Genomic DNA, 57,671 nt, shown 5'->3' on the forward strand with positions numbered 1-57,671 from the left:
CGGCAAGACACCCAGCGGCTCCTCCTTGGCCGCCCGCAACGCCTCTGCTTCCTCGGGGATGTTCTGGATCATGGTGTCCAACACCAGGTTTCGCCGCGCCAGCGCACCCTCGGGGTTGGTGTAGGGGTTCAGCGTGCTGGTCGACTGGACCATGCCCGCCAGCAGAGCGGCCTGCTGCCAGTTCAACTCCGACGCGTTGACCCCGAAGTACGTCTGCGCGGCGTCCTGCACACCGAAGGCGCCGTTGCCGAACGACACCAGGTTCAGATAGCGGGTCAGGATCTCGGGTTTGGTGAACGTCTTGTCCAGCGTCAGCGCCATCCGGATCTCGCGCAGCTTGCGGGCCGGCGTGGTCTCGATGGCGGCGCGCTTCTCGGCGTCGGTCTGGGCGACGACCAGCAGTTGATAGTTCTTGACGTACTGCTGCTCGATCGTCGAACCGCCGCGCGTGTCCAGATTGCCCGACAGGTAACCGGACAGGCCGGTGAGCGTGCCCTGCCAGTCGACGCCGTTGTGTTCGGCGAACCGTTTGTCCTCGATCGAGACGATCGCCAGCTTCATCGTGTTGGCGATCTGGTCGGTGGGCACCTCGAAGCGGCGCTGATTGTAGAGCCAGGCGATCACGTTGCCCTTGGCGTCGACCATCGTCGACACCTGCGGCACCTCACCCTCGACGAGTTGGGCCGAGCCGTTGGCAACCACATCGGAGGCCCGATTGGACACCAGGCCGAAGCCACCGACGATCGGAAACATCAACGCCGCGGTGACCACGCTGGCCAGCAGAACGCACCAGGCGAGCTTGATCACCGTCACCGTCCGCGGAGGCGGGGTCGGCGGTGGACTGTCCGGCATGACCTACAGACTAACGACGTCGCAAAACGTGGGCTCGCCACGGGCGATCCCAGGACTGTGAAAGCGCGACGACCGGCGCGGACGTCAATTCTGCCGACTGACGGCACGGGCGTCCCAAAATAGAGGGGTTTCATGTATTGCGCAGAACGGCTTTGACCATCTAATTTGGTCGGACAGTGCGATACAGGTCACACTGACCCCTCGCAATGTGACGTAGATCGCATGAGCGCTCTACTACCAGGGATCGCGCCGTACCGGTGTTGACCGGGGGGCGGTTGGAACGGAGGGAACTCTGGTGTCAGCTACTAAGCCCGCGGCGCGCAGGACCGCGATGACGTCGTCGGCTCACAGTGTCGTCCACGGTGCCGAGGCCGAAGCCCGCATCGCCTGGGTGTCGCAAGCCCGATGCCGCCAGACCGATCCTGATGAGCTGTTCGTCCGGGGGGCCGCACAGCGTAAAGCCGCAGTGATCTGTCGGCACTGCCCGGTGATCCTCGAGTGCGGCGCCGACGCGCTCGACAACCGGGTGGAGTTCGGAGTCTGGGGTGGGATGACCGAGCGGCAGCGCCGCGCTCTGCTCAAGCAGCACCCCGAGGTCGTCTCCTGGGCGGAGTTCTTCAACGCCCAGCGCAAGCATCGCAACGCGGTCTAGGCCGCGCCGGCGTCTTTTTCGCTACGCGGCGGTCTCGCCGGTGATCTGATCGGCGATCGCCCGCAGCGCTTCCAGGTCCGAGACGTCGAACGGCAGCGACGGCACGCCCACGATCGACACGTGCGGGTTGGCCCCGGTGAAGCGCGACAGCAGCCGGATCTCACGCTTGGCGGTCATGGCCCGGTCGGCGTGGATCCGCAGCACCGCTGCCGTCACCGACTCCGGATCACTCTTCTCGATCGTCTCGGCGGCTTCCTCGGCCTTCTCGGCGTGCAGATCGCACAGCATCGGGTGGGTGCGGTTGAGGATCAGACCCGCCAGCGGCATGTGCTCCTCGGAAAGCCGGTCGACGAAGAACGACGCCTCGCGAAGGGCGTCCGGTTCGGCCGCCGAGACCACCACGAACTGCGTCCCGCGCCGCTTGAGCAGCTCATAGGTGCGGTCGGCCTTCTCGCGGAAGCCACCGAACGTCGAGTCCAGCGACTGTACGAAAGCCGCTGCGTCCGAGAGCATTTGCGATCCCAGAACCGTGGACAGCGCCTTCATCGCCAGGCCCATCGCCCCCGTGACCAACCGGCCGATGCCCCGTCCGGGCCCCAGCAGCAGCTTCCACAGCCTGCTGTCCATGAAGCCGCCCAACCGCTTTGGCGCGTCGAGAAAGTCCAACGCGTTGCGTGACGGTGGGGTGTCGACGACGACCAGATCCCACCGGTCCTCGGCCAGGAGCTGGCCGAGCTTCTCCATGGCCATGTACTCCTGAGTGCCCGCCAGTGAGGTGGCCACGGTCTGATAGAACTGGTTGTCCAGAATCTCTTGTGCCCGTTGGGTTCCCGAGTACTGGATGACCATCTCGTCGAACGTTCGGCGCATGTCGAGCATCATCGCGTGCAGTTCGCCCGACACCTCGGGGGCCAGCGGAACCCGCTGCGGAGTGTTGCCGAGCGTCTTGATGCCCAGCGCCTGGGCGAGCCGCTTGGCCGGGTCGATGGTCAGCACCACGACGGTCCTGCCGTACTCCGCCGCGCGCAGCGCCATCGCCGCCGCCGTGGTGGTCTTGCCGACGCCTCCGGCGCCGCAGCACACCACGACGCGGTTCGACGTGTCCTTGAGAATCGAGCCCAAGTCGAGGGCCGGTGGAGTCGTACTCATCAATTCCGACCCTTCTTCGCGCGAGCGTTCATCACCGCACCCCTTGGCGTTCGAGTTCTTCGGCGAGTTCGTAGAGGCTGCCCAGATCGACACCGTCGACGATCTGCGGCAGCTGCAGGCGCGCCACGTCCAGCGCGTCGAGTTGCTCCGCGCTTTCGGCGCGTGCCTGGATCCGGGTCGCATGCTGGATCGCCTCGGTCAACAGGCCGGCGAAATCGGAGTCCGACAACGTGATTCCGGCTTCGGCGAGGCCGGCTCGCACGGTGTCGGCGTCGATGTCACCTTCGGCCGCCTTGGTCAACGCATCGGCGGGCAAGTAGGCGGGAATGTCGCGGTTGACGATGACGCTGCCGATGGGCAGGCCGAGCTCCTTGAGCTCGTCGATCGCCTCCAGCGTCTCCTGGATGGGCAGCGCCTCCAGCAACGTGACCAGATGGATCGCGGTCATGTCGGAGTGCAGCACCTTGACCACGCTTTCGGCCTGGCCGTGCACCGGGCCGCCCTTGGCCAGATCCGACACCGCCTTGGTGACGTCGAGGAACCGCGCGATGCGACCCGTCGGCGGGGAGTCGACCACGACCGCGTCGTAGACGGGCTGTTTGCCCTTCTCGGCGCGGGTCACGATCTCGCGGATCTTGCCGGTCAGCAGCACATCGCGCAGACCCGGCGCGATCGTGGTCGCGAACTCGACGGCCCCGATCCGGCGCATTGCACGCCCGGCCAGACCCAGGTTGTAGAACATGTCGAGGTACTCCAGGAACGCGGCCTCGGTGTCGATGGCCAGCGCGTTGACCTGACCGCCGCCCTCGGCGGTGGCAATCTTGACCTCCTGGTAGGGCAGCGGCGGCACGTCGAACAGCTGCGCAATGCCTTGGCGCCCTTCGACTTCCACCAACAGCACCTTGCGGCCCCCGGCCGCGAGCGCAAGCGCCAGCGATGCGGCGATCGTGGATTTGCCGGTGCCACCCTTGCCGGTGACGAAGTGCAGTCGAGCCTCGCTCAGCCGAGAGGGCCAGCCGACGGATCTACCGCCATTGGTAGTGGAAGCCACCCGTGCATGCTAGCCAACGCGGTTCCGTGCTCCGCAGGTCCGCGGGCGCATAGCGGTCACCGATAAGCTCGGGTGCATGACCGAATCGACCCGTTGGGAATACGCCACCGTCCCGCTGCTGACCCACGCCACCAAGCAGATCCTCGATCAGTGGGGCGAGGACGGCTGGGAGTTGGTGTCTGTGCTGCCGGGCCCGACGGGCGAACAGCACGTCGCCTACCTCAAGCGTCCCAAGTGACACCGTCCGGGCGGCTGGCGGAGCTGGGCATCGAGTTGCCTCCAGTGGTCGCGCCGTTGGCGGCCTACGTGCCTGCAGTGCGCACCGGCAACCTCGTCTACACCGCGGGCCAGCTGCCGATTCGCGACGGCGAACTGGTGCTCACGGGCAAGGTCGGTGGCGGGGTCACCCCCGAGCGGGCCCACGAGCTGGCCCGGGTGTGCGCGCTCAACGCGCTGGCCGCGGCGCATTCACTGGTCGGCATCGACGCGGTGACCCGCGTGGTCAAGGTGGTCGGGTTCGTCGCCTCCGCGCCGGGATTCCACGGTCAGCCGGGTGTGATCAACGGCGCATCGGAACTCTTCGGGGAGGTGTTCGGGGAGGCAGGCGCGCATGCCCGCTCCGCAGTTGGGGTGTCCGAGCTGCCGAGGGACGCCCCGGTCGAGGTCGAAGTGATCTTGGAGGTCGCGTGACGCCGGAGCATCCGGCGTACGGACGGCTGCGTCCGGTCACCGACACTGCCTCGGTCCTGCTGTGCGACAACCCCGGCTTGTTGACGCTGGACGGCACCAACACCTGGGTGTTGCGCGGCCCCGGCAGCGACGAGATGGTCGTCGTCGACCCCGGGCCCGACGACGACGAGCACATCGGGCGGATCGCGGAGCTGGGAACGATTCCGTTGGTGCTGATCAGCCACAAACACGAGGACCACACCGGTGCCATCGACAAGATCGTCGACCGCACGGGCGCGGTGGTGCGTTCCGTGGGCAGCGGATTCCTGCGAGGCGCCGGCGGCCCGCTCACCGACGGCGAGGTCATCGAAGCCGCGGGGCTGCGTATCACCGTGATGGCCACCCCGGGCCACACCGTCGACTCGGTGTCGTTCCTGCTCGACGATGCGGTCCTGACGGCCGACACCGTGCTGGGCCGCGGGACGACCGTCATCGACAAGGAGGACGGCAGCCTCGCCGACTACCTGGAGTCACTGCAGCGGCTGCGGGGCCTCGGACCGCGCACCGTGTTGCCCGGGCACGGGCCCGATCTGGAGAACCTCGAAGCCGTGACCGACATGTACCTGGCGCACCGCGAGGAGCGGCTCGAGCAGGTGCGCGCGGCGCTGCGGGTGCTCGGCGACGACGCCACCGTGCGACAGGTCGTCGAGCACGTCTACACCGACGTCGATGAGAAGCTATGGGACGTAGCGGAATGGAGCGTCCAAGCACAGCTCGACTATCTGCGCACCTGAGTGATTTGTGCACATTCTGGAGCGCTCACCGCTCCTCGATGTGCACAATCACTATCGGGCTCGGCGCGCGAGCCGTTCCGAGTCGGAGATCAGAACGCTCTTGCCTTCCAAGCGAATCCACCCGCGATGGGCGAAATCGGCGAGCGCCTTGTTGACGGTCTCCCGCGATGCGCCGACGAGCTGGGCGATCTCCTCCTGAGTGAGGTCATGGGTCACCCGCAGCGCGCCGCCCTCCTGGGTGCCGAACCGCTGCGCCAGCTGAAGCAGCTGCTTGGCCACCCGGCCGGGAACGTCGGTGAAGATCAAGTCGGCGAGGTTGTTGTTGGTGCGGCGCAACCGGCGGGCGAGCACGCGCAACAGCTGCTCGGCGATCTCGGGGCGGTCGGCGATCCACGCCCGCAGCGCGTCGCGGTCCATCGACACCGCGCGAACCTCGGTGATGGTGGTCGCGCTCGACGTCCGCGGACCGGGGTCGAAGATCGAGAGCTCACCGAACATGTCCGACGGGCCCATGATCGTGAGCAGGTTCTCGCGGCCGTCCGGCGAGCGGCGTCCGATCTTGACCTTGCCGGAAATGATGATGTAGAGCCGATCGCCGGGCTCACCCTCAGCGAACACGGTGTGTCCACGGGGGAAGTCGACTGGCTGCAATTGCTTGGTCAGCGCGGTGACGGCGCTGGGTTCGACCCCCTGGAAGATTCCGGCCCGCGCCAGGATCTCGTCCACGTTGCCCCTCTTAAGCTGTTAGGTGAAGCCGACCTCTATCGGTAAGCGAGATAAGTCTAGAGGTACCCGATTTCGTGACCAGCCCACGCTACACACGATCGGCATGTCGGGTCTGCTGAAATTCCGGATTCATCCCGTGCTGGGGATATGGCCGTACCGGCAGATCCGTATCCCGAAAATGCGCCGCTGACCCGCTGGTGAACGCGTGCGCGACGTGCTGGCGATGGCGCAGACCGTCCAGTGCGCGGCTCATTCCGTCCCGCGCCAGCGTGTCGACGTCCAACGGCTCGGCCTGTTCGAAGAAGTGCGCCACATCGGTGGCTGAGACGGTGTCCTGGTGCAGGCCGGCCTCCAGGCGTTGCAGCCCGAGCGTCGCAGCCATCAGCAACCCCGGAATCAGGCCAACGAGCAACCACGACACAAGGCAGAAGTAAACACGCCGAAAGTCTCAGCGGGATCACGAAACGTCACCGGTCCGCAGCAGTTCGGCAGCGCGGTTCGCGGTGGCTTTGAGGTGGCTTTGTCTGGGCGTCTCAGTACCCTGGCATGCGTGACCGTAAGCGAGGCGTCGGCAAAGAACGCGGATAGGCCCAAGCGCGCCCGGAAGCGGGACGGCGAGACGCGGATTGGGCTCGTCCGTCGTGCGCGGCGAATGAATCGCACGCTGGCGCAGGCATTTCCGCACGTGTACTGCGAGCTGGACTTCACCAACCCGCTCGAGCTCACCGTCGCGACGATCCTGTCGGCCCAAAGCACCGACAAGCGGGTCAACCTGACGACACCGGCGCTGTTCAAGAGATATCGCACCGCCCTGGACTACGCGCAGGCCGACCGCACCGAGCTCGAAGAGCTCATCCGGCCCACCGGGTTCTATCGCAACAAGGCCAACTCGCTCATCCGGCTCGGCCAGGAACTCGTCGAGCGGTTCGACGGCGAGGTACCGGCCACCATGGAGGAGCTGGTCAGCCTGCCGGGGGTCGGCCGCAAGACCGCCAACGTCATCCTCGGCAACGCGTTCGGCGTCCCCGGCATCACGGTCGACACCCATTTCGGCAGGCTCGTGCGCCGCTGGGGGTGGACCACCGAAGAGGATCCGGTCAAGGTCGAGCACGCGGTCGGTGAGCTCATCGAGCGCAGCGAGTGGACCGACCTCAGCCATCGGGTGATCTTTCACGGCCGCCGCGTCTGCCACGCGCGCAAGCCGGCGTGTGGGGTCTGCGTGCTGGCCAACGACTGCCCCTCCTTCGGCATCGGGCCCACCGACCCGCTGATCGCCGCGCCGCTGGTCAAGGGACCCGAAACCGAGCATCTGCTGGCTATGGCCGGCCTGTAATCGACACGTCCCCCGAACGACTGTGAGTACCTCGACCCGTTGGACCGTCGTGGTGCTCGTGGTCCTCGTGGCGCTCGGGTGGGCGCTGTGGTCGCAGTTGGACCGCGACACCGACTCCACGGGGGCGCCGTCGCAGCACAGCGCGCGCGACCGCCGTGCCGCCGACACCGCCGAAGCGCTGGCCGGCCCGCGTGCCGAGGCCGACCTGCCGCCGTGCCCCGCGCCGGGAGCCGGATCGGGACCCGAGGCACTGCGCGGGATCACGCTGGAGTGCGCGGGCGACGGGGCGATGGTCGACGTGGCCAAGGCGCTGGCCGGCCGCGTCGTCGTGCTCAACCTGTGGGCGTACTGGTGTGCGCCGTGCGCGGCCGAACTCCCCGCGATGGCCGAATATCAGCAGCGCATGGGCTCGGCCGTGACCGTGCTGACCGTGCACCAGGACGAGAACGAGACGGCGGCGCTGCTGCGGCTGGCCGAACTCGGCGTGCGACTGCCCACCCTGCAGGACGGCAGGCGGTTGATCGCCGCCGCGCTCCGGGTGCCCAACGTCATGCCCGCAACCGTGGTGTTGCGCGCGGACGGTAGCGTTGCGCAGGTCCTACCGCGCTCCTTCACCAGCGCCGATGAGATCGCCGCAGCGGTGGGGCCACAGGTCGGCGCGAGGACGGGAGAGCCGGGGTGAGCTGGGTCAGCGAGGGTAGCGGTCTGATGCCCGACGCCGCCCCGGCCTGGCTCAAACCGTTGCTGGACAACGCAGGCGACATCAAGCGGGCCTACCGCAGGCGGGTGCCACCCGAGCTGCTCGCGATGGTCACCAGCGAAGGAAAACCGGCGCAGGCCGACGCGCGGGAGGCGGCGGTGCTGGTGTTGTTCTCCGGACCCGCCGACTCCCCGACCGGCGCCGTGCCCGACGAGGCCGACATTCTGGTCACGGTGCGCGCGGGCACCCTGCGCCACCACGCAGGTCAGGCCGCGTTTCCCGGCGGCGCCGTCGAACCCGGCGACCACAGCCCGGTGCAGACGGCGCTGCGCGAGGCCAACGAGGAGACCGGGATCGACGGGCAGCGGTTACATCCGCTCACCACGATGGAGCGGTTGTTCATCCCTCCATCGGGGTTCCACGTCGTACCGGTGTTGGCCTACTCGCCGGACCCGGGCCCCGTGGGTGTCGTCGACGAAGCCGAGACCGCGCACGTCGCCCGGGTTCCGGTGCGCGCGTTCATCAACCCCGAGAACCGAATCATGGTGTACCGCAAGGCCAACACGCGGCGCTATGCGGGTCCGGCGTTCCTGCTCAACGAGATGCTGGTGTGGGGTTTCACCGGCCAGGTGATCTCGGCGATGCTCGACGTCGCGGGATGGGCAAAGCCGTGGAATACCGGCGACGTGCGCGAACTGGAGGACGCAATGGCGCTCGTCGGCCGCGGCGACGGTTACGGTGATGCACAACCATGACATCGTCGCAGTGGGTGGACCTCATTGTCCTCGGCATCGCCTTCGTGGCGGGCATTTCGGGCTGGCGCTCGGGCGCGCTGGGCTCGATGCTGTCGTTCCTCGGGGTGGTCCTCGGCGCGGTGGCCGGGGTGCTGCTGGCGCCCCACTTGGTCGCCAACATCGACGGGCCGCGCACCAAGCTGTTCGTGACGCTGTTCTTGATCCTGGCGTTGGTCGTCGTGGGCGAGATTGCCGGCGTCGTGCTCGGCCGGGCGGTGCGCAGCGCCATCCGCAACCGCTCGCTGCGGACGGTCGACTCGCTGATCGGGGTGGCAATACAAACCTTGGCGGTCCTGGTGGCCGCGTGGATGCTGACGTACCCGCTGCAGTCGTCGGACCAGCCGAACCTCGCCGCGGCCGTGCGTGGCTCGCAGGTGCTCAAGGAAGTCAACGACCTGGCGCCTGCGTGGCTCCGCGAGGTGCCCAAGCGGCTCTCGGCGTTGCTCGACACCTCCGGCCTGCCCGATGTGCTGCAACCGTTCGGGCGCACCCCGATCGTCGCCGTCGACGCGCCCGACGCCGCGCTGGCCGCCGACCCTGTCGTGGCGTCGGCGCGGCCCAGCGTCATCAAGATCCGCGGGGTCGCCCCCGGCTGCCAGAAGGTTCTCGAAGGGACCGGTTTCGTCGCCGCCAGCAACCGCGTGATCTCCAACGCGCACGTGGTCGCCGGATCGGAGAGCGTCACTGTCGAGGCCGACGGGCAGACCTACGACGCGTTCGTCGTGTCCTACGACCCGCAGGCCGACATCTCGATCCTCGACGTGCCGGACCTGCCGTCGGCGCCTCTGTCGTTCGCCGACACCCCTGCCACCACCGGTACCGACGCCGTGGTGATGGGGTATCCCGGCGGCGGAAACTTCGTCGCCACGCCCGCGCGTGTCCGCGAGATCATCGAGCTGAGCGGCCCCGACATCTATCGCACCACCACTGTCGAGCGCGAGGTCTACACCATCAGAGGCACTGTGCGCCAGGGTAATTCGGGCGGGCCGATGATCGACCGAGAGGGCCGGGTGCTGGGCGTGGTGTTCGGTGCCGCGGTCGACGACGCCGACACCGGTTTCGTGCTCACCGCCAACGAGGTGTCGCAGCAACTGGCCAAGCTCGGCAACACCGAACGGGTGCCCACCGGCGCCTGCGTCGCCTAGCCGTAGACCTGCCCCACGAAGCGGGACAACTGGTCGTTCACCGTGTCCGGTGCCTCCTCATGACCGAAATGTGCTGCGCCGTCGATGGATACGTACCTACCGTGCGGTGCGTAACGCTGCGTCCGGTACACCGGATCGGCGAGTACATACGGGTCGGCAAGACCGCGCATGTGCAGCACCGGAACGCTGATCGGTCGCTTCATCTCGCGTATGAAGCGCCTGCCCTCACCGCGTAGCTGGCTGCGCACCGCCCACCGCTGGTACTCGAGGGCCGAGTGCGCGGCGCCGGGGATCTGAATGGCGCGGCGCATGTGCGCGATGGTCTCGGAGAAGTCTTCGGTGGCAAGCCATTTGTCGCCGGCGCGGCTGCGCACCAGGCGTTCGAGTTCGGCACCGTCGTTGCGGGTCAACGCCCGCTCGGGCCACATCGGCACCTGGTACCGCAGCATCCACGGCAGCAGCGCGCGGCCCTGGTCGCGACGGCGCAGCGCAGAAGCGCGCAGCGCCGCCGGATGCGGTGAGCTGACCACTGCGATCGCGCTTACGGCGCGCGGATGCAGCACGGCGGTGGCCCAGCACACCAGGCCGCCGTCGGCATGCCCGACCAGCGTCGCGCTCTTATGGCCCAGCGCGCGCACCAGGCCCGCGGTGTCACCGGCCAGCGTCCAGCCGTCGTAGCCTCGTGGCGGCTTGTCGCTGGCACCGTAACCGCGCAGGTCGACGGCGACCACGCGGGCACCGGACAAGCCGCGAAGTTGGTGGCGCCAGGACCACCAGAACGACCCGAACCCGTGCAGCAGGATCACCAGCGGCCGCTCGGCGCCCGCAGCCGCGTCACCCTCCGCTTCGACCACATGGAAGCGAATTCCGTTGGCGTGCACCTTCAGATGCCGCCACGGTCCGTCGATGCGGACGACCGACGGGGCGGGTGGGGGCACTTACCAGCCCGACGGATCGGCGGTCGACGCCGGCTTTCCGTCGCCCGAGGCGATCTCCTTGGTCCTGTCGTGGCCCGGCGTCAGCGCCTCAGGGATCTCCTTGACCGATTCGATCGTCTTCTGCGGGCCGCGGATGCGTCGCACCTTGAGATAACCGAGGAACGCGAAGATGGCGGTGACGACGACCATCAGGCCGAACACGATGAGGTAAGCCGCCCACTTGACCAGCCACAGGTCGAGCAGCTCACCGAGGAAGAAGAAGAAAAAGAACGTCGAGTAGAACAGCACGACCAACGCGAGGACGAAGAAGACGCTGCCGGTCAGCCCCTTCTTGACGTCGCGCGTGATCTCGGCCTTGGCCAGCTCGACCTCGGCGCGCACCAGCGTGGACACCTGCGCGGTCGCGTCCTTGACGAGGTCACCGATCGACGGGTCGGCCTTGGGCGCGTGCGGGTCGACCAGCGGTATCGACGTGACGGTGGTCGGCACGCCATTCCTGCGATCGCTCACGACGGTTCCTCCCGCATAGGCCGGATCGCCGGATCCCCCGGCGATGGGTCCCACTGCCGGCGCCGCCGGCGATGGTGTCGGTCGCGACTCATGTTGCCATGTGGCGTGCGCTCAAACGATCCCGGCCGACGATAGACTGGCCAGATCAGTGGCAGGGCAGGTCGGGGCGCGTCGATAGGGGAAACGTTCACGTGAAGACCAGCGGCCTCCGGCTGTGCCGTCTCGCCACGACCATCGTCGTCGCAGCAGCGGCACTCCTCTCGATGTCCGCTGCAGTGCACGCTCAGGGACTGGTCTCGTTGGGTGGCGGCTCGGGCCTCGTCGTCAACGGCGAGACACTGTGCACGCTCACCGCGATCGGCAACGACAACCGCGGACGACTCGTGGGCTTCACCTCCGCGCACTGCGGCGGGCCCGGGGCCAAGGTCAGCGCCGAAGGCGTCGACGCCGCAGGCGTGGTGGGCACGATGGTCGCGGGCAACGACGCCCTGGACTACGCGGTCATCGAGTTCGATCCACAGAAGGTGCGCCCGGTCAACAACGTCGACGGGTTCCAGATCGACGGCCTGGGCCCCGATCCGGTAGCCGGTGACATTGCCTGCAAACTCGGCCGCACGACCGGTTACTCGTGCGGCGTGACGTGGGGGCCGGGCGAGGAGCCGGGCACCATCGTCAACCAGGTGTGCGGTCAGCCCGGCGATTCGGGCGCGCCGGTCACCGTCAACAACCGGCTGGTCGGCATGATCCACGGCGCCTTCTCCGAGGCCCTGCCGACGTGCGTCATCAAGTACATCCCGCTGCACACCCCCGCGGTGACCATGTCGTTCAACACGCAGTTGGCTGACATCACGGCAAAGAACCGGCCGGGGACGGGCTTCGTCCCCGTCGGCGCCGCCGCCTGATCCGCGGGGTGCTCGCCTAGCTTTCGGTCTTGCTGGCGCGGATCGCCTCGAACACGTCCGGATCGACAAGTGTCGACGTGTCGCCGAGTTCACGGCCTTCGGCCACGTCCCGCAGAAGCCGGCGCATGATCTTGCCGCTGCGCGTCTTGGGCAGTTCGGGTACGACGTGAATCTCCCTGGGCCGCGCGATCTTCCCGATCTCCTTGGCGACCTGTGCGGAAAGTTCCTGCACCATGTCGTCGCTGTCGTTGGCGTGCGACTCGAGGATGACGAATGCGCAGATACCCTGGCCGGTGGTCTCGTCGCTGGCGCCGACGACCGCGGCCTCGGCGACATGGGAGTGCCCGACCAACGCCGACTCGACCTCCGCGGTCGAAATGCGGTGTCCCGAAACGTTCATCACGTCATCGATGCGGCCGAGCACCCAGATGTCGCCGTCGGCGTCGAGCCTGGCGCCGTCGCCGGCGAAGTACCAACCCTGCTTCTCGAACCGCTTCCAGTAGGTCTCCTTGTACCGTTCCGGGTCCTTCCAGATGCCGCGCAGCATGGCCGGCCACGGTTGATCGAGGACGAGGTAACCGGTGACATGCTCGGCGCCTTCGGCTTCGGGCGCCAGTTCCTTGCCCTCGTCGTCGACGATCTTGGCGGTGATACCCGGCAGTGGCGCCATCGCCGCACCCGGCTTGGCTGCCGTCACACCGGGCAGCGGGGAAATCATGATCGCCCCCGTCTCGGTCTGCCACCAGGTGTCGACCACCGGAGTCCGGTCGCCGCCGACCACCTTGCGGTACCACCGCCAGGCCTCCGGGTTGATCGGCTCGCCCACCGACCCCAGCAGGCGCAAGCTGGACAGGTCGTGGGCATCGGGAATCTCACGACCCCACTTCATGAAGGTGCGGATCAGGGTCGGGGCCGTGTAATAGATTGTCACACCGTACTTTTCGATGATCTCGAAGTGGCGGTGCTCGCTGGGCGAATTCGGAGTGCCCTCGTAGACCACTTGTGTGCACCCGTTGGACAGTGGGCCGAACACGATGTAGCTGTGGCCGGTGACCCAGCCGATGTCGGCGGTGCACCAGTAGACGTCGGTTTCCGGCTTGGCGTCGAACACGTAGTAGTGGGTGTAGGACGACTGGGTGAGAAATCCGCCGGAGGTGTGCACGATGCCCTTGGGCTTGCCGGTGGTGCCCGACGTGTACAGCAGGAAGAGCGGATGTTCGGAGTCGAACGCCTCGGGAGTGTGTTCGGTGGAGGCGGCGTCGACGATGTCGTGCCACCAGATGTCGCGGCCCTCGGTCCACGGCACGTCGATGCCGGTGCGTTCCACCACAAGCACGTGTTCGACGGACGCCTGGCCCTGCACCGCTTCGTCGGCGCCGGGTTTCAACGGCACCGCCTGACCGCGGCGGTACTGCCCGTCGGTGGTGATGACCAACTTGGCCTCGGCGTCCTCGATGCGGGCCGCCAGAGCCGAAGATGAGAATCCGGCGAAGACCACACTGTGCAGCACCCCCAGACGCGCGCACGCCAGCATCGCAACGATCGCCTCGGGAATCATCGGCATGTAGATGGCGGCCCGGTCCCCCGCACGGAGTCCGAGTTCGGTCAGCGCGTTGGCGGCCTTGCAGACCTCGTCTTTGAGTTGGGCGTAGGTCAGCGCGTGCGAGTCGCCGACCGGTTCGCCCTCCCAGTACAAGGCCACCCTGTCGCCGTGGCCGGCTTCGACGTGCCGGTCCACGCAGTTGTAGGCGACGTTGAGCTTTCCGCCGACGAACCACTTCGCGAACGGTGCGTCCGACCAGTCGAGCACCTCGTCGAACGGTGTCTGCCAATCGAGCCGGTTGGCCTGCTCCGCCCAGAACGCCAACCGGTCCTTCTCGGCCTGACGGTAAAGCTCCTCGGTTGCGTTCGCCTGCTCGGCGAACTCCGGAGACGGGGGATAGACGGATGGACCGTGAGCGTGCTGCGCCGATGACTCTGCCATAGCTGTGAGGGTAGTCACCTTGCGGCGCTCATACATTGGCATGCCACAGTCCGCTCCGCCGGCGGCGCGTCTGCAGCGGTGAGCGTCGTGGCTTGCGGGGTCAGCGGTCGGCTAGCGTGTGCTGCCGTGACCGGTGGCTTCGCGAAGGACCCGTTGGCGCCGCTGGCTGACCTGCCCGGTGTCGCGGAGGCCGCCGAGGAGGCCCGTGAAGCGCTGGGCCGCGCACACCGCCATCGAACCAACCTGCGGGGCTGGCCGAAAAGCGCCGCCGAGGCCGCGCTGCGGGCCGCCCGAGCGTCGTCGGTGCTCGACGGCGGTGCGCTTGCGTTGTCCGACGACGGCACCCCGGACCCGGTGCTGGCCGGGGCGCTTCGGGTGTCCGAAGCCGTGGAAGGCGGGGCGACGACCTTGGTCGGCGTCTGGCAGCGGGCCCCGCTGCAGGCCATCGCCCGGCTGCACGCGCTGGCGGCGGCGGACATCGCCGACGACGAACGGTTGGGCCGCCCGCGTCAGGAGGCGCACGTGGGCACGCGGCTGACCCTGCTCGCCGACATCCTCACGGGAGGGACCCGGGTGCCCGCGCCGGTGCTCGCCGCCGTCGTGCACGGCGAACTGCTCACACTCGCCCCGTTCGGCGCCGCCGACGGCTTGGTGGCGCGGGCGGCGTCGCGGTTGGTGACGATCACCAGCGGGCTCGATCCACACGGGCTCGGCGTGCCGGAGGTTCACTGGATGCGCCGCTCCGGTGACTACGACGCCGCGGCGCGGGGCTTCTCGTCCGGCACCCCCGACGGCCTGACCGCGTGGATCCTGTTGAGCTGCCGCGCATTGCGCGAGGGTGCCCGCGAGGCGCTGTCGATCGCGCAGGCGGCCCCGTCATCCTGAGGCGTTGCTGAAAAGGGGAGCCATCACGGGCCGTCACCCGGCCGCCAACGCGAAGCGGGCGACGCTCCGAACGTGGTTCGGCTCGTCGCCCGCTAACACGGAGACCGGTTACCAAGCGTGCTCTGGTGGGTTGCGTGGGTGGCCTCGGCGTCTTGTCGATGCGCTTCGACTGCAACCCCACCCAAAGGGTCGCTCTAGCCGTCCGCTCTCCGCAAATACGCAGGCCCGCAACACTTTTGCCTATTCCGCGGCATGTGCTCCGCGTGGGTGCCGGGTTCCGTGCTGGGGAGCCTGAAGTGGGAGATTCGAGCCTTCTCTTCCGACTCGATCTTGGCCTCTCCAAGCTTCCGTGACTCCTTTGTACCCCGTGACCGCGATCACATCAAGGGCCAAATCAGCCCTAGTCCGGATCGTTACGCGGAACCCGGGTTGGCGGGTGAGGAGTTGGCTAGAAGGCGAAGCGCCGCAACAGCGAATAGGTCAGCGCGCCGGCGGCCAGAGCGCTGATGCCGACCGCCGCGGTGGTGGCCATGGCCGCGCCCGACGGGGCCGGGATCCGATCCCGCAGCGACACCGGTTTGGAGAAGTCGAGCACGGGCCAACCCCGGGCCGCGGCTTCCCTGCGCAACGTGCGGTCGGGATTGACCACGTGCGGATGGCCGACGGCGTCGAGCATCGGGAGATCGGTGACAGAGTCGGAGTAGGCATAGGAATGCTCTAGCGCGTAACCCTCGCGTGCGGCCAGTTCCCGGATCGCGGCCACCTTGCCCTCGCCGTAGCAGTAGAAGGCGATCTCTCCGGTGTATTTGCCGTCCTCGACGACCATACGGGTGGCCATCGCGTGTGTGGCGCCCAGCGCACGAGCGATCGGCGCGACGATCTCCTCCCCGGAAGCCGACACCATGACCACGTCGCGCCCGCACAGTTTGTGGTCGGCGATCAGCTCGGCCGCCTCCGCGAAAACCAACGGCGTGACGACGTCATGCAGGGTTTCGCCCACGATCGACTTCACCTGCTCCACGTCCCAGCCGGCGCACATATTCGTGACGTAGGCGCGCATGCGGTCCATCTGGTCGTGGTCGGCGCCGGACATGAGAAAGAGGAATTGGGCGTACGTGGACTTCAGCACGGCCCGCCGATTCATTAGTCCTTGCGCAAAAAAAGGTTTGCTGAAAGCCAGAGTGCTGCTTTTTGCGATCACCGTTTTATCGAGATCGAAGAACGCGGCGGTTCGGATGGGACCGTCCGTCGGGGCGCCCGTCGCGGACGCGTTCGGCGCCTCGGCCGCCGAACCAGATGCGCTCACGACGCCAGCATAGGGGCCCGCGCGTGACAATCGCCGGGAGAGTGTACAAAGTGGCAGGTTATGACAGGTGTCGGAGATAGGACACTTCCGCAGATTGGGCCACTTTTCTCACCGCGCAGCACTTGCGCCGAAGCCGACCGGCGTGTGTATAGTGACCCTTACCCGGCTTATGTCGGGTGTGCATCAGCCCGACCCCCCGGGGCTGATACACGACGACCTCCGCCTCCTCCCCCCCTGGCGGGGGTCGTCCCTTTTTCAGGACCGTTCGCAATCCGGATATGTGCTGCCATTCACATTGGTTGCGGAACGCCGTTTTCGTTTGCCGACTCTCACCTGCGCCATTCACAAGATCGCGTTGATCCACAGATGAGGCGTCGGCGGTAGCGTCGCCGCACGCCGAGGCCACAGGGTTGGAGGGTGGCTTCGTCAAGTGGATACCTCGCGCTGATCGCCGACCCGGCACTTCGAGAGGACGTAGACCGGGTGTGCGCGGCGGCGGGGGTGCCGGTTGTCCACGCGTCGGAGCCCTCCAGCCGCAAGGTCTGGACCGAGGCGGCCGCCGTCGTGCTCGACATCACCGGCGCCCACCGATGCGTGGCCCGCGCGTTGCCACGGCGTACGCGCGTCGTCCTGGTGGGCCGCGTCGAACCCCGCGGAGCCGACTGGCAGGCGGCGATCGAGGTCGGTGCCCAGCGGGTCCTCACCCTGCCCGAGCAGGACGACGAGCTGATGGCGGAGTTGGCCGAGGCCGCGGAAGGGCTGCACGAGTCAGGCCGTCGCGGTGCGGTGGCGGCCGTCATCGCCGGCCGCGGTGGCGCAGGCGCATCGGTCTTCGCGACCGCGCTGGCGCTGACCGCACCCGAGGCGTTGTTGATCGACGTCGACCCGTGGAGCGGGGGCATCGATCTCGTCGTGGGCGGTGAAGCCGAATCCGGGTTGCGCTGGCCGGATCTGCGTCTGCAGGGCGGACGGTTGAACTACGCGGCGCTGCGGGATGCGTTGCCGCGCGTGCGGGGCGTCACCGTGCTGTCCGGCAGCCGCGCCGGCTGCGACGTGGACCCGGTACCGCTCGGTGCCGTGATCGACGCGGGCAGTCGCGGGGGTGCGACCGTCGTTTGCGACGTTCCGAGGCGGTCGACCGCGGCAGCCGAGACCGCCCTGGCCTCCGCCGATCTCGCCGTCGTCGTGACACCCGCCGACGTACGTTCCTGCGCGGCGGCCGACACGGTCGCCCGGTGGGTGTCGACGCTCAATCCGAACTCGGGTGTGGTCGTGCGCGGTCCGGCACCGGGCGGGCTGCGGTCGGCGGAGGTCGCCGAGATCGTCGGGTTGCCGCTGCTGGCGGGGATGCGTCCGCAACCCGGTATGGCGGTCACCCTCGAGCGGGGCGGACTGCGGATCGGCCGTCGGTCGCCGCTTGGCCGCGCGGCGCGCAAGGTGTTGACGATTCTGCAGCAGCATCCTGCGGTCGCCGCATGAGCGACTCGTTGATCGACCGCGTGCGCGAGCGGCTCGCGACCGAATCAGCACCGCTGCGGCCGACGGTGGTGGCCGCGGCGATCCGCGCGGAGTCCGGTGGAGTGCTCGGCGACAGCGAAGTGCTCAGCGGGCTCCGCCTGTTGGAGACCGAGCTGACCGGGGCGGGCGTACTCGAACCGTTGCTGTCGGCCGACGGCACCACCGATGTTCTGGTCACGGCGCCCGACGCGGTGTGGGTGGATGACGGCAACGGGTTGCGCCGCACCGGAATTCGCTTTCCCGACGAGAGCTCCGTGCGCAGGCTCGCACAGCGGTTGGCGCTCGCCGCCGGACGTCGCCTCGACGAGGCGCAGCCGTGGGTCGACGGCCAGTTGACCGGGCTCGGCACCGGCGCGTTCACGGTGCGCCTGCACGCGGTCCTGCCGCCGATCGCTTCCGCGGGAACGTGTCTGTCGCTGCGGGTGCTACGGCCCGCGACGCAGGACTTGGCGTCGCTGACCGCCACCGGCGCGATCGAACCGGCCGCGGCCACCCTCCTCGACGGCGTCGTGCGTGCACGGCTGGCGTTCCTGGTCTCGGGAGGCACCGGGGCGGGCAAGACCACCCTGTTGGCCGCGCTGCTCGGTGCGGTTCCCTCGATCGAACGCATCATCTGCGTCGAGGATGCCTCGGAACTCGCGCCGCCTCATCCGCATCTGGTGAAGCTGGTGGCGCGCTGCGCCAACGTCGAAGGCGCGGGCGAGGTGGCGGTGCGGGACCTGGTGAGGCAGGCGCTCCGGATGAGGCCCGACCGCATCGTCGTCGGTGAGGTACGCGGCGCCGAGGTCGTCGATCTGCTCGGCGCGCTGAACACCGGTCACGATGGTGGCGCCGGAACCGTGCACGCCAACAGCCCGACGGAGGTGCCCGCGCGCCTCGAGGCGCTGGCCGCGCTCGGTGGGCTCGACCGGGCCGCGTTGCACAGCCAACTCGGCGCGGCTGTGCAAGTGGTGATCCACGTCGGCCGCGACCGGGCGGGCCTGCGCCGACTCGCCGAGATCGCGGTGTTGACCGCCGGGGCCGAGGGCCCGGTCCAAGCCTCCACAGCGTGGCGTCTCGGGCACGGCTTCGGCCCTGGCGCACAGCGGCTCGACGATCTGATCCGTGAGCGAGGTGGCTCGTGAGCGTCGCTGCGCTGGCTCTCGCGCTGGCGCTTCTCACCGCACCAGCTCCGCGGCGGCGCACCCCGGTGGCACGCTCACGCCGCCGGGCGCTACGGCTCCCGTCGCCTCTATGGCTGGTCGCCGTCCTGGTCGCCCTGATGGCCGTTGCGCCGCTCGGTGTCGTAGCGGCCGCGGTGATCGCGGCCGCCACCGTCGAAACCCGCAGCCGGCGCCGGCGCAGAGAGCGGCAGCGGACGAAGGAAGCCGCGGCACTGGAGGGTGCGCTCGACGTACTGGTCGGGGAACTGCGGATCGGCGCCCATCCGGTGACCGCGTTCGACACGGCAGCCAACGAGGCCGACGGTGCCGTCGCGGCAGCACTGCGCACGGTGGCGGCCAGGGCGCGGATGGGAGGCGATGTCGCGGCCGGGATGCTCAGCGTGGCACGGCGGTCGGCGCTGCCGACGTATTGGCAGCGGCTCGCCGTCTGCTGGAATCTGGCTCAGTCGCACGGCCTCGCCATCGCCGCGCTGATGCACACCGCACACCGCGATATCGTTGCGCGGGAGCGGTTCTCGACTCAGGTGAGCGCGGGTATGGCCGGTGCGCGGACCACCGCCACCGTGCTCGCCGTCCTGCCGTTGCTGGGCATCGGACTCGGCGAGATGATCGGCGCCCAACCGCTGCGATTCCTGTTGTCGACGGGCCAATGGCTCCTGGCCATCGGTGCGGCACTGACATGTCTGGGGTTGGTGTGGTCGGACCGGATCACCGGCGGGGTGGTCCGATGACGCTTGCCGCGCTGCTTCTCGCGATCGCTGTGCTTCTCGCAGGCACCGATGGCCGAGCCCGTGTGCGGACTGCCCACAGCCCAAATCCGAAGTCACACCACAAAGTCCGGGCGAACGATCCTCTGGCGTTCGCCTCGGCGCTCGACGTGCTGGCGGCCTGCCTCCATTCGGGTATGGCGGTGGCCGGCGCCGCGTCAGCCGCGGCGCCCTCGGCACCGCCGACGGTGGCCCGAGTGTTGGTCCGTGCCGCGGATCTGCTTGCCCTGGGCGCCGACCCTGCGACCGCGTGGGCCACTGCACCCGAGGGCGATCGCAGCGTCGATGCGTTGTTGCGGCTGGCACGACGGTCGGCGTCCTCGGGAACCGCACTCGCCCAAGGGGTCAGCGCGTTGGCAAGCCGGTCGCGCGACGACGCGGCAGACACCGCGCGCGCCGCGGCCGAACGCGCCTCCGTCTTGATCGCAGGCCCGCTGGGGGTGTGCTACCTGCCGGCGTTCTTCTGCCTGGGCATCATCCCGGTCGTCGCGGGGCTGGCCTCAGACGTGCTGCAGTCGGGGATTCTGTGAAGGACAACGAGTGGGGAGAAAAGGTGATGGGCAACAGGATTCGAGCGCTTCAGACGCGGCTGACGATGCTGATCGTCGCCGACGAGGGAATGTCGACCGTCGAGTATGCGATCGGCACCATCGCGGCCGCCGCGTTCGGCGCGATCCTCTACACGGTCGTCACCGGCGACTCGATCGTCAGCGCGTTGACCAACATCATCAGCCGCGCCCTCAACACCAACGTCTGACCGGTGAACGTGGCGGCGCCACGATCGAAGCGGCGTTCGCGGTGGCAGCGCTGGTCGCGATCCTCGTCTTGTGTCTGGGCGGGCTCACGGCGGTGCCGATGCACATCAGGTGTGTCGACGCCGCGCGCGAGGCCGCGCGCCTTGCCGCCCGCGGCCACGACGGTAGTGCTGCGGCGCGCGATCTCGCCCCCGAGGGAGCCACCGTCGTCACCCGCCGCGAGGGACAGTTCGTCACCGCCACCGTGCGCGCGCGGTCACCGATACCGCCCGGATTCACCGTCGAGGCGCGCGCAGTGGCGGCGGTGGAACCGGGTGCGGGCTGAGCAGGGTTCGGCCACCCTCATCGCCGCTGCGATGATCGCGATCGTGGTGACGATCGCTATCGGTGCCGCTTGTCTCGGTGTGGCGGTGGCGGCGCGGCACCGCGCACAGGCGGCCGCAGACCTGGGCGCGCTGGCCGCCGCCCACCGGATTGCCGCCGGTGGCGATCAAGCGTGCTCGTGGGCGGCCGCGGTCACCGATGGAATGGACACCGAGATGGCGCGGTGCGAGGTCGACGAACTCGATATCGTTGTCGCCGCTGATGTCCCTGTCACCTTGGGCCGCTTCGGTGTGGGCGTTGCGCGTGCGGTGGCCCGCGCGGGCCCGGCCGATGTCAGCACCTAGGAGTCGCGTCGGCCCGCTTCGGCGATCTCGGTGTCATTGGCGCGGCGCAGCGTCGCCAGCGCGGCATACACGTCGTCGTCGAGTTCGACCCGGTTCACCGTCACATGGACCGGTGCCCACTCCTGGCCGCCGACACCGGTCATCCGCAGTACACCGGACGCGATACCGGTCCTGAAATCCACGGCCATTTGCTCCATCTCGGCGCGGTCGTCGGGATGCACCGCGTGTTCGCCCGCCAGGCTGACCCGCCAGTCGAAGAACGGGGCCGGGTCGTCGAGCCACTTCAACAGGGTCCAGTTCGTCGGATCCACCAAGGCGCGGTGCACACCAGGCTGGGCCAGTCCGTTGAGGATCCGCTGGGCGAGGTGATCCTGCTCCGGGCGCTCTTGCTCCCGTTCGCTGCGCCAGTTCATCGCTCGGCACAGCAGCCGATCCGGTCCGTCGTCATCGGATTCCAGCACTGCCCGCGTCACGAACCCGACGCTGATCGCCTCGCCGCGGTGGTCGGTGACGTCCCACGTGCTGCAGAACGCGGCGCCCGGCTCGCGTTTGATCGCCATGGTCAACACCTTGGCTTCGCTGGGGTTGAGTTCACGCATGGGCAGGTCGTCGGCGAAAGTGCGGTTATGGGTCGGTTCCTGAGGCGCTTCCCACCCGCTGTTGGCCAGCGATTCCGGGGTCGCGGTGGCAATGCCGGTGTCGAGGTCCCAGACCAGCGGTCCGGGCACCGGGCGCTCCGGGGGTTCCATATCGGGCGGCCCGATCCACACGTGTACGCCGTGTATCCGACCGTCGGTCATCTGCACGACCTCCGTGCGGATGACACGGTCGTTCTTCGGGGTGATGCTGCTCAAGCCCTGATGCGCGCGCACCGTTTCGCCGATCGCCGTCTGGACCGCCATCAGATGCGGATTGCGCCGAAGGAATCCACTGATCGGGATCAGGTTCTGGGTCCGACGGCCCTGCGCGACCACCGCGGGCTCGCTGCCCAGCGTCTCCACGAGCAGCCAGTCGTGGGTCATGGGGCTACCTTACCGGCGCGCGTGCCCGCCATTCGGTGTGCTGCGCCAGCGGTTGCGACACCCTCAGCTTGAGCGTTGGGATATCTCGCGCAGAACCAACCGCAGCACCCGCACCGCGCCTGCCTTGTCCAGCGGATCGTTCCCGTTGCCGCACTTGGGCGACTGCACGCACGACGGGCAGCCCGCCGGACACTCACACGCCTCGATCGCATCGGCCGTCGCGGCCCACCAGGTGGTGAGCCGGTGATAACCACGGTCGGCGAAACCCGCACCGCCCGGGTAGCCGTCGTACACGAAGATCGTCGGCAGCCCCTGCACGGGCCCGACCGCCGTTGACACACCGCCGATGTCGCCGCGATCGCAGCTGGCGACCAACGGCAGCAGGCCGATCGCGGCGTGCTCTGCGGCATGCAGCGCACCGGGCACCCGCAGCAAATCGATGCCGTTGTGCTGTAACGCCTCTGGTGTGATCGTGCACATCACCGCCATGGTGTCCAGTTTGCGGGTGGGCATCTCGAGTTCGACGAAGTCGATCACTTCACCCGTCAGGCGCCTGCGCAGATAACCGGTCACCGTATTGCTCACCGAAACCGGGACGAGCCCAATAGTGACCGCGCCGAACGTTTTTCGCTCACCGTGCCCGGTGACTGCGATGTCGGTGACCTCCCGCGCGGTGGTGGTGTAACCGGGATCGTCGGCGTGCACGAAGGCCACGCCGTCTTCGAAGTCGAGGGAGTCGACGACATAGGTCTCGCCCTGGTGCAGATACACCGCTCCGGGATGGACAGAAGCGGGCGCCTGGCCCGCCCCGGTGCTCCCGAGCATGCGTCCCGCGCCGGCCTCCAGGATCGCGATCTGACCGCCGGACGAGCCGCGAATGTCGACGGCCGGATGCGGGTCCATGCCGGGCGTGGGGAAGTACCCGTTGGCCCGTCGCCGCAGCAGTCCGTCGTCGACGAGCGCCGCAGCCACGTCCTCGGCGTTCCACACCCGCACCTCGGCGTCGGTGAGCGGAAGTTCGGCGGCCGCACAGAGCAGTTGTGGCCCAAGCACATACGGGTTGGTCGGGTCGATGACGACGCGCTCGATCGGCTTGTCCAGCAGCGCCGACGGGTGGTGTACCAGGTAGGTGTCGAGTGGATCGTCGCGGGCGATCAGCACGATCAGCGCGCCCTGACCGCGCCGCCCCGAGCGGCCCGCCTGTTGCCAGAACGATGTCACGGTGCCCGGAAACCCGGCGAGGACAACGGCGTCCAGGCCGGCGATGTCGACACCCAACTCCAACGCGTTCGTCGTCGCCAGCCCCCGCAGTTCGCCGTCGGTCAGCGCGCGCTCGAGCGCGCGGCGGTCTTCCGACAGATAACCGGCGCGATACGAAGCCACCCGGTCGGCGAGATCGGGCGCCCTTTCCTGTAATCGGGCCCGCGCCCCCAACGCGGTCAGCTCGGCGCCGCGCCGTGACCGCACGAACGTCAACATTCGGGCGCCTTCGGCGACCAGGTCGGCCATCACGCTGGCGGCTTCGGCTCCCGCCGAACGCCTTACCGGGGCTCCGTTTTCACCCACCAGATCGTCAAGCAGCGGAGGTTCCCACAGCGCCACGGTGCGGGCGCCCTGCGGTGACCCGTCCTCGGTGACCTCGGCGACCGTTTGGCCGATCAGCTCGGAGGCGGTCTGAGCCGGCGAGGCCGTCGTGGCGCTGGCGAAGACCACGGTCGGCACCCCGCCGCTCGGCGAGTATCGGGCGCACAGCCGCAGAAGCCGACGCAGCACAAGAGCCACGTTCGAGCCAAAAATGCCGCGATAGTAATGGCATTCGTCGACGACGATGTAGCTCAGGTTGCGCAGGAACACCGCCCACCGGGCGTGGTTGCGCAGCAGTGACAGATGGATCATGTCGGGGTTGGAGAAGATCCAGCGCGACCGTTCCCGCGCGAACCGGCGCACGTCGCTGTGGCTGTCGCCGTCGTAGGCGCACGGTGCGACGTCGGACAACCCCACCGCCTCGGTGAGCGCGACCGCCGACCGGAGTTGGTCGTGGCCGAGCGCTTTGGTCGGCGACAGATACAGCGCCCGCGACCGCGGATTCGCTTTCAGGTCTGTCAATATCGGCAACTGGTAGGCAAGCGACTTGCCCGACGCCGTGCCGGTGCACAGTACGACATGGCGTCCACCGTGAGCGAGGTCGGCGGCGGCGAGTTGATGTGACCACGGGGTCTCGATGCCCCGATCAACGAACGCCCGCACCACATCTGGGTCGGCCCAACACGGCCACCCCATCGGGCGACCCCGGCGCGGTGGGATGTCTGCGACGTGGCGCAGCGGATTCGGGCCGCCTGCAACCGTGCCTTCGACCGCGCACGCGAGCAGCTCGCGGCCGAAATCAACCATCGATCATCCTTCCCGAGACACCTCTTTAGGCGAATTGTTCCCCATTTGAAACGCCGAGACTGTCGCCGCAGCCACGAACGTGATTGACTTATCGCGGTCGCAGCTTCTGTGTTCGTGTATTAGCACTCGCAGGATCGACGTTGCGATCGCGGTTCCTGCGAGGGTTGTAGGTCGGGTTGAGTTCCGAGCTTCCACGAAGGAGAGCGGTCGGAACGGGCCCGGTGTACCGAAACACGGTGGACCGCACCCGGTGAATAAGAGAAGGAAACAACAGGAAATGCCACAGGGAACTGTGAAGTGGTTCAACGCGGAGAAGGGCTTCGGCTTCATCGCCCCGGAGGACGGCTCCGCTGACGTTTTTGTCCACTACACGGAGATTCAGGGCAGCGGCTTCCGCACCCTGGAGGAGAACCAGAAGGTCGAGTTCGAGGTTGGCCAGAGCCCCAAGGGGCCCCAGGCCACCGGTGTTCGGGCCGTCTAGCGCGACCAGCACGATCGAAAGGCAACACCCCGCGAGCGTCGAGAACCGACCGCCGCGGGGTGTTCGCTATTCCGGCGCGCTTCGGCACGGCCGCCACGGCTGAGGCCGGTACCTGGCTTACTGTCGATTTGTGAGCCAGCTGTCGTTCTTCTCGGCGGAGTCGGTGCCCCCCGCGGTGGCCGACCTCACCGGGCTGCTCGCCGGACCTGGCCAGGTTGTCCTGGTGGGTTCCGGCACCGAGCAGGGTGCGCGGCTGTCGGTCGTCGTCGACCGTCAATGGCGGGCCGAGGCGCTGGCCGAGATGATCGTCGAGGCCGGTCTGGAACCCGAGATCGCCCGCACCGACGAGAACACCCCGCTGGTGCGCACCGCGGTCGACACCCGACTGGTGGAGATCGCGGCGGGTTGGACCCGGGGCGCGGTCAAGACCGTCCCGCCGAACTGGTTGCCCGGGCCGCGCGAGCTTCGGGCCTGGACCCTGGCCGCGGGCACACCTGAAGCCGACCGTTATCTGCTCGGGCTGGACCCGCACGCGCCAGACACGCATTCGCCGCTCGCGTCGGCGATGATGCGGGTGGGAATCGCGCCGACGCTGATCGGTACCCGCGGGTCACGCCCGGCCCTGCGGATCAGCGGTCGACGCCGGCTATCGCGCCTGGTAGAGAACGTGGGGGAACCTCCTGGCAGTGTGGAGGCGTTGCAGGAATGGCCACGGGTCTGACGGCTGTTCACAGGGGGTCAGTTTGCGTCGGTTGGCGCGGGGTGCGAAATTGTCAGTTGCCGACAGGGTTGATTCTCCGCCGGACGCGGAATTTTGCGCTGTGGGTGACCAAAGAAGTGGAGCGTAAGTAAAAGGTGGCTGATGGGGACCGCGGCAGCGGCCGTAACGGAAGCGTCCGGCGGCTCGTCATAGTCGAGTCGCCGACCAAGGCGCGCAAGATAGCGGGCTACCTGGGCTCCAATTACATCGTCGAGTCGTCCCGTGGACACATCCGCGACCTGCCCCGCAACGCCGCCGACGTACCCGCGAAGTACAAATCCGAGCCGTGGGCCCGCCTCGGGGTGGACGTCGACCACAACTTCGAGCCGCTCTACATCATCAGCCCCGAGAAGAAGAGCACGGTCGCCGAGCTGAAAGACCTGCTCAAGAGCGTCGACGAGCTGTACCTGGCCACGGACGGCGACCGCGAGGGCGAGGCGATCGCCTGGCATCTGCTCGAGACGCTCAAGCCCCGCATCCCCGTCAAGCGGATGGTGTTCCACGAGATCACCGAACCGGCCATCCGCGCCGCCGCCGAGGACCCCCGCGACCTGGACAACGACCTGGTCGACGCGCAGGAGACACGCCGCATCCTGGACCGGTTGTACGGCTACGAGGTCAGCCCGGTCCTGTGGAAGAAGGTCGCGCCGAAGTTGTCGGCCGGCCGGGTGCAGTCGGTCGCGACGCGCATCATCGTGCAGCGCGAACGCGAACGGATGGCGTTCCGCAGCGCGGGGTACTGGGACGTCACCGCCGAACTCGACGCCAGTGTCTCCGACCCGCAGGCCTCGCCCCCGATGTTCACCGCCAAGCTGAACACGGTCGACGGGCGCCGCGTGGCCACCGGCCGCGACTTCGACTCGCTGGGCCAGGTGAAAAAGCCCGATGAGGTGCTGGTGCTGGACCAGGCCGCGGCGACGGCGTTGGCGGGCGGTCTGCGCGGGGCGCAGCTGGCTGTCAGCTCGGTCGAACAGAAGCCCTACACCCGCAGGCCGTACGCGCCGTTCATGACCTCGACGCTGCAGCAGGAGGCGGGCCGCAAGCTGCGGTTCTCCTCGGAGCGCACGATGAGCATCGCGCAGCGGCTCTACGAGAACGGCTACATCACCTATATGCGCACCGACTCGACGACGTTGTCGGCAAGTGCGGTGGAAGCAGCCCGCAACCAGGCCCGTCAGCTCTACGGCGAGGAGTATCTGCATCCGTCGCCGCGGCAATACACCCGCAAGGTGAAGAACGCCCAGGAGGCGCACGAGGCCATCCGGCCCGCCGGTGACGTGTTCTCCACGCCGGGTCAGCTGCACGGCCAACTCGACACCGACGAGTTCCGGCTCTACGAGCTGATCTGGCAGCGCACCGTGGCCTCCCAGATGGCCGACGCGCGTGGCACCACGCTGAGCCTGCGGATCTCCGGAACCGCGAGCTCGGGGGAGCAGGTCGTCTTCAACGCCAGCGGCCGCACGATCACCTTCGCCGGCTTTCTGAAGGCCTACGTCGAGAGCATCGACGATCAGGCAGGCGGCGAGGCCGACGACGCCGAGAGCCGGCTGCCGAATCTGGAGCAGGGCCAGCGCGTCGACGCCAAGGAGCTCACCGCCGACGGGCACAACACGGCGCCGCCCGCCCGCTATACCGAGGCTTCGCTGATCAAGGCTCTCGAGGACCTCGGCATCGGCAGGCCGTCGACGTACTCGTCGATCATCAAGACGATCCAGGACCGCGGTTACGTCGTGAAGCGGGGCAGCGCGCTGGTGCCGTCGTGGGTGGCGTTCGCCGTCATCGGGCTGCTCGAACAGCACTTCGGCCGCCTAGTCGACTACGGGTTCACCGCGGCGATGGAAGACGAACTCGACGAGATCGCCGCCGGTAACGAGCGACGGACCAACTGGCTCAACAACTTCTACTTCGGCGGCGATCACGGGGTCGAGGACTCGATCGCCCGCTCGGGTGGGCTCAAGAAGCTCGTCGGGGTGAACCTCGAGGAGATCGACGCCCGGCAGATTAACTCCATCAAACTGTTCGACGACGATCAGGGCCGGCCGATCCATGTGCGGGTGGGCAAGAACGGTGCGTACCTGGAGCGGATGGTCCCCGACGAGGACGGTGAGCCCGGCGAGCTCAAACCGCAGCGGGCCAACCTCAAGGACGACCTCACCCCCGACGAGCTGACCCTCGAGCTCGCCGAAAAGCTTTTCGCCACACCGCAAGAAGGCCGATCACTGGGCGTCGACCCCGAAACCGGGCACGAGATCGTCGCCAAGGATGGTCGTTACGGTCCGTATGTCACCGAGGTTCTGCCCGAACCGCCCGACGACGGCGAGGCCGGGTCGACGGCGAAGAAGGGCAAGAAGCCGACGGGTCCGAAGCCGCGCACCGGTTCGCTGTTGCGGTCGATGGATCTGGAGACGGTGACGCTGGAGGATGCGCTGCGACTGTTGTCTCTGCCGCGCGTCGTGGGCGTCGACCCGAACACCGGCGAGGAGATCACCGCACAGAACGGCCGCTACGGCCCATACCTTAAGCGCGGCACGGACTCTCGCTCGCTGGCCACCGAAGAGCAGATGTTCGACATCACGCTCGACGAGGCCTTGAAGATCTACGCCGAACCCAAGCGCCGTGGCGGGCAGCGGGCCGCGGCCCCGCCGTTGCGTGAACTCGGTGAGGATCCGGCGACCGGCAAGCCGATGGTGATCAAGGACGGCCGGTTCGGCCCGTATGTCACCGACGGGGAGACCAACGCCAGCCTGCGCAAGGGCGACGACGTCCTGTCAATCACCGACGAACGCGCCGCCGAACTGCTCGCCGACCGTCGCGCGCGCGGTCCGGTGAAGCGGACGAAGAAGGCGGGGGCGAAGAAGACTGCGAAGAAGGCCGGAGCGAAGAAAGCCGCCAAGAAGAGCTAGCCCACGAACGTGAGCTTGTGCTCGAGATCAGCGTGATTCTTCGGAAACAACTTCACGTTCGGCGCCTTGCTCAGCGTCGGCGTGATCTGTGTCGGTCTGCTCGGGGCGGGCGCCGTCGGAGCCGCGCAGGTTCAGCGGCCGCGCCAACTGTGTCGGGGCCACACGGCCACGGAGTTCGACGATCTCGCCGACGTCCCAGCACAGCGCTTCGGCGTCCAGAGCTCCGCTGACCGCGATCGCCGAGGCGAGGACGTGGCCCTCCTCCAGCTTGGCCAGCTCGGTCAGCCGCGCCGCTTCGTTGACCGGGTCACCGATCACGGTGTATTCGAAGCGGGCCTGGGCGCCGATGTGCCCGGCGATCGCCCGGCCGGCCGACACCCCGATACCGAATTCCGTCTGGCCCAGCACCTCGATCAGCTCGTCGTGCAATTCGCGGGAGGCGGCGAGCGCGCCGCCGCACGCGTCGGGATGTTCGATCGGCGCGCCGAAGATGGCCAGCGCCGCATCGCCCTGGAACTTGTTGACGAACCCGCCGTGCCGGTTGACGGTGTCGACCACCACGCGGAAGAAGTCGTTGAGCAGGTTGACGACGTCGGCGGCGGGGATGGTCGACGCCAGCTGTGTGGATCCGACCAGGTCGACGAACAGCACCGCGACGTCGCGTTCCTGACCACCGAGTTCGGTGCCGCGTTCCAGTGCGCGCCGGGCCACGTCCTCGCCGACGTAGCGGCCGAACAGGTCGCGCAGGCGTTGCCGTTCGGCCAGGTCGCGCACCATGTCGTTGAAGCCCGCCTGCAGCAACCCCAGCTCGCTGGCGTCGTAGATCTGCATGTGGGCGTTGTAGTTACCGCGCTGCACCTCGCCGAGCGCCCAGCGCAACTGGCGCAGCGGGTCGGCGATCGACATCGCCACCAGCACGGTGCCTGCCAGGCCGACCACCAGTGCGGAGATCGACAGGATCAGGATCGGGGTGGTCAGCCGGTCGGCGGGAGCGGTCAGGATCTCGAACTTGCTGGCCACCACGGCCAGCACGATCGCGATGATCGGGACCGCGGTGGACAGCACCCACGTCATCACCTGACGCGCGATCACCCCGGGCGCGCGGAAGTTCTCGGGCACACCGCCGCGCAGGGCCGCCACCGCGACGGGCCGCAGCACCCGTTCGGACTGCAGGTAACCGATGATCGCGGTCGCGGTGGCGCCCAGCCCCGTGGCGACGGCCACCACCGGCGCCGACTTACTGGCCACCGGCCAGCTGGCGACGATGAACACCACTGAGCCGAGGAACCAGTTCGCGACGTTGATCACCGACCGGTAGAACGGCATCTTCAACGCGCGGGTCCGCGCGACCTCGGTGTCGGCCGGGTCGCGGTCGCCGAGCAGCATGTCGCGGCGCTGCCAGCGCATGACCGGGATCAGCAGCCGCAGGCTCCAGTACGCGGCGACGGTGAAGGACACGAATAGGAAGCCGAGGAAGACCGCCAGGTTGAAGGCGGGCAGGTCCTGTAGCTGGATGCGGTCCTCGGGCGGCAGACCGAATCTCAGGAAGCTCAGGACCAACAGGGCGCCGATGATGTCGGCCTGGACCATGCCCAGCGTGAACACCGGCCACGGGGTGCGCGCGGCCCACCGGACGAATGCGCTGATCCGCCCGATCGGTCGATCTTCCATGGCCACGCGTCAACCGTATCGGGCCTCGGCGACGGGTACGGGCGCTGTGAGACGGACGTGTCGGTTCGCAGCACTACTGTTATCTCCGATGGGCGGTGTCTTCTCGCGTCTTGTGGGTCAACAGGCTGTTGAGGCCGAGTTGGTGGCTGCGGCACGCGCCGCACGTGGTGAGTCGGCTCACAGCGGGGCGGCGGTCGGATCCATGACACATGCGTGGCTGATCACGGGCCCTCCCGGCTCGGGCCGGTCGGTGGCGGCGCTGTGCTTTGCCGCGGCGCTGCAGTGCACCTCCGACGGTGTGCCCGGGTGCGGCGAGTGCCGGGCCTGCACGACGACGATGGCCGGCACCCACGCCGATGTGCGGAGGATCATTCCCGAGGGACTGTCGATCGGTGTCGACGACATGCGCGCGATCGTGCAGATCGCCTCGCGGCGGCCGGGCACCGGGCGCTGGCAGATCGTGCTGATCGAGGATGCCGACCGGCTGACCGAGGGAGCGGCGAACGCCCTGCTCAAGGTGGTCGAGGAGCCGCCGCCGTCGACGGTGTTCCTGCTGTGCGCGCCGTCGGTGGATCCCGAGGACATCGCGATCACGCTGCGCTCGCGCTGCAGGCACGTCGCGCTGGTCACCCCCACCGTGGACGCGATTGCGGGTGTGCTGATGGACAGCGACGGGCTCCCGGAGGCCGAGGCGCGGTGGGCGGCTTCGGTCAGCGGCGGCCATGTCGGGCGGGCCCGTCGGCTGGCCACCGACGAGTCGGCGCGGGAGCGTCGGAAGCGGGCGCTGGGTCTGGCGCGCGACGCGGCGACGCCGTCCCGCGCCTATGCCGCGGCCGAGGAGTTGGTCAAGACGGCTGAGGACGAGGCCCTCGCGCTGACGATGGACCGCAACGAGGCCGAGACCGAGGAACTGCGCACCGCGCTCGGTGCAGGTGGCACCGGAAAGGGGACGGCCGGTTCGCTGCGCGGAGCGGCCGGCGCCCTGAGTGCCCTTGAGCGACGGCAGAAGTCACGCAAGACGCGTGCCTCGCGTGATTCTCTGGACCGCGCGCTGATCGATCTGGCGACGTACTTCCGCGACGCGCTGCTGGTGGCCTCGGACGCCGGCGACGTTGCGCACAACCACCCCGATATGGCCGAGGAAATCGTCAGGCTGGCCGCGCATGCGCCGCCGGACAAACTGCTGCGCTGCATCGAAGCAGTCCTGGAGTGCCGCGAGGCGTTGGCCGTCAACGTCAAACCGAAGTTCGCGGTCGACGCGATGGTGGCCACGGTCGGACGGGCGCTGCGCGACTGAGTTGGGTCGGCGGCGGACCCTGCCGTAGACTCGTCCCGCCTGCCGGTGTCTTCAGCTCTTCGCGCAAGCGCTCATCGCGGGCACGCCACCTTAGCTCAGTCGGCAGAGCGGCTCACTCGTAATGAGCAGGTCAGGAGTTCGATTCTCCTAGGTGGCTCCACTTCGGTCCTCGGGTCAGGAAGTCAGAGACCAAGGGCACGACCTCGTCGAGGTGCGTTTCCAGCAGCCAGTGCCCGCCGCCGAGCAGGTGCAGGGGCGCGTCGGGCAGGTCGCGGTGGTAAGCCCGCGCCGACTCCTCGGGCATGTAGCCGTCATGCGGCCCCCAGACGATCAGTGTCGGCGGCCGATGCGTGCGCAGATAGGCCTGCTCGTTAGCGAACCAGTCGAGTGTCGAGGGTTGGTCCTCGAGCAGGTGGATGAGGTTGGCCAGCCGGTCCGGCGTGTTCATCAGCGACCAGTGCAGTGTCCACAGGTCGGGGCTGATGCGGTCGGACACCTCGGCCGGGAGCTCGCCGCGGAACTCGCTTTCGAACCCTGCGAGCGTCACATGCTCGGCGATGCGACGCCGCGACGCGGGCCCGGGGTTATCCCAAAGCTCGCGCAGGAACCCGTATTTCGGCCCGAACGCGTCGGCGTAGATGTCACCGTTCTGGATGACCAGGCCCGCGACGCGCTCGGGTTCGGCCAGGGCGAGGCGGAAACCGAACTGGGAGCCGTAGTCGTGCAACCAGATGACGTAGCGCCGAAGGTCGAGCGCGCCGACGAAGGACCGCAGAAACGCCGCGTAGGCGTCGAAGGTGTAGCCGAAGGCATCCGGTGAAGGTGTTGAGCTGTAACCGAAACCGGGCAGATCAGGGGCGACCAGGCGCCACCGGTCACCCAGTGCGGCCATCAGATTGCGGTAGACGTACGACGAGGCCGGATAGCCGTGGGGGAGCAGCACGACCGGGGCGTCGGGCGGTCCGGCTTGGCGGTAGAAGGTGTCGACGCCGTCGACGGTGACGCGGTGGTGGGTGACCGGTGCGATGCTCACGTCGGCTGCAACACCTCCTTGGCGATCTTCATTGCCGAGTTGGCGGCGGGGAAACCGGCGTAGCCGGTGCAGTGGTAGACGACCTCGGCGATCTCGTCGTCGGTGAGGCCGTTGGTGCGCGCGATCTGGACGTGGATCCGCAGTTCGTCTTCGGCGCGCAGCGCGATCAGGAGGCCCAGCGTCAGCAGGCTGCGGTCGCGACGGCTCAGGCCGTCCCGGGTCCACAGTCGCCCGAACACGTTGTCCATGGCCAGGGGAAGCATCTCGCCGCCGAAGGAGTCGGTGGGCAGTTCGACGTCCCCGTCGGGAAGGACGCCGGGAAGCAGTTCGCGGAAAACCCTCAGGCCTTGGTCACGGATGTCGGTCACCCCGACAGCCTGACACGCCGGCCGCTATTTCGGTGCCACGAATCCGACGGGGCCCGACGCGATGCACACCGACAACGCGGCGGTATTCGCGCGCACGTCGATCGCGTCGCCCGCACCGGGTAGCCGGACGAACACCTGGTTCAGGCCCGGTCGCACCGGCACCTTGACCTCGCGCCCCTCCGACAGCGACATCGTCATCGAGCCGTCGCTGTTGGCCAGATAGTTGATCTCGGCCGTCCAGTCGGCAGGTAGCAGCGGGCCGTCCAGCGGCATCCGGACCGGAACTTCGGGCTGCACCAGGTAACCGCAGTCCGGGTGCGGTCCAGGCGCGATGGCGCGCACCCAGGTGACCTTCGCGTCGACCACGCGGCCCTTGTGATCGAGCATGCGCAATTCGTCTGTGGCCGCGGAGAATTCGGGACGTTCACGCACCAGCGCGAACATGTGGCTGGCCCGGTTCTCGGGCCCGACGACCCGTTGCAGGACCATCGGGTCGACCTCCTGGTCGAGCATCGGCGCGTCCGACATCCGGCTCGCGTCGGCCAGGCCCGACAACGCGTTACGCAGATAGCCTTGTGCCGGATCGTCGCGCCACGTCGTCAAGAACGTCGCCGTCGAGTACACGCTGCTGGCCACGAACAGCGCTGTAAGCGAACAGATCACCACCGTTCGGGGCCGCGACGCGTCCAGCCACCGCGACCCCGCCCGGTTCGGGGCGCATAGCCCGACCGCCGCCAAGAGCGCCAGCACGATGACGAGGTCGGGCAGATAGCGCAGCGTCTGCGCCAATTCCAGGGCGGTGAACTGCGATGACCGCATGAGGTAGATCGGGATCTGGCAGGCCATCGCGTATCCCGCGGCCACCAACCACACCGCGGTGATCCGGCGCTTACGCAGCAGCGTCACCGCGACCACGGCGGCCAGGGCCACCCAGCCCAACACCATCACCGTCGCGGGTGGGGTCGCCCACGGCGAGGCCGGCGCCCACCGTTGCCAGTCCCACGGGCCGCCGACCAGCCCAGGCACGATCCCGTGCGTCACCGACCGCGCGAGCAGGTCCCACGTCATCGCCAGGTCGAAACTCCACCGCTTCTGGTCGACCACGACCAGGTACACGCCGACCCATCCCGCCGTGACCGCCAGCGACGGCACCCACAGGCGGATTCCTCTACGCCACACCGCTTTCAGTGGTCCGGTGCCGGTCACGTAGCACAAAAGAGCGGTCACCGCGAACGCGACGAACGGTATCACCGCCGCCTTCTCGAAGAACAGCAGACCGCCGATGTAGACCAAGAGAGCCGTCACCGCGTATCGCTTCTGACCGGTGCGCACCAATAGGATCGCGTCACCGCAGACCCACGCCATCGCCGCCAGCATCGGCAACGAGTTCAGTGCCGCCGCCCACCAGGAGAACCCGGGCACCGTCAGCGGTGTGAACAGCGCGAATATCAACGGCAGCAACAGGACTGGTCGCCACCCGAGGATGATGTTCAACGTCCGCAGTAATGCCAGCGACACCAGCAACTGCAAGACGAGCAGGCTGATCGCCGGGCCGATCCAGTTCAGCGGTGCCAATAAGGTGATGCCACCGGCGACGAGGAACGCGGCGGGCATGACGTGACCGTCGTGGTCGTCGAACAGGTACGCCGGCGAGAGCAGCGGTTGGGTACCCGCGCGGCCGATCAAAATCAGGTCGTCCCAGTAGAAGTAACCGCCGAACGCCAGCACCGCCCGGATCGCCAACTGCACGACGATCAGGACGATGGCGGCGCGCGCGACCCAGTTGCCCAGCGCGAAGTTACCGCGGATAGGCATCCCCTGCTTGCCGGCGAGCGATCCACGCCGAGCGCACCATCTCCTCTAGCGAATGCCGCATCCGCCAGTCGAGGTCGCGCGCGGCCAAGTCGCCCGATGCGACGATGCGGGCGGGGTCACCGGGCCGGCGCGGACCGACCACCGGCTCGAACTCGAATCCGGTCACATCGCGGATCGTGGTCATGGTCTCTCGCACCGAGGTGCCGCTACCGCTGCCGAGGTTATAGACGGGCTCGATTGCTTCGCCGGCTTCCAGCCGCCTCGCCGCGGCGACATGCGCCAGCGCGAGGTCCGACACGTGGACGTAGTCCCGCACACAGGTGCCGTCGGCAGTGGGGTAGTCGGCGCCGTTGATCCGCGGTGTCTCGTCGCGGCACAACATGTCGAACACCAGCGGGAAAAGGTTGTGCGGGCTGACGTCGAACAGATCCGCCGAACCCGATCCCACGACATTGAAGTAGCGCAGGCTGGTGTGCCGTAACCCGGACGCGCGTGCGGCGTCGCGAATCATCCACTCGCCCACCAGTTTACTGACGCCGTACGGGGATTCCGGCGAAGTGGGCGTCTGCTCTGTGACGGTGTCGACATCCGGGGTGCCGTACGTGGCGGCGCTGGAGGAGAACACCATCTTGTCGGTGCCTGCGGCCTCCATCGCCTTGAGCAGCGTGACCATCGCCGAGACGTTCTGCTCGTAGGTGTGAAGCGGGCGTTGCACCGAGACACCGGCGTACTTGAACCCTGCTATGTGGATGACGCCGCTGACGCGATGCTTGTCGAGCGTGCGTGCGACGAGGTCACCGTCGAGCAGGGTGCCGCGCACGAAGGGAACCGTCGGCGGAACGAATCGCTTCAGGCCGGTCGACAGATCGTCGAGCACCACCACCGGCATGTCGGCGTCCGACAGGGTACGCACCACATGGGAACCGATGTATCCGGCGCCGCCGGTCACCAGCCAAGTCATTCGCTCTTCCTCACCGTAGAACGGGGCCAGCATACGGATGGGCGACCTGGACTCCGAACCGGTGTCATGCCGCACGCCTGCGAGACAGCGCGAACAGGTGCACGGCGATACCGACCACCGGACCGCACACCAACGCGACCACCGTGCGCGTCTGTAGATCCAGCGGTAACAGCAGCAACAGCGTCGACGCGACGGTCGCCGAGACCCAGCCCAGTGAGTATGCGCGGTGCAGTGCGGCCGCCACCGCCGCAGCACCGGTGAGCGTGAGCAGCGAAACGGCGATCGCACCGCCCGTCAACCAGGCCAGCAGTGCACCGTCGGCGCGGTATTCGGCACCGAATGCGCTGCGTAACAGCCACGGTCCGGCCGCCCAAGCCACCAGCACACCGAGCAGGCCCACACCGGTGACGATCACCGTGGGCGCGACGAGAGCGCGCAACCGGTGCGTGCGCTGGTCGACGAAGTGGGCAACCAGGTTGCCCTGCATCGCCGTGAGCGGAACCAGGAGTGGGGCCCGCGTCAGCGTGACGGCCAGGATCACGATGCCGCCGACCGCGCCCAGGTCGTCGGAGGTCGCCTGCAACAGCACCGGAAAGCCCATGACCAGGATCGCGCTCGCGCCCGCCGCGGTGATCGAATGCGACGCGCCCCGTAGGAAATCCGCGGTGCCGACGGGGGTCGACAGACCCGCGGCGCGCCGGGTGGCGGACGAGACGATCAGCATGATCAGCCACGCCACCGAACCGGCCACGGTGGCCCACAGATAGCCGGCCAGGCCCCAGCCGACCAGGAAGGTCGCGACGGCCACGAGTAGCCGCAGGCTTGCGTCGGTCACCATCTGCGATCCGTACGCCGTCCACCGGTCCAGTCCGGCCGAGATGCCGAGAAGTGTGGAGTGCAGGCAGAACCCGGCGAGTCCGACAGACAGCAGCGTCACCGAAAGCCATCGGGACTCGACGAACACGTACTCGGACCACAGCGGTGAACTGAGCGCGATCGCAGCGGCCGACACGACGCCCACGAGAGCGCCCACCCACATCGGACGGCTGCGCGGGCCCTCGGTCACCTCGACGTGCGCTGCGGACCGGACCTCCCGGGTGGCCTCCTGCAGCAGCCCGCCCGTCGCCCCCGAGACCAGGCCGAACGCTCCCCAGAACACCGCGAACAACGAGAATCCGGCGGGCTCGAGGTCGCGGGCGGCCAGGTAGAGCACCGCATAACCGCACACCGCGATTGCGGCGGTGGCCACACCGACCCGGCCGACGCTGCCGCGCGCGGCGGGACCGGCCGGTGCCGGGCTGCTCGCGGTGACCGGATCGAAGGGCGCGCCCGCGTCGGTCACGGCGTGTCCAGGTCGGGTAACTGCGGGGAGTAAAGCCAGGCATCCCACAGCCATCGCAGCGACTCGTCGGCGTAATGCAATGCCAGCCCGGTGAAATCGTCGGTCACCACCGTGCTGTGCCGGTAGCGCGCAGTCCAGTCCCGCAGCAGCGCGAAGAAGTTGTCGTCGCCCAGGTGCCGCCGCAGCACGTGCAACGTCATCGCCCCGCGCTTGTACACCCGGTCGTCGAACATGTCGCGCGGGCCCGGGTCGGCCAGAAGCAGGTCGCGCGGCGAGTTGGCGAGCCGCTGATAATAGTGTCGCGCCCACTCATCGGCGCTGCGGCCGCCCGAGTTCTCCGACCACAACCACTCGGCGTAACAGGCGAACCCCTCGTGCAGCCAGATGTGGCGCCACCGCTTGGCTGTCACGGAGTTGCCGAACCACTGGTGTGCGAGTTCGTGCGCGATCAACCGCTCAGCCCGCCCCTTGCCGTCGCAGTGGTTGGCGCCGAAGATCGAAATTCCCTGTGCCTCAAGCGGTATCTCGAGGTCGTCGTCGGTGATCACGACGGTGTAGCCCTCGCTGAGCGGATAGTCGCCGAACAACGTGACGAACAGTTTCATCATCTGCGGTTGCGCGGCGAAGTCGTGTTCGAAGTTATCGCGCAGCCGGTCCGGAAGCGCCGCGTGGATCGGGACCCCGTTGTCGGCCAGCCGCCGGCGTTCGTACATGCCGATCTGCAGCGTGACCAGATAGGTCGAGGTGGGCTCGGGCAAGTCGTATGTCCACGTGGTCATCCCGGCCCGTGCGCGTCGGGACACCAACTCGCCGTTCGCGATCACCCGGTATGGGCTTTCGGCGGCGATCTGCAGACGGAAGCTGGCCTTTGCGCTCGGGTGGTCGTCGCACGGAAACCACGACTGCGCACCGTTCGGCTGGCCGGCGACCAGGGCGCCGTCGCTGAGTTCTTCGAAACCGACATCGCCCCACAGTGAACGGATCGGCCTGGGGGCGCCACCGTAGCGCACGACGATCGTCATCGCCGCGCCCGGAGCCAGCACATCGCGCAACGCGATGTGTAGCTTGCCCGAAGTGGTGCGGAACTGTTGGGGCCGTGCGCCGTTGACGGTCACCTTCGTCACCGACAGCGTGTCGGCGAGGTCGAGGGTGAAGGTGCGGAGCGAAGCGAGAGTCACCGCGGTGATCGTCGCGGTGCCCGTGAGCCGATTGATGGCGACCTTGTACTCGATGTCGAGTTCGTAGCGTGACACCCGGTAACCGAAGTTGCCGCTGGTGGGCAGGTACGGGTCGATGACCGGTGTCGACTTCTTCTTACCTCTCGTCACGCGGCGGTTTCTTCGGTCGATGGTGTCGACGTGCCCGCGCGCTTCTTGCGCGGCGCCTGCCACGGCGCGATCGGATTGCCCTGCCAGCGGGTCGACGGGGGTACCTCGTCGCCGCGCACGACCAGTGACGCCGGGCCGACCGTCGCACCGGCGCCGATGCGTGCGGCGGGCAGCGCGACGCTGTGCGCACCCAGTGTCGAACCCTGCTCCAGCACAACGGTGTCCATTCGCATGATCCTGTCGTGGAACAGATGCGTCTGCACCACGCAGCCGCGGTTGACGGTGGCACCTTCCTCGAGGGTCACCAGGTCGGCCTCGGGTAACCAGTACGTCTCGCACCAGACGCCGCGCCCGATCCCGGCGCCCAGCGCCCGCAACCACAGGTTCATCACCGGTGTCCCGCTGGCCGCGCGGGCGAACCACGGGGCCGCGACGGTCTCGACGAAGGTGTCGTAGACCTCGTTGCGCCAGACGAACGGAGACCAGAGCGGGTGTTCGCCGGCCTCGATGCGGCCGACCACAAGCCATTTCGCGATCACCGCGGCTGCTCCGGCAACGCCTCCGGCGACCAACAGCACCGCGCCGGCACTCAACGCGGCCCACCCCCAGCCGGCTTCCACGGCCAACCATTGCAGGGTGAGCAGCACCGCCACCCCGATTGCATACGTGACGATCAGCGGGACGATCCGGCAGGTCTCGACCAGACCCCGCAGCAGCTTCAGCCGCGCCGAGGGATGGAAGGTGCGCAGCGCGTCGGCCGCGGTCGGCTTGCGGCGCAACCGGACCGGTGGACTGCCCAGCCAGGAGGAACCGGCCTTGGCTTTGGGCGGGGCGGCCGACAATACCGCCACCAAGCCGTCGTCGGGTACTTTACGACCCGGTTGGGTGATGCCGGAGTTACCGAGGAACGCCCTCTTGCCGATCGTCGCCTTCGCGACATGGATCCAGCCGCCACCCAACTCGTAGGACGCCACCATGGTGTCGTCGGCGAGGAAGGCGCCGTCCTCGATGACGGTGAACTTGGGTGTGAACAGTGCGGTCGAAATCTCGGTTCCGCGACCGACTTTGGCGCCGAGCACCCGGAACCACACCGGGGTGAGCAGGCTCGCGTAGATCGGAAACAGGTAGGTGCGCGCGGCATCCATCAGCCGTTCGGTGGTCCAGATCTGCCACCCCGTGCGGCTGCGCACCGGGTGATACCCCTCGCGCAGCCCCAACGAGAGCAGCCGGACTCCGGCCACCGTCAGCGCCGCGTATATGAGTGCGGCGGCCAGTGTCGCGGCCGGAGTCCACAGCGCCGCGGGGGCGATCGCGTCCACCACCGAATTCGTCTCGCGCACACCGTATCCGATCACGGCCAGCCCGGTCGCGATCGCCAGCAACGGCAGTCCTGCGAGCACGATCGAGGAGACGCCGTAGACCGCCACCCACCCCGGCGCCCGCGGCGGGCGGTGTTCGGGCCAGGGGTGACGGGCCTTGCCGGACTTCACCGCGGCCGAACCCTTCCAGTACTGGCCGTTCTTCACCTTGCCGACGACGCCGGAACCGGGGGCCACATCGGCGTTCTTGCCGACGACGGCACCGGGCAGCAGTGTCGTGCGTGCGCCGATCGTCGCGTCGTTGCCGACAGTGATCGGCCCGACGTGGAAGAGGTCGCCGTCGACCCAGTGGCCGGACAGGTCGACTTCGGGTTCGACCGAACTTCGGTGCCCGAGCTTGAGCATGCCGGTCACCGGGGGTGTGGAGTGCAGATCCACGCCCTTGCCGACCTTGTTGCCCAGTGCGCGGGCGTAGTACACCAACCATGGTGCGCCCGCGAGGTTTTCGGCACCGCTGGCCTCGGCGAGCCGTTCGGCGAGCCATACCCGCAGGTGCTCGGACCCGCCTCGGAAGTAGGTGCCCGGCGCCAGCCCGTCGAGGAGAAGGCGGGCGCACACCGCCGCGATGCCCATCCGGCCCAGCGGGGTGACGAACAGGACGAAACCCACGCCGACCCACCACCAGTTCAGCGGTGCGGTCCAGGGAACGAACCCGGCCAGGACGTTGTTGGCCAATGCCAGCCACACCACCCACTGCAGTCCGGTCAGCGTGGCCAGCGGCAGCGACAACGCCACCTGCACGGCCTGCGTCATGCGCGACGTCGGCTTCACCGTGCGCGGATGCACCTGCGGCGGCGGATCGAGCTCGTCGAGGAAACCCGCGAGCGACCCGAGCCGCGGGTGGTCGTACAGGTCGGCAACCGTGACCTGCGGGTGGCGCCGACGCAGAGCGGCGACCAGTTGCGCTGCCGACAGCGAGCCGCCACCGAGCGCGAAGAAGTCGGCTTCGGGACCGTCGACCGGCGCGGCCAGCACGTCGCGCCACAGCCCGGCGAGCCAGCCCATCGTCCCCGTCAGCCCGGCGCCGTCGTCGTCGCCGACGTCGACCGGCCACGGCAGCGCGTCGCGGTCGACCTTGCCCGAGATGCGGGTCGGGAGTTCGTCGACCAGGACCAGCCGGGGGACCAGCGCCGCGGGCAACGTCTCGGCCAGCGACACCCGCGCCTTGGCCAGGTCGAACGTGGGATCTGCGCTGGCGATGTAGCCGACCAACAGCGGTGTGCCACCGGTCGTGCGGCGGACCGCGGCCGCGCCGCCGCTCACCCCGGGCAGGTTGACGAGCGCGGTGTCGACCTCGCCGAGCTCGATGCGCCGCCCGCCGACCTTGACCTGGTCGTCGGCGCGGCCCACGAAGTAGAGCCCGTCGGATTCCAGCCGCACCAGGTCCCCGCTGCGGTATGCACGCTTCCACCCGAGCGTCGGCATCGCCGCGTACTTCTCCGCGTCCTTCTCCGGGTCGAGGTAGCGCGCCAGCCCCACGCCGCCGATGACCAGCTCGCCGACGGCGCCGTACGGCACCGGCTCACCTTCGGAGTCGACCACGGCCAGGTCCCACCCGGGCAGCGGCAACCCGATGGCCACCGGGCCACCTCCCGACAACCGGGCGGCGCACGCCACCACGGTCGCCTCCGTCGGCCCGTAGGTGTTCCACACCTCCCGGCCCTCGACAGCGAGCCGGTCGGCCAACTCGGGTGGGCAGGCTTCGCCGCCGAAGATCAGCAGCCGCACCGCCTCGAGCGCCTCGGCGGGCCACAACGCGGCCAGCGTCGGCACCGTCGACACCACCGTGATGTCACGCGCCACCAGCCACGGCCCGAGGTCCATACCGCTGCGCACCATCGACCGCGGTGCGGGCACCAGGCAGGCGCCGTGGCGCCACGCCAGCCACATCTCCTCGCACGACGCGTCGAAGGCCACCGACAAACCGGCCAGCACCCGGTCGCCCGGTCCGATCGGATTGTCCTGAACGAACAACCGTGCCTCCGCGTCGACGAACGCGGCCGCGCTGCGGTGGGTGACCGCCACGCCCTTCGGTGTGCCGGTGGAGCCGGACGTGAAAATGATCCACGCATCGTCGCGGCCCAGAGGCGCCGCTGCCCGCCAGCCCCGCGAAGACCCCGGCCAGCGCGACAGGCCGGCTTCGGTGATGACGGCCACCACGTTGGCCTCGGTGAACACCAGCTCCGCCCGTTCTTCGGGGTCGTCGGCGTCCACGGGTACATAGGCGGCGCCGGTGGCCAGCACGGCGAGGATCGCGACGTAGAGCGCGTAGCTGCCCGACGGCATGCGGATGCCGATCCGGTCGCCGCGGCCGATGCCCCGCGCGGCGAGCCAAGCGACGCTGTCCTCGATGTCGGTGATCAGTTCGGCGTACGTGAGCTGGACGTCGCCGTCGTCGATCGCGGGCGCCTCCGGGTAGCGCTTCGCGGTCTCATAGAGGATGTCGACGAGCGTGCGCGGCTCCGGCGCGAGCGGGGACAGCAGATATTGAGGTGGGATCTCCTGCCGCAACTCCCCAGTCACGGCTACAAAGCTACTCAGCCCACCCCCGGTGTCGCCCGAGCCGCACGCGGCGTCGCGATCACGATTGCGATACTGGCCGCCGGGCACCGAAAAGGGCCGCGGCGGAGGTTTGATTTCCCCCGCTACCGGTCATTCGCCAGTACCTGGCAGAATCGCCTGCGGAGGGGAGTATTCCTTCGCCGCGGTGTCGTCATCACGTCGGCCGTCATCGGACGACCGGTGCTGCGGGCCGACACGTTTGATCGTGGCGGTGGAAGAGACCTCCGGCGTTTTGACGACCGGAGGTTAAGTGAACGTTTCCACCCTCGAATGGATCATCACGCTGAGCGTGACGATGGCCATCCTGCTGTTCGACGTCATCGTGATCGGCCGCCGGCCGCACGAACCGTCGAAGCGGGAGACCGGGACCGCGCTGACGATCTACGTCAGCCTGGCGATCGCCTTCGGGATCTGGACCTGGTTCTTCCACGGTAGCCAGTACGGCGTCGAGTTCTTCGCGGGCTGGCTGACCGAGTACAGCTTGTCGGTGGACAACCTGTTCGTCTTCCTGATCATCATGGCCAGCTTCAATGTGCCCAGGAAGTACCAGCAGCAGGCGCTTCTCGTCGGCATCATCCTGGCGCTGATCTTCCGGGGCATTTTCATCGCGCTCGGCGCCGTGGCCATCAACCAGTTCTCGTGGGTCTTCTACATCTTCGCCGCGTTCCTCATCTACACGGCGATCAAACTCGCCCGCGACACCGACCACGAGGACGACGGCGACAACGTCGTGGTCAGGTTCGCCCGCAACCACCTGAGCATGACCGACACGTGGGACGGCCTGAAGCTGTGGGTGAAGGAGAACGGCAAGCGGTTGATGACGCCGATGTTCCTCGTCATCGTGGCGCTGGGCACCACGGACCTGATCTTCGCGCTCGACTCGATCCCCGCCATCTACGGGCTCACCCAGGAGCCGTACCTGGTCTTCACCGCCAACGTCTTCGCGTTGATGGGCCTGCGGCAGCTGTACTTCCTGCTGGGCGACCTGCTCAAACGGCTGGTGTACCTGTCGCAGGGCCTGGCCTTCATCCTGGGGTTCATCGGCGTGAAGCTGCTGCTGCACGCGCTGCACGAGAACGAGGTGCCGTTCATCAACGGCGGTGAGCACGTCCCGGTGCCCGAGATCCCGACCCTGCTGTCGCTGGGCGTGATCATCGTGACGTTGCTCATCACCACCGCGGCGAGCCTCTACAAGACCCGGGTGCACGATGTGAAGAACGCGGCCAACGACAACTCCAAATTGGATTCGCGCTGAGCGCAAGGCTCGGCCCGCCGCGGGCCGTCTTCTAGCCTTGCCGGGTGCGCCTCTTCGTGACCGATACCCCGGACAGCTGGGATGAACTGACCGACGGTGGCCAACCGCCCGTCCGCGTCGCGGCCAAGGACCTGCAACACGCGCGGAGGGTCCGCGTGCGGGTGCGGGCCGACGGCGACGTCGCGGTCATCCTCGACGTCACTGTCGCCGTCGCGGCCGACTTCCGGTCCGTGCGGGACGCCCTGGAACCGGCCGACGGCGTGCGCTACGCAGGCACCGTCGACGGTCTGGCCGGCCTGATCGCCGACATCGAATCGGCCGACGTCGCCGACGGCGTCACGCTCGTACCCGTGTCGCCGCGTGACGACGTGCACGCGCTGGGCCGCGCAGTGCTGCGAAGCCTCGAATTACGCGGTCAGGCGAAGGCGTCGTAGGCCGGCGCTCAGCGGTGCTTGGCCGCCTCCTGTGCGAGCTGCACGCGAGAGGTCAGCCCGAGCTTGGTGTACACGTGGGTGAGGTGGGCCTGCACGGTCCGTGGTGAGACGAACAACCGCGCGGCGACTTCCTTGTTGCCCAGGCCTTCGCTGACCAGCTTGACGACGTCGAGTTCGGCCCGGGTCAACGACTCCCACCCGCTTCCGGCGCGCTTACGCTCACCGCGACCACGTTGCGCATAGGCGAGCGCTTCGTCGATGGACAGTGCCGCGCCTTCGGCCCGCGCGGTATCAAACCCCTGCTCGCCCAACGCTTCCCGAAGCATATCCGCCGCCTGTCCGACAACGGAGTCGAGGACCTTGAAGCGCACGACGCCCATGTGATCGAACGCGGCGTCCGCAGCGCCGAGCAACCGCGCGCCCGCAAGATGGTTGCCGCTCATGGCTGCGACGGAGGCGAGGCCCTCCAGTGCGAAGGGCACAACGAGGTGGCAGCCGAGGCGGACGGCCAGGTCGAGCGCGTCGTCGACGTCGCGCTCCGCCGCCCCGAGTTCACCTGCGGCGACCTTCACGTATGCCCGGGCAACCAACGCAAGCGATCGGCCAACGCCCGTCGTCTGCGTGACCACCTCATCGGCACAACGACGCGCAGCATCGAGGTCACCGCACGCAACCGGGCCCAGCGGTGTCCAGGCATAGGTGGAGGCGACTCGGGTATCGACGCCTGTGAGGGCACGGGCCATTTCGCGCGCCTGCCACGCCGCTGGCGCGTCGCCGGCGGCGAGGTGGACGTGAGCAAACGCGGTGTAGACCGCACCCTTGTAGTAGTCGAAGAGCTCGGAAGCATGACGGAGGGCCTGCTGCGCGGTCATCAGGGCGCGGTCCAGCTCGCCTGTGTAAGCCAGGGCGTAGCTCTGCACCACCAACGTGTACATCGAGAACATCGCATCGCGGTTGGCCGAACATTCGTCGACCAGCTCGGTCAACCGCCGGATTGCTCCCCGCACGTCGCCGATCATGAGCTCCCTCCACGCCAGTGCGAAGCGACACTGCCGTGAGACGAAATCGTCGCCGATGTCGGTGGCGATTCGAAGACCCTCCTCGGCGGCGTGCTGCACCACCGCGGCCGAACGGTCACCGATGAAGGCGGCCAGCGCCTCCTGCGCCCGGATCTGGCCCAGAATCCACGAATCACCCAGGTCTTGGGCCAGTTCGGCCGCCTCCGTGAAGTACTGCCGGGCCGATTCGTCGCCGGCGGCGAACATTCCGCAGGCGGTCAAGGCTCGCGCCAGCTGTGCGGGATCGCCGAGCTCTCTGGCCAGTTCGAGGACTTGGTGCACCTCGCGCACATTGTCGTTGGTGGCGAGAAACGCCAGCAGCATAGCCTTGTTCGCCGACGCCCTCACTCGTGACGGCGAAGCGCCGCAGGACTGCACGTCCGCGTCGGCGAGCGCGGTGCTCAGCCAGCTGATCCCCTCCTGGATGCGGCCGCGCGTCAACCACAACGGTTGCAGCGAGGACGCCAAGGTGAGCGCTCGCTCGGCATCGCCGCCCTCTCGACTCCACGCGAAAGCTGCCCGAAGATTGTCGATTTCGGCTTCGGCCCAGTCGACGCGCCGTTCGTGGTCGGTATCGGGCGGCCTGTCGAGAAGCGCGGCCGTCGCACTGTAATGATCGCGGTGCCGTGCGCGTATGACGTCACCCTCGCGTGATTCGTGCAGTTTCTCCTGGGCGTACTGGCGCACGGTCTCCAGCAGCCGGTAGCGGGTGCCCCAACCGGTGTCGTCGGCAACGACGAGAGACTTGTCCACCAGGAGGGTGAGTTGATCGAGCACCTGATAGCGCTCAGCGTCGTCATCGCCGGCGACGGCGTGCGCGGCGTCGAGGTCGAAGCCGCCGAAAAACACTGCCAGCCTTCGGAACAACGTCTGCTCCGGCTCGCTCAGCAACGCGTGCGACCAGTCCACCGATGCGCGCAACGTCTGCTGGCGGCGCACAGAGGTACGCGCTCCACCCGTCAGGAGACGGAACTGGTCGTGCAGGCTGTCGAGGATCTCGTCGGGTGACAGCGCCCGCACCCGGGCCGCGGCGAGTTCGATCGCGAGCGGAAGCCCGTCGAGCCTGCGGCATATCTCGGTGACGGTTCCCGAGTTCTGCGCCGAGATTCGGAAATCGGGTTTGGTTCTGCGGGCGCGGTCGGAAAACAGCTCGAGCGCTTCGTCGGCCAGCGACAGCGAGGGGACCCGCCAGCTCACCTCGCCCGTTACACCGATCGGTTCGCGACTCGTGGTCAGCAACGTCAAGGTCGAAGAGGCACCCAGCAGCGCGATGACCATTTCAGCGGTCGCGTCGAGCAGGTGTTCGCAGTTGTCGAGCACGATCAGCATTCGGCGGTCGCGAACGAACCGCAGCACCACGTCGGTGGTCGGCTGCCCGGGCTGGTCGGGCAGGCCCAATGCGCGCGCGGTCGCCACGGGCACCACGTCGGGATCGGTGATCGGTGCCAGGTCGACGTACCAGACGCCGTCGGCGAAGTCGGTGGCGATTTCGACGGCGACCTGTATCGCGAGCCGGGTCTTGCCCGCCCCGCCCGCACCGGTCAGCGTGACCATGCGGTTGGTCTCGAGCGCCTCACGGATGTCACGGATCTCGGTCTTGCGTCCGATGAAACTCGACAGCTGAACCGGAAGGTTTTCGGCAGCAGGGACATTCGACATGTGCGCCGTGCGCAGCGGTGGGAACTGATTGGGCAGATCGGGGTGGCAGAGTTGTACAACCCGTTCGGGGCGCGGCAGGTCACGCAGCGGGTGACTACCGAGATCGTAGAGCGTGATGTCGGCGGGCAGTTGGTCGACGACGAGCGGTTCGGTCGCACCCGAGAGCACGGTTTGGCCGCCGTGCGCGAGGTCACGCAACCGGGCGGCGCGGTTGATCGTCGGTCCGATGTAGTTGCCCTCATCTCGCAGACGAACGTCGCCAGTGTGGATCCCGATCCGCAGCTTGATCGGCGCCAGCGCTGCCCCCTGCAACGTCAAGGCGCAGGCCACCGCATCGGCGGCGCGGGCGAACGCGACGACGAAGCTGTCGCCTTCGCCCTGCTCGACGGGCCGTACGCCGCCATGAGCGGTGACCGCGTCGCCCAGTGTCCGGTCGAGACGCTCGACGGCAGTCCGCATCGCTTCCGGCTGGGTCTCCCACAGCCGAGTCGACCCTTCGACATCAGCCAGCAGCAGCGTGACCGTTCCAGTAGGAAGCTCGCCCATGCTCACGTCGCTCCAGCTAGTTTCGCTCATGCTAGCCAGCATGCGACCGGGGATATCGCGGAAACATCAGCGAAAATGCCGATAGTTCCGGCGCCGGAATGCGTAGGCGCGCTTCCACGGGAACGCGTGCAGCGCGGCTCAGGGGTCCGGCGTCACCAGTTGTCGTAGCCGCCTTCGGGACCCAGCATGCGTTCGAGCCGGGTGCGATTGATGCGGGCCAACTCGTTGCGGACGACCTTGCGCTCGGTCTCGATGTCGTTGTGCATCCGGTCGAGCATCGCTGCGAGCACCCGCCCCGCGTCGAAGCCGTTGACGAACATCACGAACCCGAAGCCGAAGTGCTCGAGGTATCGCTTCGACGCTTGACTCAGGCGTTCCATCAGCTCGGGTTGGTCGCACCAGATCGCGCACTGCTCAGCGGCCGACTTCTCGCTGCCCGGTCGCCGCCCGACGTCGGGGTAGGCCTGCAGGATGGTGTCGATGGAGTCCTCGCCGAGGCCGAACAGCAGCGCATCGGCTTCCCGGAACAGCGAGTCGTGGTCGGCGTACGGCCGTCCGCGCGCCAGATCGGCGGCCAGCGGCACGCTGTAACAGCATTCGTACACGGCGTGTACGGCCCTGCGCATCGGCATGGCGTTGAACGCTTCGAGGCCGATCCCCTGATGCATCAACACGACAGCAATGATCGACCGCGAGGGGAACGTCCCGGTTACGCCGTGTTACGGCGAGGAAAAATCAGCGCGCCCGTAAATCGGGCTCAGTGGTCCTTCTGGAACCGCTCGACCGACGCCTGGACTTCGGCCTCGGCCTCGGCGCGACCGACCCAGTCGGCGGCCTTCACATACTTGCCCGGTTCGAGATCCTTGTAGTGCACGAAGAAGTGCTTGATCGCCTCGAGCTCATAGGAAGGCACGTCGCCGAGGTCCTGGATGTGTTCCCAGCGCGGGTCGTCGGCAGGCACGCACAGGACCTTGTCGTCGCCGCCGGCCTCGTCGGTCATCCGGAACATCGCCACCGGCCGCACATCGACGATGCAGCCGGGGAACACGGATTCGGGCAGCAGCACCAGGGCGTCCAGCGGGTCGCCGTCCTCACCGAGGGTGTCCTCGAAGAATCCGTAATCGGTCGGGTAGGCCATCGACGTGTACAGGTAGCGGTCCAGCTTCACCCGGCCGCTCTCGTGGTCCACCTCGTATTTGTTGCGGGAACCCTTGGGGATCTCAATCACTACCTCGAACTGCACGGCCGCGGCTCCTTGCCCTGTGCTCTGGTCTGGGGTCGTCCGGTGATAACGCGGGTCAACCTTAATGGAGGGATACGCTGCTTGTACGGGGGCGGTCCAGGTTGAGCAGGAGGGTTATGCGGCCCAGTCAGTGGCGGCGATCCACGCACGTGGCGGTTTCGGTGGCGGTGTTGCTGCTGGTTGCCGTGGTCGTGGCGGTGGCCGCGATGCTCACCACAGGTCGGTCGACCGAAGCCTCGGCGGGGAAGCCGACGCCGCCGGCCGCGACCGCGAACCCCGGTGTCGTGCCGGTCGCCGACTCGGCGCCCAAGCCTGTCCCGGACCGGCTGGCCGCCAAGCTCGCGCCCGTACTGGCCGACCCGAACCTCGGCGACCTCACCGGCCGGATCACCGACGCGCTGACCGGGGCCGAGTTGTGGGCGCAACGCGCCGACGTGCCGATGCAGCCGGCGTCGACCAACAAGTCGCTGACGGCCGCGGCCGCGCTGCTGACGCTGGACCGCGACGCGCGGTTGACCACCCGCGTGCTGCGCGGCAGCCAGCCCGGGGTGGTGGTGCTCAAAGGTGGCGGAGATCCGACGCTGTCGGCGGCACCGCCCGGTGAGGACACCTGGTACCGCGACGCGGCACGCATCAGCGACCTGGCCGAGCGGGTCCGCGGCAGCGGTATGGAGGTCACCCGGGTGGCGGTCGACGTCAGCACCTACAGCGGACCGACGCTGGCGCCGGGCTGGGATCCGCTCGACATCGACTACGGCGACATCGCGCCGATGGAGTCGGTGATGCTCGACGGCGGCCGCACCCAGCCGGTGAGCTACGACTCGGTGCGTTCGCACACGCCGGCGCTGGATGCCGGGCGAGCGCTGGCGGTGGCGTTGAAGGTCGACCCGGCGACGGTGACCGTGCTGCCGGGCGCGGCCAGCGGTGAGGAGATCGCCGCTGTCGAGTCACCGCCGTTGATCTCGCGGCTACGCGACATGATGTACGCCTCAGACAACGTGATGGCCGAGGCGATCGGCCGTGAGGTCGCCGCGCAGGCGAGCAGGCCGCAGAGTTTCGACGGCGCGACGCGCGCGACGCTGAGCGCGCTCGCCGACGCCGGCATCGACACGGCCGGGGCGCGGCTGCTCGACTCCAGCGGGCTGTCGGTCGACGACCGGCTCACCGCGAAGACGCTCGACGAGGTGGCCCAAGCCGCGGCCGGTGACGAGCATCCGGCGTTGCGACCGCTGGTCGACCTGCTGCCGGTGGCCGGCGGCAGCGGCACCCTGTCCAACCGTTATCTCGAGGGGGCGCACAAGGATTCGGCCGGCTTTCTGCGGGCCAAGACCGGCTCGCTGACCGGCACCAATTCGCTGTCGGGCATCGTCACTGACGAGGACGGACGGGTGCTCACGTTCGCGCTGATCTCCAACAACGCAGGCCCGACTGGACGCATCGCGCTCGACAACGTGGCCGCCACACTGCGAGCCTGCGGGTGCAGCGCGTGAGCCCCTCGACCAAATCCTCGCTGTCGGTCGGTCGCGCCGTCGACTGGGACTTCGCCGCCGCCGTGGGGGAGAAGCTCGCCCGGCCCGGCCCGGCGTCGACCGACTACACGCGCAAGCAGGTGATCGAGCAGTTGGCCGAGGCGTCGCGCTCCGCCGAACTGCCGGTGCGCGAGGTCACCGGTATGACCGAAGGCGGTGAGATCCCCGAGGCCCGAATCGTGGACCGCCCGCAGTGGATTCGCGCGGCCACCAGGTCCATGCGCGTGATGACGGGCGGATCGGACAAGCCGGCCGGTGCCATCAGCGGGCGCATCACGGGTGCGCAGACCGGAGCGGTGCTGGCGTTCATCTCCTCGGGCATCCTCGGCCAGTACGACCCGTTCGGCCCCGGCGGTGGCGAACTGCTGCTGATCTACCCGAACGTGATCGCCGTTGAGCGCCAGTTGCAGGTGCAGCCCTACGACTTCCGGCTGTGGGTCTGCCTGCACGAGGTCACCCACCGGGTGCAGTTCCGCGCCAACCCGTGGCTTGCCGAACACATGTCCGGTGCACTCGCCGTGCTCACCGAAGAAAGCTCCGACGACATCGCCGAGATGGTCTCCAGGCTCGCCTCGTTCGTGCGCAGCCGCCGCGACGAGACGAACGGCGGTGTGGCAGATGTCAATTCGAATGGGATGATCGGGCTGTTGCGGGCAGTGCAGTCCGAACCTCAGCGTGAGGCCCTCGACAAACTGCTCGTGCTCGGCACGCTGCTGGAAGGCCACGCGGACCACGTGATGGACGCCGTCGGTCCCGCTGTGGTGCCGTCGGTCGCCACGATCCGCAAGCGGTTCGACGAGCGACGTCAGCGCAAACAGTCGCCGCTGCAGCGGGTGGTGCGGATGCTCCTGGGCATCGACGCCAAGCTCAGCCAGTACACCCGCGGCAAGGCGTTCGTCGACCACGTGGTGTCCGCTGTCGGCATGGACCGGTTCAACGCCGTGTGGACGGGACCCGAAACACTGCCTCTGCCAACCGAAATCGACGAGCCTCAACGATGGATCGACAGGGTGCTGTAGCCGGGCTTCGGGCGGCGGTCGAGGCGTTCGACCGCGACTTCGGCATCGGCGACCGCTGGTGCGTCGCACTGTCTGGAGGCCCCGACTCGCTGGCATTGACCGCGGTCGCGGCGCGGCTCAAACCGACGACCGCCCTGATCGTCGACCATCAGTTGCAGCCGGACTCCGCCGCCGTTGCGGAGAACGCGCGCAAACAGGGTATGTCTGTGGGATGCGTTGCAGCGCAGGTGATCACCGTCGAAATCGGCACGGTGGGGGGTCCCGAAGCCGCCGCGCGCACCGCGCGATACCGCGCGTTGGACGCGGCGAGGGACGGGATGCCCGTGCTGCTGGGCCACACGCTGGACGACCAGGCCGAGACGGTGCTGCTGGGTTTGGGCCGCGGTTCCGGGCCGCGGTCGATCGCAGGCATGCGGCCGTGGGATCCGCCGTGGGGCCGGCCCCTGCTGGGTGTGCGGCGGGCGGCGACGGAGGCCGCGTGCGTCGAGCTCGGTCTGTCGCCGTGGCAGGACCCGCACAACGCGGAGCGCAGGTTCACCAGGGTTCGCCTGCGTGAGGAGGTGCTACCGCTGCTCGAAGACGTTCTCGGCGGAGGCGTCGCGGAGGCGCTGGCCCGCACCGCAGGCGCGTTGCGCGCCGACACCGACACCCTCGACGAGCTGGCCGACCGCGCACTGACCGGGCTGCGTCGCGACGATGCGCTCGACGGCGACGAGCTCGCTCTTCTCCCAGAAGCACTGCGGCGCAGGGTGATTCGCAGATGGTTGCTCGACGGCGGTGCCGCCGGGCTGACCGACAAGCAGATCCGCGCCGTCGACGCCCTCGTCACGGCGTGGCGAGGCCAGGGCGGGGTCGCGGTCGGATCCCCCCTGCGGAAGCGACGGCTGATCGCGGGCCGCCGGGACGGCATGCTGACCCTGCACACGGAGCCGGTGCGAACCATGAAAAACTGTGCCCGTGCCTGAGCGATCCGCCGAGTTGTATACCGGTGACATCAAGTCGGTGCTGCTGTCGTCCGACGAGATCCAGGCGAAGATCGCCGAGCTCGGCACCCTGATCGGCGAGGAGTACCGCGACACCGTCGCCGAAAACGGCCAAGATCTCCTGCTGGTGACCGTGCTCAAGGGCGCGGTCTTCTTCGTCACGGACCTGGCGCGCGCGATCCCGCTGCCGACGCAGCTGGAGTTCATGGCGGTCAGCTCCTACGGTTCGTCGACGTCGTCGTCCGGTGTGGTGCGCATCCTCAAAGACCTCGACCGCGACATCAACGGCCGCGACGTGCTCATCGTCGAGGACATCGTCGACTCCGGGCTGACCCTGTCGTGGTTGCTGCGCAACCTCGCCACCCGCCACCCCCGCTCGCTGCGGGTATGCGCGCTGCTGCGCAAGCCCGACGCGGTGCGCGCCGACGTCGAGATCGCGCACGTCGGATTCGACATCCCCAACGAGTTCGTCGTCGGCTACGGCCTGGACTACGCCGAGCGTTACCGCGACCTCGACTACATCGGCACGCTGGACCCGAAGGTGTACGAGCAGCACTGAACGGCGCAAGATGAGGGGCATGCGCGAAACAGCCCTTCGCATCTGCCCCCTGTGCGAGGCCACCTGCGGCCTGGTCCTCACCATCGACGACGGTCGCGTCACCGGCGCCCGCGGCGACCGCGACGACGTGTTCAGCCACGGCTTCATCTGCCCGAAGGGCGCCAGCTTCGGCGAACTCGACAACGATCCCGACCGGTTGGCCAGGCCGATGATACGGCGTGACGGTGTGCTGACCGAGGCGACCTGGGAGGAGGCGTTCGCCGCGGCCGCGGAGGGGCTCGGCGGTGTCATCGCCCAGCACGGCGGTGCGGCCGTCGGCGTGTACCTGGGCAATCCGAACGCCCACACCATCGCCGGCGGGTTGTACACGCCGCTGGTCGTGAAGGCGCTGGGCACCCGGCAGGTGTACTCGGCGAGCACCCTCGACCAGATGCCCAAGCACGTCGCGCTGGGCCTGATGTTCGGCAGCCCCGTCGCGTTCACCGTGCCCGACCTCGACCGCACCGACTACCTCGTGATCATCGGCGCGAACCCCCTTGTCTCCAACGGCAGCCTCGCGACCGCCGCCGACTTTCCCGGCAAGCTGCGCGCGCTGCGCAGACGCGGCGGGCGCCTCGTGGTCATCGACCCCGCCCGCACCCGTACCGCCGAACTCGCCGACCGCCACCTGGCTCCGCGGCCCGGCACCGACGCGGCGCTGCTGCTGGGCATCGTGCACGTGCTGTTCGACGAGGACCTCGCCGACCTGAAGGACCTCTTCGGCCACGTCGACGGTGTCGACCTGGTGCGTGCTCTCGCCGCCGACTTCTCACCGGACACGGTCGAGGCGTACTGCGGGGTGCCCGCCGACGACATCCGCACGCTGGCACGCGAACTCGCGGCGGCGCCGTCGGCCGCGGTGTACGGCCGGATCGGCACGTCCACCGTTGAATTCGGCACCTTGGGCAGCTGGCTCGTCGACGTCGTGAACATTCTCACCGGCAACCTGGATCGCCCCGGCGGCGCGATGTTCCCGCAATCGCCGATCGCGCCCGCGGCGCGGCCACCGAAGCGAGGCCGAGGCTTTTCCACCGGGCGTTGGCACAGCCGCGTATCGGGTTATCCCGAAGTGCTGTCGGAGTTTCCGGCTGCGGCGTTGGCCGAGGAGATCGACACCCCCGGCGACGGGCAGATCAAGGCCATGATCACGATCGCGGGCAACCCGGTGCTGTCGGCGCCCGACGGCGATCGACTCGACAAGGCGCTCGACAGCGTCGAGTTCATGCTGAGCATCGACCCGTACCTCAACGAGACCACCCGGCACGCCGACGTCATCCTGCCGCCGCCTCCGCCGTCGCGCAGCGCGCACTTCGACGTCGCGCTCAACGGCCTGGCGGTGCGCAACAACGCGCGGTACTCACCGCCCGCGCTCCCGCTGACCGACCGACCGGACGAAGCCGAGATCCTCGCGCGCATCGCCCTGATCCTCTACGGTCTGGGCCCCGGCGCCGATCCGATGCTGGTCGACGATCAGGTGATCGCCGCAACGCTGGCCAAGGAGACCGCCGACCCCGACTCGCCGGTCGCCGGGCGATCCGTCGACGAGATGACCGCAATGCTGCCGACGGCTCCCGGCTACGAACGGCGCCTCGACATGATGCTGCGCCTCGGTGCCTACGGAGATGCGTTCGGAGCCAATTCCGACGGCCTCACTCTGGGCAAGCTCAAGGCCGCACCGCACGGCATCGACCTCGGTCCGCTGCGTCCGCGCCTGGCCGAGGTGCTGCGGACGCCGTCCGGGCGGATCGAACTCGCACCGCCCGAGTTGACCGCCGACGTCGCGCGGCTGCGGGATGCGCTCGGTGTGCGCGCCGACGGGTTCGTGCTCATCGGGCGACGGCACCTGCGTTCCAACAACAGCTGGATGCACAACCTGCCCGCGCTTTCGGGCGGGTCCAACCAGTGCACGCTGCGGATCCATCCCGACGACGCCGCCGAGCTCGGCCTCACCGACACGGCCGTCGTCAAGGGGCCGGGAGGTGAGCTGCTGGCGCCGGTCGAGATCACGCCCGAGATGCGGCGGGGCGTGGTGTCGTTACCGCACGGCTGGGGCCACGATCGCGAGGGCACGGGTCAACGGGTGGCGGCCGGTGCGCCGGGCGTGAACGTCAACCAGCTCAACGACGGCAACCATCTGGATCCGCTGTCGGGGACCGCGGTGCTCAACGGGATCCCGGTGGATATTGCGCCCGCGGGTTAGGTCAGCTCGTAGACCACGGTGACGTTGAAGCCGACGGCCTGCTGGCCCGGCTCGAACGGCACCGTCGCCATTTCCGCGGCCTGCCCGCGCGGACCCGGATACGGCGTTGGGGGCGACGAGGAAGGCACCTCGGATATTGAGAGGACCTTGCCGAGGTCCAAGTCGGCCAGCAGCGCGTACTGTTCGGCGCGGCTCTTGGCGTCGTTGAAGGCCCGGGCGCGCGCTTCGCGCACCAGTTGTGAGTCGTCCTCGATTGCGAGGGTGACGTTGTTGATCCTCGTCGCGTTGCCGCCCCTGCTCGCGATGATCCCGAACACCTGTGGCGCCGTGTTGAGCGCGCGGACCTTGATGTCGATCGTGTTCGTCGCCCGGTAGCCATTGATGGTCGTGGTGTCGCCGCCGGCGTACTGCGGCTGCACGCTCACCTCGGAGGTGTTGATGTCCTTGCGGTCGATGCCCGAGTCGACGAGCGCGTCGATGACACCGCGCTGCAGTTGGCTGGTCTGGTTCAGGGCGCCGGCGGCGTCGGCGGCGACGACCTCCATCCCCGCGTTGATCGTCAGTGTGTCGGGTGTGCCGAGCACCTCACCGGAGCCGACGACCGTCACCTGGCGTTGTGTGCTGTTGTCGTCGTTGGTGAGGACGGGGGCGGCCGTCGCGTCACAGCCCGAGAGCAGGGCGATCAACCCGGCCGCCGCGGCCGCGAGGATTCGGGTGGGCGTCTTCGCCCGGGCAGCGATTGGCATGGCTGGCACCCTACCGTCAGGGGGTCACCATGATCTTGCAGTGCGTGTCGGGGTCGGCGAGTTCGTCGAACGCGGCGCCGACGCCTTCTAGTCCCACCTCGCCGGTGATCAGCGGCGAGACATCGATTCGCCCGTCGGCGATGGCGCGCAACGTCTCCGCGAACTCGTTGTGGTCATAGGAGTTGACGAACTGGACGTTGATCTCCTTGGCGATGCCGAACAACGGCGTGACCGTGTCGGGCTGCATGCACACTCCGGCCACCACCAGGCGGCTGCCCAACGGAGCCCTGCGCATCACGTCGTCGATGATCCCGGGGATGCCGACGGCCTCGAAGGTCACCGCGGGTGTCGCGCCGTCGAACGGAGAACCCTGCGCGGGATCGAGGGTCACGTGCGCGCCCATCGTCGCGGCGAGTTCCCGCCGGCGCACCGAGAAGTCCGCCGCCGCAACGTGTTCGATGCCCTTGAGGCGCAGGGCGGCGATGATCGCGATGCCGATCGGACCGCAGCCGATCACCAGCGCGGCCTCGCCGGGGGCGATGTTGGATTTGTTGACGGCGTGCAACCCGACGGCCAACGGTTCGGTCAGCGCGGCGTGCCGAGGGTCGACACCGTCGGGCACGCTCAGCAGTAGCGGCACCGACAGCAGCATCCTCTCGGCGTATCCACCGAGCACGGTGTTGCTGGACATGATCGGCTCGAAGCCCTTGGGCGACAACAATACCGGTAGCGACGTGACAAGAGTTCCTGCAGCGGGCGCATCGGTGCCCGGACCGGCCTCGAGGATTTCAGCGCTGAATTCGTGGCCCATGAACACGTCATTGCCGAGGTCGACGGGCAGGCCACCTTGCACCGGCATACCGGTGATCTCGCGAGTCAGCCGCACCATCTGGTCGCCGTGTTTGGCGAAGTGCAGATCCGAACCGCAGATCCCGCAAGCCTTGACCGCGACCAGCACCTGACCCTCTTGGGGAACCGGTTCGGGCACGTCGTCGCGGACCACCATCTGTCCGCCTCGCAGTACGGCAGCGCGCATTCACCAATCCAATCGGTTCAAGAACCCCAGCAACGCGGCGTTGACCGCCGCGGGCCGCTCCTGCGGCAGCCAGTGCCCCCCGTCGATCATCACCTCGCGGTAGTCGCCCGAAACCACCTCGCGGGCGCGGTCCCGCCGGGCGAAGGCCTGGGTCGGATCCTCTGTGGCGCCGACGAACAACGCAGGCACGCCGATGGTCGTCGCCGGGGTGTTCGCCGTCAGCTCCCAGTTGCGGTCGAAGCAGCGGTACCAGTTGAGCGCACCGGTGAAGCCCGTGCGGGTGAACTCCTCGACGTAGTGGTCGAGTTCGCGCTCGTTGATCCAGTCGGGCAGGCCGTCGGGCTCGGGGATACGGGACAAGAGCCCAGCCGGTCCCTGCGCGATCATCCGGTCGCCGACGAGTCCGCCCTTCGACGAGGCCGTCGACGCGAGCAGCTTGCGGATCGACGTGGCGGGGTCTCGGTTGAGCTCCGCGTCGGCCGGACCCGGCTCCTGGAAGTAGAGGATGTAGAAGAACTTCTCGCCGAAGATGCGCCGGAACGCCTGCGTCGTGGGCACCCGCGAGCGCGGCACCGGCGGTGTGCAGACACCGACTACCCCGGCGAAGCGGTCCGGATGCAGCAGCGGCGAAGCCCACGCCACCACCCCGCCGAAGTCGTGGCCGACGATGACCGCGCGGTCGGCGCCGACGTCGTCGAGCAGGCCGACGATGTCGGCGCTCAGCTCCACGATGGTGTAGGCGTCGACGGCCTCGGGTTTGGACGACTGCCCGTAGCCGCGCTGATCGGGAG

53 protein-coding genes and 1 tRNA gene (2 of these 54 only partly in view) are annotated in these 57,671 nt (G+C 68.3%); 29 read left to right on the forward strand and 25 right to left on the reverse strand.

What is annotated here, in order from left to right:
* Positions 1–852, reverse strand: partial view of a transglycosylase/D,D-transpeptidase PonA2 gene (gene ponA2, locus A5790_RS17780; RefSeq protein ID WP_066847017.1) — the beginning only. It extends 1,602 nt beyond the left edge of the window; only the first 852 of its 2,454 coding nucleotides appear in the window; the start codon lies at positions 850–852; the stop codon falls past the left edge of the window.
* Between the two features lie 295 nt (positions 853–1,147).
* Here ponA2 and A5790_RS17785 point away from each other — a divergent pair, with 295 nt between their 5' ends.
* Complete coding sequence (locus A5790_RS17785) at positions 1,148–1,504, forward strand: WhiB family transcriptional regulator (protein ID WP_066847020.1); 357 nt, start codon at positions 1,148–1,150, stop codon at positions 1,502–1,504.
* Between the two features lie 21 nt (positions 1,505–1,525).
* On the opposite strand, the gene A5790_RS17790 is transcribed toward A5790_RS17785, so the two are convergent.
* Both A5790_RS17790 and A5790_RS17795 read right to left on the reverse strand, forming a co-directional pair.
* The gene (locus A5790_RS17790) at positions 1,526–2,653 is read right to left on the reverse strand and encodes an ArsA family ATPase (RefSeq protein WP_064425375.1); all 1,128 of its coding nucleotides are present in this window, start codon (positions 2,651–2,653) and stop codon (positions 1,526–1,528) included.
* A 31-nt stretch (positions 2,654–2,684) separates the two neighbouring features.
* Complete coding sequence (locus tag A5790_RS17795) at positions 2,685–3,704, reverse strand: ArsA family ATPase (protein ID WP_066847023.1); 1,020 nt, start codon at positions 3,702–3,704, stop codon at positions 2,685–2,687.
* Between the two features lie 76 nt (positions 3,705–3,780).
* On the opposite strand from A5790_RS17795, the gene A5790_RS25820 reads away from it, so the two are divergent.
* Genes A5790_RS25820 through A5790_RS17805 form a run of 3 tightly spaced genes read left to right on the forward strand, consistent with a single transcriptional unit; the run spans position 3,781 to position 5,167 of the window.
* Positions 3,781–3,942: a DUF4177 domain-containing protein gene (locus tag A5790_RS25820; protein ID WP_094288127.1), complete on the forward strand. Its 162-nt coding sequence runs from the start codon at positions 3,781–3,783 to the stop codon at positions 3,940–3,942.
* On the forward strand, positions 3,939–4,394 hold the full coding sequence (locus A5790_RS17800; RefSeq protein WP_066847026.1) for a RidA family protein: 456 nt from the start codon (positions 3,939–3,941) through the stop codon (positions 4,392–4,394). Before A5790_RS25820 ends, A5790_RS17800 begins: the two co-directional genes overlap by 4 nt.
* The gene (locus tag A5790_RS17805; RefSeq protein WP_066847029.1) at positions 4,391–5,167 is read left to right on the forward strand and encodes an MBL fold metallo-hydrolase; all 777 of its coding nucleotides are present in this window, start codon (positions 4,391–4,393) and stop codon (positions 5,165–5,167) included. The genes A5790_RS17800 and A5790_RS17805 overlap by 4 nt, the downstream gene beginning before the upstream one ends.
* 51 nt (positions 5,168–5,218) lie before the next feature.
* Here A5790_RS17805 and crp read toward each other — a convergent pair whose 3' ends face one another.
* Together crp and A5790_RS17815 are read right to left on the reverse strand one after the other, a co-directional pair.
* Entirely contained in the window at positions 5,219–5,893 is a 675-nt protein-coding gene (gene crp / locus A5790_RS17810; RefSeq protein ID WP_064347819.1) for a cAMP-activated global transcriptional regulator CRP, read from the reverse strand.
* Positions 5,894–5,981: 88 nt separating this feature from the next.
* Entirely contained in the window at positions 5,982–6,275 is a 294-nt protein-coding gene (locus A5790_RS17815; protein WP_066847225.1) for a hypothetical protein, read from the reverse strand.
* A 270-nt stretch (positions 6,276–6,545) separates the two neighbouring features.
* Between A5790_RS17815 and nth the strand changes: the two genes are divergently transcribed.
* The 4 genes from nth to marP are packed head-to-tail and all read left to right on the forward strand — an operon-like array spanning position 6,546 to position 9,865.
* A complete protein-coding gene (gene nth / locus A5790_RS17820) occupies positions 6,546–7,226 on the forward strand; it encodes an endonuclease III (RefSeq protein WP_066847031.1) in 681 nt (226 codons plus the stop codon).
* A gap of 22 nt (positions 7,227–7,248) precedes the next feature.
* Positions 7,249–7,908 carry a TlpA disulfide reductase family protein gene (locus A5790_RS17825; protein WP_066847034.1) on the forward strand — a complete coding sequence of 220 codons (660 nt, stop codon included), beginning with the start codon at positions 7,249–7,251 and terminating at the stop codon, positions 7,906–7,908.
* Positions 7,909–7,934: 26 nt separating this feature from the next.
* Complete coding sequence (locus A5790_RS17830) at positions 7,935–8,681, forward strand: CoA pyrophosphatase (RefSeq protein ID WP_082961776.1); 747 nt, start codon at positions 7,935–7,937, stop codon at positions 8,679–8,681.
* Positions 8,678–9,865, forward strand: coding sequence for an acid resistance serine protease MarP (gene marP / locus A5790_RS17835; RefSeq protein ID WP_066847039.1), 1,188 nt, complete (start codon positions 8,678–8,680; stop codon positions 9,863–9,865). The genes A5790_RS17830 and marP overlap by 4 nt, the downstream gene beginning before the upstream one ends.
* On the opposite strand, the gene A5790_RS17840 is transcribed toward marP, so the two are convergent.
* Entirely contained in the window at positions 9,862–10,803 is a 942-nt protein-coding gene (locus A5790_RS17840; protein WP_066847042.1) for an alpha/beta fold hydrolase, read from the reverse strand. The two genes, marP and A5790_RS17840, sit on opposite strands and share 4 nt — an antisense overlap.
* Positions 10,804–11,313: a phage holin family protein gene (locus A5790_RS17845; RefSeq protein ID WP_066847227.1), complete on the reverse strand. Its 510-nt coding sequence runs from the start codon at positions 11,311–11,313 to the stop codon at positions 10,804–10,806. It lies immediately after the preceding gene.
* A 263-nt stretch (positions 11,314–11,576) separates the two neighbouring features.
* Here A5790_RS17845 and A5790_RS17850 point away from each other — a divergent pair, with 263 nt between their 5' ends.
* On the forward strand, positions 11,577–12,215 hold the full coding sequence (locus A5790_RS17850; protein ID WP_066847230.1) for a peptidase: 639 nt from the start codon (positions 11,577–11,579) through the stop codon (positions 12,213–12,215).
* 16 nt (positions 12,216–12,231) lie between these two features.
* Here the strand turns inward: A5790_RS17850 and acs are convergent, their stop codons facing one another.
* Positions 12,232–14,199: an acetate--CoA ligase gene (acs, locus tag A5790_RS17855; protein ID WP_066847045.1), complete on the reverse strand. Its 1,968-nt coding sequence runs from the start codon at positions 14,197–14,199 to the stop codon at positions 12,232–12,234.
* Positions 14,200–14,325: 126 nt separating this feature from the next.
* On the opposite strand from acs, the gene A5790_RS17860 reads away from it, so the two are divergent.
* Entirely contained in the window at positions 14,326–15,084 is a 759-nt protein-coding gene (locus A5790_RS17860) for an oxidoreductase (RefSeq protein WP_066847053.1), read from the forward strand.
* 448 nt (positions 15,085–15,532) lie between these two features.
* On the opposite strand, the gene A5790_RS17865 is transcribed toward A5790_RS17860, so the two are convergent.
* A complete protein-coding gene (locus tag A5790_RS17865) occupies positions 15,533–16,321 on the reverse strand; it encodes an HAD-IB family hydrolase (protein ID WP_231987840.1) in 789 nt (262 codons plus the stop codon).
* Positions 16,322–16,807: 486 nt separating this feature from the next.
* Between A5790_RS17865 and ssd the strand changes: the two genes are divergently transcribed.
* The 7 genes from ssd to A5790_RS17900 are packed head-to-tail and all read left to right on the forward strand — an operon-like array spanning position 16,808 to position 21,261.
* Positions 16,808–17,869, forward strand: coding sequence for a septum site-determining protein Ssd (gene ssd / locus A5790_RS17870; RefSeq protein ID WP_066847059.1), 1,062 nt, complete (start codon positions 16,808–16,810; stop codon positions 17,867–17,869).
* The gene (locus tag A5790_RS17875) at positions 17,866–19,032 is read left to right on the forward strand and encodes a TadA family conjugal transfer-associated ATPase (protein WP_066847062.1); all 1,167 of its coding nucleotides are present in this window, start codon (positions 17,866–17,868) and stop codon (positions 19,030–19,032) included. Before ssd ends, A5790_RS17875 begins: the two co-directional genes overlap by 4 nt.
* Positions 19,029–19,802, forward strand: coding sequence for a type II secretion system F family protein (locus A5790_RS17880; RefSeq protein ID WP_066847065.1), 774 nt, complete (start codon positions 19,029–19,031; stop codon positions 19,800–19,802). Before A5790_RS17875 ends, A5790_RS17880 begins: the two co-directional genes overlap by 4 nt.
* Positions 19,799–20,368 (forward strand): type II secretion system F family protein, encoded by a 570-nt coding sequence (locus A5790_RS17885; protein WP_066847233.1) that lies wholly within the window; start codon positions 19,799–19,801, stop codon positions 20,366–20,368. Before A5790_RS17880 ends, A5790_RS17885 begins: the two co-directional genes overlap by 4 nt.
* A gap of 26 nt (positions 20,369–20,394) precedes the next feature.
* A complete protein-coding gene (locus A5790_RS17890) occupies positions 20,395–20,595 on the forward strand; it encodes a DUF4244 domain-containing protein (RefSeq protein ID WP_066847236.1) in 201 nt (66 codons plus the stop codon).
* 41 nt (positions 20,596–20,636) lie between these two features.
* A complete protein-coding gene (locus tag A5790_RS17895; RefSeq protein ID WP_231987831.1) occupies positions 20,637–20,918 on the forward strand; it encodes a TadE family type IV pilus minor pilin in 282 nt (93 codons plus the stop codon).
* Entirely contained in the window at positions 20,908–21,261 is a 354-nt protein-coding gene (locus A5790_RS17900; RefSeq protein WP_231987832.1) for an Rv3654c family TadE-like protein, read from the forward strand. Before A5790_RS17895 ends, A5790_RS17900 begins: the two co-directional genes overlap by 11 nt.
* On the opposite strand, the gene A5790_RS17905 is transcribed toward A5790_RS17900, so the two are convergent.
* Positions 21,258–22,283: a PAS domain-containing protein gene (locus A5790_RS17905; protein WP_066847068.1), complete on the reverse strand. Its 1,026-nt coding sequence runs from the start codon at positions 22,281–22,283 to the stop codon at positions 21,258–21,260. The genes A5790_RS17900 and A5790_RS17905 overlap by 4 nt on opposite strands.
* A gap of 63 nt (positions 22,284–22,346) precedes the next feature.
* The gene (locus A5790_RS17910) at positions 22,347–24,674 is read right to left on the reverse strand and encodes a DEAD/DEAH box helicase (protein ID WP_066847071.1); all 2,328 of its coding nucleotides are present in this window, start codon (positions 24,672–24,674) and stop codon (positions 22,347–22,349) included.
* A 277-nt stretch (positions 24,675–24,951) separates the two neighbouring features.
* Here A5790_RS17910 and A5790_RS17915 point away from each other — a divergent pair, with 277 nt between their 5' ends.
* The 3 genes from A5790_RS17915 (at position 24,952) to topA (ending at position 28,818) form a co-directional block, all read left to right on the forward strand.
* Positions 24,952–25,155, forward strand: coding sequence for a cold-shock protein (locus A5790_RS17915; RefSeq protein WP_006243848.1), 204 nt, complete (start codon positions 24,952–24,954; stop codon positions 25,153–25,155).
* A 130-nt stretch (positions 25,156–25,285) separates the two neighbouring features.
* Positions 25,286–25,876, forward strand: a complete 591-nt coding sequence (locus tag A5790_RS17920; RefSeq protein ID WP_066847074.1) for a hypothetical protein — start codon at positions 25,286–25,288, stop codon at positions 25,874–25,876.
* Positions 25,877–26,010: 134 nt separating this feature from the next.
* Positions 26,011–28,818 carry a type I DNA topoisomerase gene (topA, locus tag A5790_RS17925; protein ID WP_066847079.1) on the forward strand — a complete coding sequence of 936 codons (2,808 nt, stop codon included), beginning with the start codon at positions 26,011–26,013 and terminating at the stop codon, positions 28,816–28,818.
* A gap of 27 nt (positions 28,819–28,845) precedes the next feature.
* On the opposite strand, the gene A5790_RS17930 is transcribed toward topA, so the two are convergent.
* Complete coding sequence (locus tag A5790_RS17930; protein ID WP_066847081.1) at positions 28,846–30,489, reverse strand: adenylate/guanylate cyclase domain-containing protein; 1,644 nt, start codon at positions 30,487–30,489, stop codon at positions 28,846–28,848.
* 88 nt (positions 30,490–30,577) lie between these two features.
* Between A5790_RS17930 and A5790_RS17935 the strand changes: the two genes are divergently transcribed.
* Together A5790_RS17935 and A5790_RS17940 are read left to right on the forward strand one after the other, a co-directional pair.
* Positions 30,578–31,786: a DNA polymerase III subunit delta' gene (locus tag A5790_RS17935; protein ID WP_066847083.1), complete on the forward strand. Its 1,209-nt coding sequence runs from the start codon at positions 30,578–30,580 to the stop codon at positions 31,784–31,786.
* An 84-nt stretch (positions 31,787–31,870) separates the two neighbouring features.
* A tRNA-Thr gene (locus A5790_RS17940) sits at positions 31,871–31,946 on the forward strand.
* On the opposite strand, the gene A5790_RS17945 is transcribed toward A5790_RS17940, so the two are convergent.
* The 7 genes from A5790_RS17945 to A5790_RS17975 all read right to left on the reverse strand — a co-directional run bounded on the left by A5790_RS17945 (position 31,917) and on the right by A5790_RS17975 (position 42,535).
* Positions 31,917–32,819: an alpha/beta fold hydrolase gene (locus A5790_RS17945; RefSeq protein ID WP_231987833.1), complete on the reverse strand. Its 903-nt coding sequence runs from the start codon at positions 32,817–32,819 to the stop codon at positions 31,917–31,919. The genes A5790_RS17940 and A5790_RS17945 overlap by 30 nt on opposite strands.
* On the reverse strand, positions 32,816–33,187 hold the full coding sequence (locus A5790_RS17950) for a carboxymuconolactone decarboxylase family protein (protein ID WP_066847087.1): 372 nt from the start codon (positions 33,185–33,187) through the stop codon (positions 32,816–32,818). The genes A5790_RS17945 and A5790_RS17950 overlap by 4 nt, the downstream gene beginning before the upstream one ends.
* A 24-nt stretch (positions 33,188–33,211) precedes the next feature.
* The gene (locus tag A5790_RS17955; protein ID WP_197696823.1) at positions 33,212–35,002 is read right to left on the reverse strand and encodes a hypothetical protein; all 1,791 of its coding nucleotides are present in this window, start codon (positions 35,000–35,002) and stop codon (positions 33,212–33,214) included.
* Positions 34,986–35,963: a UDP-glucose 4-epimerase GalE gene (gene galE / locus A5790_RS17960; protein ID WP_066847243.1), complete on the reverse strand. Its 978-nt coding sequence runs from the start codon at positions 35,961–35,963 to the stop codon at positions 34,986–34,988. The genes A5790_RS17955 and galE overlap by 17 nt, the downstream gene beginning before the upstream one ends.
* A gap of 64 nt (positions 35,964–36,027) precedes the next feature.
* A complete protein-coding gene (locus A5790_RS17965) occupies positions 36,028–37,359 on the reverse strand; it encodes a lipopolysaccharide biosynthesis protein (RefSeq protein WP_369829792.1) in 1,332 nt (443 codons plus the stop codon).
* Positions 37,302–38,633: a M1 family metallopeptidase gene (locus A5790_RS17970; RefSeq protein ID WP_066847249.1), complete on the reverse strand. Its 1,332-nt coding sequence runs from the start codon at positions 38,631–38,633 to the stop codon at positions 37,302–37,304. The genes A5790_RS17965 and A5790_RS17970 overlap by 58 nt, the downstream gene beginning before the upstream one ends.
* Positions 38,630–42,535: a Pls/PosA family non-ribosomal peptide synthetase gene (locus A5790_RS17975; RefSeq protein WP_066847092.1), complete on the reverse strand. Its 3,906-nt coding sequence runs from the start codon at positions 42,533–42,535 to the stop codon at positions 38,630–38,632. The genes A5790_RS17970 and A5790_RS17975 overlap by 4 nt, the downstream gene beginning before the upstream one ends.
* A gap of 289 nt (positions 42,536–42,824) precedes the next feature.
* On the opposite strand from A5790_RS17975, the gene A5790_RS17980 reads away from it, so the two are divergent.
* Both A5790_RS17980 and A5790_RS17985 read left to right on the forward strand, forming a co-directional pair.
* Complete coding sequence (locus A5790_RS17980) at positions 42,825–43,829, forward strand: TerC family protein (RefSeq protein WP_066847094.1); 1,005 nt, start codon at positions 42,825–42,827, stop codon at positions 43,827–43,829.
* 44 nt (positions 43,830–43,873) lie between these two features.
* Positions 43,874–44,263, forward strand: coding sequence for a hypothetical protein (locus A5790_RS17985; protein ID WP_066847096.1), 390 nt, complete (start codon positions 43,874–43,876; stop codon positions 44,261–44,263).
* Positions 44,264–44,271: 8 nt separating this feature from the next.
* On the opposite strand, the gene A5790_RS17990 is transcribed toward A5790_RS17985, so the two are convergent.
* The 3 genes from A5790_RS17990 to A5790_RS18000 all read right to left on the reverse strand — a co-directional run bounded on the left by A5790_RS17990 (position 44,272) and on the right by A5790_RS18000 (position 48,769).
* Positions 44,272–47,556: a LuxR family transcriptional regulator gene (locus A5790_RS17990; RefSeq protein ID WP_231987834.1), complete on the reverse strand. Its 3,285-nt coding sequence runs from the start codon at positions 47,554–47,556 to the stop codon at positions 44,272–44,274.
* Positions 47,557–47,678: 122 nt separating this feature from the next.
* Positions 47,679–48,194 carry a 2-oxo-4-hydroxy-4-carboxy-5-ureidoimidazoline decarboxylase gene (locus tag A5790_RS17995; RefSeq protein ID WP_066847251.1) on the reverse strand — a complete coding sequence of 172 codons (516 nt, stop codon included), beginning with the start codon at positions 48,192–48,194 and terminating at the stop codon, positions 47,679–47,681.
* 89 nt (positions 48,195–48,283) lie between these two features.
* Positions 48,284–48,769 carry an inorganic diphosphatase gene (locus A5790_RS18000; RefSeq protein WP_064399302.1) on the reverse strand — a complete coding sequence of 162 codons (486 nt, stop codon included), beginning with the start codon at positions 48,767–48,769 and terminating at the stop codon, positions 48,284–48,286.
* A 116-nt stretch (positions 48,770–48,885) separates the two neighbouring features.
* On the opposite strand from A5790_RS18000, the gene dacB reads away from it, so the two are divergent.
* Genes dacB through A5790_RS18025 form a run of 5 tightly spaced genes read left to right on the forward strand, consistent with a single transcriptional unit; the run spans position 48,886 to position 55,098 of the window.
* Positions 48,886–50,259 (forward strand): D-alanyl-D-alanine carboxypeptidase/D-alanyl-D-alanine-endopeptidase, encoded by a 1,374-nt coding sequence (gene dacB, locus A5790_RS18005; RefSeq protein WP_066847102.1) that lies wholly within the window; start codon positions 48,886–48,888, stop codon positions 50,257–50,259.
* Positions 50,256–51,317, forward strand: coding sequence for a zinc-dependent metalloprotease (locus tag A5790_RS18010; RefSeq protein ID WP_369829793.1), 1,062 nt, complete (start codon positions 50,256–50,258; stop codon positions 51,315–51,317). The genes dacB and A5790_RS18010 overlap by 4 nt, the downstream gene beginning before the upstream one ends.
* The gene (gene tilS, locus A5790_RS18015; protein WP_066847106.1) at positions 51,296–52,282 is read left to right on the forward strand and encodes a tRNA lysidine(34) synthetase TilS; all 987 of its coding nucleotides are present in this window, start codon (positions 51,296–51,298) and stop codon (positions 52,280–52,282) included. Before A5790_RS18010 ends, tilS begins: the two co-directional genes overlap by 22 nt.
* A complete protein-coding gene (gene hpt / locus A5790_RS18020) occupies positions 52,269–52,859 on the forward strand; it encodes a hypoxanthine phosphoribosyltransferase (protein WP_066847108.1) in 591 nt (196 codons plus the stop codon). The genes tilS and hpt overlap by 14 nt, the downstream gene beginning before the upstream one ends.
* Positions 52,860–52,878: 19 nt before the next feature.
* Positions 52,879–55,098: a molybdopterin-dependent oxidoreductase gene (locus tag A5790_RS18025; protein WP_066847110.1), complete on the forward strand. Its 2,220-nt coding sequence runs from the start codon at positions 52,879–52,881 to the stop codon at positions 55,096–55,098.
* Here the strand turns inward: A5790_RS18025 and A5790_RS18030 are convergent.
* The 3 genes in view from A5790_RS18030 to A5790_RS18040 are tightly spaced (at most 16 nt apart) and all read right to left on the reverse strand, a layout consistent with a single transcriptional unit that may run on beyond the window.
* Positions 55,095–55,844 (reverse strand): SIMPL domain-containing protein, encoded by a 750-nt coding sequence (locus A5790_RS18030; RefSeq protein ID WP_066847112.1) that lies wholly within the window; start codon positions 55,842–55,844, stop codon positions 55,095–55,097. The two genes, A5790_RS18025 and A5790_RS18030, sit on opposite strands and share 4 nt — an antisense overlap.
* A gap of 16 nt (positions 55,845–55,860) precedes the next feature.
* Positions 55,861–56,880, reverse strand: coding sequence for a zinc-binding dehydrogenase (locus A5790_RS18035; protein WP_066847114.1), 1,020 nt, complete (start codon positions 56,878–56,880; stop codon positions 55,861–55,863).
* Positions 56,881–57,671: the 3' portion of an alpha/beta fold hydrolase gene (locus A5790_RS18040; protein WP_066847253.1), read on the reverse strand. Its footprint extends 175 nt past the window's final position; the window shows 791 of its 966 coding nt (coding positions 176–966); the start codon falls outside the window, past its right edge — the gene reads right to left on this strand; its stop codon occupies positions 56,881–56,883. It lies immediately after the preceding gene.

The sequence above is a fragment of the Mycobacterium sp. 852002-51152_SCH6134967 genome (assembly GCF_001667105.1).
Classification (GTDB): Bacteria; Actinomycetota; Actinomycetes; order Mycobacteriales; family Mycobacteriaceae; genus Mycobacterium; species Mycobacterium neumannii_A.

What these genes read in the sequence shown, in the direction of transcription:
- A5790_RS17790 (WP_064425375.1), bottom strand. Translation starts at nt 2,653, where the DNA reads ATGAGTACGACTCCACCGGCCCTCGACTTGGGCTCGATTCTCAAGGAC.
- A5790_RS25820 (WP_094288127.1), top strand. Translation starts at nt 3,781, where the DNA reads ATGACCGAATCGACCCGTTGGGAATACGCCACCGTCCCGCTGCTGACC.
- A5790_RS17815 (WP_066847225.1), bottom strand. Translation starts at nt 6,275, where the DNA reads ATGGCTGCGACGCTCGGGCTGCAACGCCTGGAGGCCGGCCTGCACCAG.
- nth (WP_066847031.1), top strand. Translation starts at nt 6,546, where the DNA reads ATGAATCGCACGCTGGCGCAGGCATTTCCGCACGTGTACTGCGAGCTG.
- A5790_RS17830 (WP_082961776.1), top strand. Translation starts at nt 7,935, where the DNA reads ATGCCCGACGCCGCCCCGGCCTGGCTCAAACCGTTGCTGGACAACGCA.
- marP (WP_066847039.1), top strand. Translation starts at nt 8,678, where the DNA reads ATGACATCGTCGCAGTGGGTGGACCTCATTGTCCTCGGCATCGCCTTC.
- A5790_RS17850 (WP_066847230.1), top strand. Translation starts at nt 11,577, where the DNA reads ATGTCCGCTGCAGTGCACGCTCAGGGACTGGTCTCGTTGGGTGGCGGC.
- acs (WP_066847045.1), bottom strand. Translation starts at nt 14,199, where the DNA reads ATGGCAGAGTCATCGGCGCAGCACGCTCACGGTCCATCCGTCTATCCC.
- A5790_RS17875 (WP_066847062.1), top strand. Translation starts at nt 17,866, where the DNA reads ATGAGCGACTCGTTGATCGACCGCGTGCGCGAGCGGCTCGCGACCGAA.
- A5790_RS17885 (WP_066847233.1), top strand. Translation starts at nt 19,799, where the DNA reads ATGACGCTTGCCGCGCTGCTTCTCGCGATCGCTGTGCTTCTCGCAGGC.
- A5790_RS17890 (WP_066847236.1), top strand. Translation starts at nt 20,395, where the DNA reads ATGGGCAACAGGATTCGAGCGCTTCAGACGCGGCTGACGATGCTGATC.
- A5790_RS17905 (WP_066847068.1), bottom strand. Translation starts at nt 22,283, where the DNA reads ATGACCCACGACTGGCTGCTCGTGGAGACGCTGGGCAGCGAGCCCGCG.
- A5790_RS17910 (WP_066847071.1), bottom strand. Translation starts at nt 24,674, where the DNA reads ATGGTTGATTTCGGCCGCGAGCTGCTCGCGTGCGCGGTCGAAGGCACG.
- A5790_RS17915 (WP_006243848.1), top strand. Translation starts at nt 24,952, where the DNA reads ATGCCACAGGGAACTGTGAAGTGGTTCAACGCGGAGAAGGGCTTCGGC.
- A5790_RS17930 (WP_066847081.1), bottom strand. Translation starts at nt 30,489, where the DNA reads ATGGAAGATCGACCGATCGGGCGGATCAGCGCATTCGTCCGGTGGGCC.
- A5790_RS17935 (WP_066847083.1), top strand. Translation starts at nt 30,578, where the DNA reads ATGGGCGGTGTCTTCTCGCGTCTTGTGGGTCAACAGGCTGTTGAGGCC.
- A5790_RS17955 (WP_197696823.1), bottom strand. Translation starts at nt 35,002, where the DNA reads ATGCCTATCCGCGGTAACTTCGCGCTGGGCAACTGGGTCGCGCGCGCC.
- galE (WP_066847243.1), bottom strand. Translation starts at nt 35,963, where the DNA reads ATGACTTGGCTGGTGACCGGCGGCGCCGGATACATCGGTTCCCATGTG.
- A5790_RS17965 (WP_369829792.1), bottom strand. Translation starts at nt 37,359, where the DNA reads ATGGCTGTGGGATGCCTGGCTTTACTCCCCGCAGTTACCCGACCTGGA.
- A5790_RS17990 (WP_231987834.1), bottom strand. Translation starts at nt 47,556, where the DNA reads ATGAGCGAAACTAGCTGGAGCGACGTGAGCATGGGCGAGCTTCCTACT.
- A5790_RS17995 (WP_066847251.1), bottom strand. Translation starts at nt 48,194, where the DNA reads ATGCATCAGGGGATCGGCCTCGAAGCGTTCAACGCCATGCCGATGCGC.
- dacB (WP_066847102.1), top strand. Translation starts at nt 48,886, where the DNA reads ATGCGGCCCAGTCAGTGGCGGCGATCCACGCACGTGGCGGTTTCGGTG.
- tilS (WP_066847106.1), top strand. Translation starts at nt 51,296, where the DNA reads ATGGATCGACAGGGTGCTGTAGCCGGGCTTCGGGCGGCGGTCGAGGCG.
- A5790_RS18025 (WP_066847110.1), top strand. Translation starts at nt 52,879, where the DNA reads ATGCGCGAAACAGCCCTTCGCATCTGCCCCCTGTGCGAGGCCACCTGC.
- A5790_RS18030 (WP_066847112.1), bottom strand. Translation starts at nt 55,844, where the DNA reads ATGCCAATCGCTGCCCGGGCGAAGACGCCCACCCGAATCCTCGCGGCC.
- A5790_RS18035 (WP_066847114.1), bottom strand. Translation starts at nt 56,880, where the DNA reads ATGCGCGCTGCCGTACTGCGAGGCGGACAGATGGTGGTCCGCGACGAC.